Here is a 55,517-nt window from a genome sequence, read left to right on the forward strand (position 1 = left end):
GTACCGGGAGTACATCCACCACTCCCATCAATACCACCGACCGGAGCTGGTCACCGGCAACGGCTGGCGAGAGGATCTGGCCAACGTGGTCAATAGCAACGCGCCGAACGCAGGGGGGCGCGAGATTTTCCCCAACGCCCCGGACCGAGGCAACGCGGCGGACGATTTCTGGTGGCGGCCGAGCGCCTATACGGGCTGGAGACGAGCACGATGAAGAAATGGGCAGGTATCCTACTGGTCGCCCTGAGTGGCTTGCTGCTGGGCGCCTATCTCCAGCATCGACCGGGCTATGGCGATGACTTTAGCGTGAGCATCTCCACCCGCGCGGGAACGACATCCTGGTCGAGAAGCTGCTGTTTGACGATACGTGGTGGGCGATGGGGGGCGGATCGATTGCTGCTGGAAAGCAGTTCTTGGGGGGCATATCATCATTGACCGCCCGGCTCCGAAGACCCTCTATGTGCGTTGGCGGCAGATTGAAGAAGAGATCCTCTACGAAGCTAACCTAAGCTTAGCAGAGGACCTGGCCAAGCAAATGCGTACCCTTCCTAAGTTCACCTGGATATCAAGCGGCGAACAAGGGCGTAGTGCCTTTCTGATCGTCGGCATGGAGGCGGATGGCGGGGTGACGGTGTGGCTGACGAACGCGCTGTCGGACAATAACCTCGAAGGCCGCGTGTTCAAGGTGGTGGCGACCGGTCAAGCCGAAGGTCGCCACGAGCCGACGCCGGAGGATTTGGTTCGTTGACGCAGTGCGCAGTGGGGCAACCGCTGGCAAGACGAAGGAACCAACGTGTTTAACAGCAACGCACCCCGCCCGAGGGCCGAGAGATTTACCCGAACGAAGCGGATCGCGGCCACGCGGCGGCCGAGCGCCTACGTCGGCTGGAGGCGGGCACGATGAAGAAACGGCTAGGTTTCGTTGTCGTGCTGCTGAGCCTGTTTTTGGTCGGCAGCTATGTGTACCAGCAGCAAGCCGGTTATGCCGGTAGCTTTAATGTGAGTATCTCCACTCCGCGCGGGAACGACATCCTGGTCGATCCTCTCTTGGGAAGACATGGATCGAAGGGTCTTGCTCTTGCCCGTTGGCGCTGCCGAGCATCGCAGGGAACCCCGCGTTAGCGGGGCAGCGCCTCCGGGTCGCCTTTCTTTTGGTTCCTTTTCTTTGGCGACGCAAAGACTCATTCGCCGGGAGCGGATGAGGTGCGCTAAGCGAGCCGAAGGCCGAAGACCAGGGAGGGTCTGAGCCAAAAGGGACTCGCCCAGGAGGGCGAAACAGGCCGTTATGCATCGCTACAGGCAATAGCGACTAAGCGCAGGCCCTATACACCGCAGCGCGGGGGCGGAACCCCGCCTTCTAAATCAATCGCGCGCAGCGCACCGCCCTAAACCACCGACATCAAAAAATAACCCTAACAAAACAACCACACCTTAGCCTTTACTCCCCCTCAAGCAGCTCTAAAACCGCCTGGTGACGCTCCCGGCGGGCGAAGCTTGCTGCCGTCCAGCCGTTGGCTGCCCGCAGGTTGGGGTTGGCGCCGTGGCGAAGCAGGGCTTCGACCAGTGCAATTTTGTTGTTCTCCGCGGCATACATCAGCGGTGTTTTAGCGAAAGAATCCGGCTCGTCAAGATAGGTGCCCGCGTCGATAAGGCTTTGCGCGAGTGTGGTTTCTTGCTCGGGAGAGAGGCGCCTGACGATGCGGTTAGATGCAATGATATGTAGAGGAGTAGTACCCATGTTGTTGGCTAAGTTAGGATCTGCGCCGGCTTCGAGCAAAGGCTCGACAATGGGGAGTGCGCCGTATTGGATGGCGGTAAATAAAGATGTCTCACCGTGATCGTTCGCAAGATTCGGGCGTGCGCCTGCAGCGAGTAAGTGTTTTGCCATCAGCAGACGCGTATCGTCATCGTGGACAACGCTGATGGAAACGTTGTGTAACGGCCGGATGCCGTTAGGTCCGGCGCCAGAGGGGTTCGCGCCTTCGTTTAGCAGTTGTTTCACCAGTGCGAGATCCGCTTGGTTCACCGCAGCGAGTAACGGGGCTGTGGGTACGGCGCCGTCGGCGAGTTTGCGATCGGCTCCGCCACGGGTTAGGGCGCGCTCGGTTCGCGATAAGTCGCGGTCGATGGCAAGCGCGAGCGGGGTGCGCTGGGCGATATCGTTAAGATTGGGAAGGGCGCCGGCGTCTAGGAGGATGTTTACCAGCGCGGCGACATCTGCATCGCGATAGGTCGGGTGCTTGACGGCGTAATGTAACGTCGCCTGACCGACCGCATTTCGTTGGTTGGGGTCGGCTCCGGCTTCCAGTAAAAGCCGAACCATTTCCGGGTCGGGCTTCGATGCCGCGAGCATTAGCGCAGTGCGACCTTGGCTGTTAGCGCGGTTGGGGTCGGCGCCTGCTGTAAGCAGGTGTGCCGCCATGTCATGAAGCCCTGTGTCAACCGCCTGCGTCAGCGGTGTCGGGCCTAGTTCGCCTGCTAGGTCGATATCAGCTCCGGCTGCCAGCAGCAGCTTGACCGCATCCGTGAGTTCGTAAGAAATGGCCGCATGTAGCGGCGAGCGGTTGATGTCATTGAGGGTGTTCAGCGGCGCACCCGCTGCAATGAGCCGCTCCAACATCTCCAATGCCTTCGCCTCGCTCCGCCAAGCGCCGTAACTTAACGCGTGCCTTATAACGGTATCGCCCTGGTTGTCGCTGCGGCTTAGGTCGACATCCGCCGCTATTAACTGCTCCAGCATACGGATATTGCCGTTAGCGGCGGCACTCATTAGCGGGGTTTGCCCATCGTTGTCCGCTTGGTTGAGATCGGCACCGGCGTCGCGCAGCAACGAAAAAAGGCCGTTGCGGTCGCTTACGCTGAAATGGACCGCCGTCTCCCCTTGGTTGTTGGGAGCGTTAAGGGGCGCGCCGGCGGCAAGCAACCGCTGGATAATCCGAGTCTGCTCGTCGTCACTGCCGTCGGCGATGTCGCTGAGCGCGTGGTGCAGCGCGCTCCAGCCGTACCGATCTTGGTTGTCGGTATTGGCGCCTACGGAGAGTAGCCGCTCAACCATACGCTCGTTGGCGTTCAGAACAGCACGGATGAGCGGCGTATGCCCTTTGCTGTCGGCAAGATTGGGGTCGGCGCCTGCGGCAAGCAGCCTGTCGATCATCTCCCGGTTGTCCGTGTTCAGCGCTCGCAGAAGCGGTGTGCTGCCCGAACGAGAGGCGAGATTCACGTCCGCACCGGCCGCTATTAGTGCGTTGAACACAGCAGCATGTTGCCAATCGATGCTGTATATCAGCGGTGTGGGGCCAATATCATTGCGGGCGTTAATATCGGTGCCGGCGTTGACCAAGCGTTGGACGATCTCGGTCCGTGCTGCATCGCTGCCTCGGCTATTTTTGAACGCTGCGAAATGTAGTGCCGTAGAACCTTGGTCGCTCGTCATCGTGGGGTCGGCAGCGGCGGCGAGCAGCGTTTCGACCAGATCGCTATAGCCCTCGTAGGCAGCCAGCATGAGCGGGGTCTCTCCGGCCGCTTCGGTTCCGTTAGGATCGGCTCCGCCGGCTAGAAGGCGCTCGACGAGGCCGATAGTCCCTGTACGCACTGCCCTTGTGAGCGGGGTGCGTCCGTCGATAGTTCTGCTCTCTAACGAAGCGCCGGCCGAAATTAGCCACTCGATCATCGCTTCGTCTTGCTGCGCGAGACTTAGATGGAGTGCGGTTTCGTCCCTATCCGTTACTTGGTCGATGGCGGCGCCGCTTTCGATCAGGCGTTCGGCAACCTGTATTCGCGCGGCATCGTCGCTATAGGCGCTTTGGTTGATTATTACCCTATGCAGCGCGGCGAAGCTGTCGATATCGGTAAGCAGCGGATCGGCGCCGGCGGCGAGCAGCCGGTCGACGAAGTCGACATTGCCTTGGCGTACGGCAAAGAGTAATGGGGTCATCCCCTGCCTACTCGGTTGGTTGATCGCGGCGCCACCGGCGAGGAGCGCGTCGAATAGTGCGGGACGGCGATTGGCGATGCTGAGCATTAAGGGCGTTGCATTGTCGCGATCGGCGGCAGCGGTCGGGGCGCCGGCTGCGAGTAAGCGCTCGATGAGTTGCATTTGGATCGCGTCGTTGTCGCAACGGCAGGCGATGGCGTGATGTAGTGCCGTTCGCCTGTTCGTATCGGCAAGTGCCGGGTCGGCTCCGGCTTTGAGTAAGAAGTCGACCAATGCGCTATCGCCGGCGTGAACGGCCAGCATTAACGGTGTTAGGCCTTGTGTATCGCTCTTATCGAGTAGCGCTCCCGCCTTGATAAGCGCGATGGCGTGATCCGTGAAAGCAAATTCTGCCGCCCAACTCAAAAGTGTTTGTCCGCTTCGCGGGGTGGCGTCGAGGTAGAAGTCTTGCGCTTGGAGGAGGGGTGTAAGGTCGTCGGCCGACAGGCCGGCGATGATGGAATGCGAAAGTTCGTTGGCACGGTCGAGGCTTTCCTTGAGATAAGGCGCTTGCCACTTACGGGCCGCCGGCGTTTGATGCTGGCGCGCAAGGGCGACGGGGGATTCGCCATAGGCATTGAGAAGGTAAGGCGATGCGCCTTCTTGAATCAAGTAATCGGCCAGCGTCCATTGAGCCTTCGATACGGCAAAGTGCAGCGCGGTATTTCCGCTGTCGTCGATCGGCTGATCCGGCGCCATGCCCTGCTCGTAATGCTTAGAAAGCGCGCGCCGATCATCTGCTTTGACGGCGTTAATGTAAGCATCGAGGCCGGTTTCGGTGGAGCACCCGGCAAAGAGCACGAATGCCAACAGAACGGACAGGGTTGGGCGGCGGTGCATGTCGATGCTGTCCTTATCACTATCGTCTTGGATGAAAAAGAAGGTTTTTATAGCAGGCTGATCATTGTCTGTGCTGTGCGGCGCGCTGCCTATGTTAAGGGCGACACAGGAATGGGCGCCCCGCGGGCGTATCCTGCTAGCTGTCGAGAATCGTCCCGTCGACATAAACCCACGCGCCCTGCTCGTATGCGAAACGGCTCTTCTCGTGCAATTGGCCGCCGTTATAGTGCGCGATGAACTCTACCCAGGCCTTGCGGCGGTTTCCCCCATGATCGAGGATTTCCAGCTTGCTCCATCTCGGCCCGTCAGCCAAGTCTAATGATCGCGGGCACGTACGCGGATGCCAAGTGCGCTTTAAGTAAGCGGAGTTTTGCAGCACATAAGCGGTATAGCGGGAGCGCATGAGGCTAACGGCGTCGGGGGCCGGTTCGCCTGCATGGTAGCGATGGCAGCAGCTCGCGAGCAGGTGACCAGTGCCGCAAGGGCAGGGAGTAAGCGTGTTCATGGCGCAAGAGTGTAGCGAGCCTTCCCGCCGGTTGCCATGGCTAGTTGTTCGCAGGCAGGCGGAGTGCTTTGGTGGATTCGGCGGTTTATGACGGTTGTTATTTTCTCTTCTTAGTGTTTCCTTTATTAATGATGGTGTAGGCTGCCTGATTCGGTAGCGACGAGGCCATACGTTAGGGGGCTGGTGATGGCGCGTATTCCGGTGTTGACAACTGATTTTGTGGAAGGTGAGCCGCTACCTTGGGCGGTCTACGACGAAAATGGCCGAATGCTCTTGCAACGCGGTGCGAAGATCAGCGCCCTGCAGTTCGAGATTTTGCACAAGCGCGGTCTCTATCGCGATCCGGATGCAGACAAGCGCGGCGGTTATCGGGGGAGAAAGGTTGCCGATACAATGCCGCCGTTCGAGCGCCTCGATGCTCTGATTAAGCGGGTTTCCTTGGTTTTCGATGCGGTACATGCTGCCACGCCCGGAGTCGATCTCGGCGAGCGCGTCCTGCGCTTGGTCGATGAACTGCAAGAGCTGTATGACGATCACTCCGATGCGATGCTGGGAGCGGTTCATTTAGCTCATAAGCATGACTACACGGTTGGGCATCCTACTCATTGCGCCATTCTTTGCGAGATGATGGCGCGTAGCCTCGAGTATGACATCAAGCGCAGGCAGAGCCTGCTGGCTGCGGCGTTTACGCAAAATGTTGCCATGCTCAACTTGCAGGAAACGCTACAAAAGCAATCGAAACCTTTGAGTCAACAGCAGCGAGAGGTGCTGACGTTACATCCTGAGCGGGCTGTTGCGTTGTTACGCAAAGGCGGAGTGAAGGATGAGGTGTGGTTGACGACCGTAGCGCAACACCACGAGCGTATCTCAGGCGACGGGTACCCGGCCGGTTTGCGGGGCGAAGGCGCTATTAGCGAGACGGCGCGTATCTTGGCGATGGCGGATCGGTACGCTGCTTTGGTCTCTTCCCGAGCCTATCGCAGGGCGTTACCTGCTCGGGAGAGTTTGAAACAATTGTACCTTGGGCAAGAGTCCGATTGGGGTGTAAAGCTAACGCAACGTTTTATTCACGAAATGGGCGTTTACCCGCCTGGTTCCTTTGTGGTGTTGGTCAACGGCGAGATAGGCGTTGTAACGCATCGCGGCAACGAGGCGTTACGCCCCGTCGTGTCGAGCTTTTTGGCGCCTACCGGGGCGCCTTTCCCCAGGCCTTTTCGGCGCGACACGCTGATGGGAGAGTTCCGTATTCGCAGCGGTTATGTGCCGAAAGCCTCGGAAACTGTCAACCCGAATCTCTTATGGGCGGCGTAGAAAATGACCGCGCTGTATCGCTGAGTGCTTGTTTATTTGAGAGAATACTGAATAATTCCTCAGTCTTGGAGGGGGCGACCTAACAGGGAAGTGCCGCGCGTCGATAGCGCTTGGTTGACGGAGCGTCCTGCGGGGGCGGGGTCCGCGGGGGAGCGAGCTAAAAGGGCTAAGACGGACTTTTCGGCATCCGCTAAGGCTTTCTTGATATGGGTTGGGTTATCAAGGTTTGGGGGATCTGTGGGTAAAGGCTCGTTGAGTAAGAGCCAGAATTTGGGGAAGTTGGGCACGTTTTTCCGAGCTATCCATCAGCAGCCGTTAGGTACGTTTGAACATGCGTATGCGACCGCGTTCTTTTACGGCAGCATTGTCGCGGTAGTCGTACACGGCGGTTTTATTCCTCTCTTTCTGTGGTTGAACGTTCCTGGGCTTGCGCTATTCAATGTCTTTAGCGTCGGTATCTGGTTGCTGGTTATTCGATGGCATTTACGAGGTTGCTTCTCGGCCGGCATGACGCTGGCGGCCATCGAGGTGATGGCCCATGCAATTGCCGCGGTTTATTTTCTAGGCTTATTCAGCGGCTTCCACTATTTCGCCTTAGCTTTGCCTTTTGTGATTTTCATCGTGCCGGGTTGGGGAATGCGGAGGAAATTCGCCGTTCTGGTTCTGGCCGGTGTCGCTTATACCGCTTTGGTTATCTTGGGCTATAACCGGCAAGCGGTTGATATTCCTTACCAAGATTGGATTCACTTCATTAATGCCATAGCGATCTTTGCTATTGTTGGTGTTATTGCTTTCTTGCATACCTCGGTTGTTAACCGCCGCGAGCAAGAGTTGCGGGATAAAAGCGAAGCCGCCCGTTTGAACGAAGCCCGCTTGCGGTTGGCGCTCAAGGGCGGTGGTTTGGTCGGCTTCGACTGGGAGCTGTTGACGCGCCGCATTCGTTTGACCGATACCCATCTCTTTCCCGGCGGCTTGTTTAGCGACACGACGGATATTCCCATTAGGCGTTTATTACGGGTCATCGATCCCAAGGAATATGCTGCGGCATTGGATTTTGTCGATCGTGTCCAAGCGGGGCAGGTAGAGAGCTTTAATCGCGAATTTCATATCTATCCCGAAGACGGCGAATGCATTTGGATGGAAATGCAAGGCGCCGTTGCCGAACGCGATCGCCACGGCGATCCGTTGCGTATTTGCGGCACCTTCCGGGATGTGACGGAGCAGCGACTAAACGACGCTCGCCTAAAGCGCTTAACCGACGAGCTGAAATACCAGGCATTACATGACAGCTTGACCGGGGTGTTGAATCGAGGCGCTATTTTGAAGGCGCTTGATAAGGAGCTTGCCCGTTGCGAGCGGGAAAACGAGCAACTGAGCGTTGTGTTGCTGGATATCGATAACTTTAAGTCGATCAACGACAGTCATGGCCACTTGGTTGGCGACGAGATCTTGATCGGTGTCGTCGAGCGCTTGCTCTCGGTGCTGCGGCCGTACGACCATTTCGGCCGCTATGGCGGCGAGGAGTTCTTGATCATTGCGCCAAGTCGCGAAGCCATTCGAGAGTTGCCGGAGCGTCTCCGGCACGTTGTTGCCAGCCGCCCGTTCGAAACGTCGATAGGAGCGTTGGCGGTTACGTTGAGCGCAGGGGTTGCGTTCAGCAGCGCTCATCCAACGCGCGATGCACTGATCGCGGCGGCGGACAATGCGCTATACGAGGCAAAATGCGGGGGCCGTAATCAGGTGGTTGTTGTCTAGCGGTCGGGTGTCGGTGGCCTCGAAGCGTTAATGCCGTGCCGCCAAGCGGCGAGCCAAATCGCTGTAAGCTTTTACCTGAGCGAGTCCGGGTTCGTGCTTGGCGATGAGCGTAAGCGCCTGCGCGTGTGTCTGTGCCGCGACATGAAATACGTTTTCGATTTGTAGTCGGCGTTTGCTCGGCACAGTGGCGGTAACGTCCGCATTGAGTCGCTGCTGCAAGTGGGCAGCGTCAAAGTGTTCTACCCAGCGTTCGACGCAGCGCAGTAATGTGATCTCCGTATTGGTTGCGCTTAGAGACCGGGCAAGCCGCTCGCAGGCGGACAGTAACAGCGGCCGAGCAAGCTTTGCCTGCCCGTCGTCCAAAAGTCGCTCGGCTAAGACGAGAGAGTAATCGGCTTGTTGAGGCGCTTGTAGCTGCTCGACCAGCTCAAGGGCCTTGGCGGCATGTCCCGACGCAATCCACTCCGTTACCAGGGGCTCGAGCTCAAGGGTCGGGTGTAACGGTGGGATTTCGTCTTTAATCGTGGCGAGCGTGTCGATGAGCCACGTCGCGCCAAAGCGCTCGTCGTCGACGGCGAACCAATTGGCAATTGCGATATAGTGCGCTGCGCTGGGCGAGTAAACGCGGTTCTCTGCAAGCAGCGTTGTGGCGCGGTCGGCTAGGCGATACAGCAGCTCGTCGCGTACGTCCGCAGGCGCGAGCGCAGTAAAAACTTCGGCGGCTTGTTGTAATGCGCTCCAGCTTGTGAAGCTTTGCGCGACGGTCGTCGCGTTCTCGAAATCGAGTACCATGTCGGCCGCGAGCAGGCTTTGTTCCGTATCGCTGTGTGGTATTTGCGATAGGTATTTTTGCGTCGCTATATCGTGGAAGTGTTTGTCCCGCCGCCAGGTGGCAACTACCAGTGTCGCAAGCGCGCTTTGTTCGATGGCCGGCGTTTGGTCTATGGTATCGACAATTTCCAAGGCCTCGGCGAAGAGCCCAAGACGTCCTAGCTCGAGAATGATCGAAGTCCAGGCGACTTCTTCGTCTTGCGGCGATAACTCCCCGCGAATAATCTCCAGCGCCTGCTCGCCGTGTCCGTGGCGAAGCAATAGCACCGCCATGAACGGATAGGCGTAACGTTTGTATTGCGGTCGTAGGATATCGATGGCCTCTTCTGCGATATCGACGCGATCAGCCTTAACGGCCGCTTGAATGATGGGGTAGGCTTCCCAGCTGCGGTGATGGGTAACGCCGATGCTGCGCAGTAAATGAAGTGCGGTTTCCCAGCGTTGTCGGTGGGAGAAATCGCGCATCCATTCGCGTGCCAAGTCGTTGCGCTCCTCACGCTGAAAGCGCTTGTTCATGAGCGAGGAGGCTTGTTCGTGATGGCCCGCCTGATAGAGCCTGTAGGCATGTCTGGCATAAGCAAGCAGTAGGTAATCGGGTTTGCCGGATGCGGTGTGTATGTTTTTGATGGCGGTTTCGGCTGCTGCAAAATCGCCGGCCGCGAAATGCCTTTCGGCAAGCGCGTTAAACACTTGAAAGCGTCGCTCCATGCCGGTGAGGGTCTTGCCAAGGGCTTCGGCTAACTCTAGACGGTTTAGCGCTAGCGCTGTCTTGGCAAGCTCGTAGGCATGTAGCGTCCAACCGGGGGTGTCGTGATAAGCGGACGCGACTCGTAAGGCGTTGTGAAACGCACATTCCGCCATTGCGTTGTCGTCGCAGGGAATGACGTCCGACGCATAGTCAGGTGCCTGCCACTGGGATTTAACGGTTACGCGACGTGTAAGGTTCTCGATCTCCTCTGGGTTAAAGCCGTCGAGGCGGACATCGAACAGCAACGCCGGATTGCTCTGGCCGACAATCCATAAGCGGAACTGGCCCGGTGCGTGTTCGGATACGGTGCTGGCGTGGCTGCTCTTTGGTATGAGCGGCAAGTGTTCCGGAGACGGTGTGTCGCGGCAGCCGGTGGCGGCTGTACCGAAGCGGTAACACCGGTGAATCTCGATCGTTTGTGCGCCGGTGAGTGTGCCAACCAAGCGTGTATCGTCGCCAGTAACGCGCGCGATGTGTTGAGGGATAGGAAACCGGATTTCGTGAAACGACAGGTAAATCCCGTGGTCGTTGTCTGCCGCTTGAGTCAACGAGGGAGCGAGGAAAAGACAGGCGAACAGCGCAAGCCATGATCTGACGACATGATGCCCAAGGATGAATTGGCGAGCATACATCACGCGTTCGGCGGGAAACGACATCGGGCTAATTTTCCCTCATAGTCAACGGCAGGCCGATCAGTTCGGGAAAACCGATCTGACCGATGCGCTGGCGCGCTTTCTCGCCTCCGTTTCTGCGGAAGCAGCTCGAAGGGCTTCCGCCAAATGCCATTCGATGACGAATCGTCCAATGGCTGACCGAGACATATAAGCGATCGTCGTGCCTATAGTGCGCCTCCAAAAAGCTGAGCTTCTCGATCGGCCGGTTATTGTTTGCGATGACTTTTGCGGGAATCCCGTGCCCGTGGACACGAATGGCGAATGGGGTATTAGGCCGCCGGATGAGCGCTTCGGCCGATTGGCTGGTGCTTCCGTCTATGTCTACCGCTTGCGTATATCTTACCGCAGGGATACTGCCTTCGATGGGGATTTCGAGAAAGCAGACAGCGCGGGTTTCGTCGATTCCGGCAATTGCCGGGACGCGATAGTCGGTCCTTTCCATGGTCGGAATCGTGCCGGTCGGGATGGAGAAGCGAAATCCGCCTTCCTTATTGCCGGCTAGAATCGATGCAGCTTCCTCGGAAATGTTTTCCGGCAAAATAAATTGGTACTGGAGATCGGTCAAGCTCGTATTTAGCGGGCTCGCTTGGGAAAAGCTTTGTATATGCTCCTCAATGCTGCTGCGTGTCTGCTCGGTGAGCTTGTTTCGGGTGCGAATCGTCCAGACGCCGCGGCCGTAATGGACTTGATAAACCTGGGAGTCGGGCGCGAGGTGTTCGATAAGTCGTTGTAAATTATCGCCGACGACATCGTCTCCGGGGGCTTCGATTTGTACACGGTCTCCGGGGATCAACTGGCTGAGTTGATCGCAGGCACTCACTGAAACAGCCAGCAAACAGGCGAGAAACAATCGCAGCATCGCAAAATATGCCTTCATGAGTGGCGAATATGGCGGGTTTTTTATTTGAAAGAACTCTAATTTTAGTTGGCCGTCCGGTCAAGAGAATGCCGGACAGCCTGCTTCGTAGAGACCGAAGGGAATTAGCCGGTGTTGCTTAAGGGTGTTTCCCGCCGGTTCGATTTGGCCGCTGTCGTATGAATGAAGACGACGGGTTTGACCGGAAGGTCGGCCAGGCGGCGATATAATCGAAACTGTAGCTGCTGAAACTCCCGGGCACGATGGGTCGGCAAGCTCAGCTCCACTATCAAATACGGTCCGACTTTCGTCGTCCGGGCGCAACGCAGATCAATCCCGATGGCGGTGAGAGCCGCTGCCACGCTGTCCCGCAAATGCTGCGGTGGCGCGGCGAGTGCTAATTCGCGAATCGCGTTGAGCGTCATCTTTACGGGTACAGTAATGAAGTAGCCCGAGATTAGAATAACCATGACCGGGTCCGTATACACGGCCCATTGCGACCATGCAGTTTGTTCCAAGCACCATGCCAGGCCGAATCCTGTTAAAACGGCTGCGCTTAAGACCGTGTCCATGAGCCATTGACGATTCTCTGCTGCAATTAAGCCGGAGCCGTTACGCGTGTGGACCCATTGCAAATACAGCCAAGTCACTAGACAGCCTAAAACGCTGACTGCCGCGAACAACATGGCCATATCGGCAGCGACAGCGCGGCCGCCGGTGAGTAGCGCATGGACGGCGGAGCCGAACGAGAGGATGCAGACCAGGGCGATGGTCAGCCCTTTAACAGCGATAACCAACGGCTCGACAGCACCGTGGCCAAACGGAAAACGAGCGTTCGCCGGCCGCCGCACAACGCGTGCGGCATAGACCGATAGCAGCGACAGCACAAGGCTCACCAGGGAGTAAGCGCCGTCAAAGAGAATCATCAGCGAGTCGATCCAGAGCCCCCAGCCGATGCCGGCCAAAGCGAATAAGCCCGCGATCGCCGCGGATAAGGTTAATGCCGTTTTCTCCTGTTCCCAAACAATACTCATCTTTACCTCCTCAGAGGAAACCCGAGCCGTTTGCCTACTCCGCAAGGTGTGTTTCCTTGCTGGAAAGCGCTTTCGTTCTACGGGTTCGGCGTTTCCTACTTGGTGAGCATTGTAAGGCGGCGTATTCTTGACCGTGAGTCGGTGAGCGACGGAAAAACCGTCGCTTAGCAAGGTGGAGAGTGGCGATGAGGACATCTCAGATCGAAATTTTTTTGGCCATTGTGCGGCACGGTACGGTGGCAGCCGCAGCGCGGGAGCTTGGCCGTAGTCGGACGACGGTTAGTACGGCATTGGCGGCATTAGAGGACGAGTTAGGGGTCGAGCTGTTCGAACGTAGCGGTAATCAGTTGCACTTAACGCCTATTGGCGGTGCCATCGTCACCGATTGTCGTCGGCTTGAGCAGGTCGCAGCGCAGATCCGTTCCCGTTGCGTGCATCATTTGAGCGGCGCGGAGTCGGTGCTGCGCATCGCGCGCGACGACTCGCTGCCGGAACCGGTTTGGCGCGCAATTTTACGGCGCTTGAAGGCGCGTTTTCCTGTTACCAGCGTGTCGGTGTATCTAGCGCCTCCCCGCGAGTTGGCGCCCCTGGTCGAGCGGCAGGCGGTGGATGTTGCCTATGGCCTAATTCCCGAGTTGCTGAGCGAAGGCTATCAGTGGTTCCGCGAACTGGCCGATGTCGGCATGGTTACCGTTGCCGCACCCGGTCACCCCTTGAGTAGCTTGCCGAGAGTGGAGCAGGACGATCTGGTCAACCATACGGAAATCACCTTGGCCTATCTGGATAACGACTTGTTGGTGGCGGAGTCGCCGGAGACCGCCAACTTCCTCGCGTTTACGCAATACGAGCTGATTCGCGATGCCGTTATCGACGGTGCAGGATGGGCGGACTTGCCCCTGCCGCTGGTGGCGGATGCGTTGCGGGACGGAACGCTACAGGCGATCCGTCATCGCAGCGCGCACTGGTGGAAAACGTTCAGCGCTTTAGAGTCGGAACAGGCACAAGGCGGTGCGGTGGTTACCTGGCTGGCGAATGAGTTGGAAGAATACTTGCGGCAGTATTAAGAAAACGCTGAACAATACCTTAACCTCTGCGGGCGCTTGTTTTGGATCAAGGCAAGTAGTGCGATTTTGCGAGATAGTCGGGGTGCCGACTACAGCGGTAGTCCATGCCAGGATCTTTGTTCCGGAGGGGGTAGCATGTCTCGCAAGACGGCACATTTGCCGCTGGTGTACAGCTGTTCGGGGTGTTCCAGCGCGGCTCAGCTGACGAACCGCTTAGCCCTGCAACTGGATCGCGCGGGAGAGGCCGAAATGTCGTGTATCGCCGGCGTCGGCGGCGGCGTTCCCAAGTTGGTTCGGTTGGCAAGGTCGGGGCGCCCGATTCTGGCCTTAGACGGTTGCGCCTTGGCGTGTGTGCGGCATTGTCTGACCGGGCAGGGTGTTGAGCCCGCGCATTATGTGCAGTTGCATACCTTAGGCGTGAAAAAGCGCTATGGCGAGGACCCTGCGGCGGACGACATGGCGCGGGTGTATGCACATGTCGTTGCGTTGGCGAGGCAATTGCAGACACACGCCGAGCAAGCTTCCAGGCCGTTTACGGCCTCTGGGCGTGCAGCTGCTGCTCCCGATCGATAATCGCCGGCTCAGGAGGAAAGCTTCGCATTCTGTAGGTCAGCAGCAGGCCAATAGCAAGCCCGACACAAGTGAAAGCGATGGCCGAGCGGAAATCGCCGGTAAGCTCGATTAGCCAACCGGATATCGCCGGCCCGATAAGCTGGCCGCCGGCGAAGAAGAGCGTCGCGTAGCTGAACGCAATGGTGATATAGCGGGAGCCGACCTGTTCTGTGCTCGCAGCCTGAACCATGGTGAATACGCCGTTGAGCGAGCAGCCGACTAAAAAAAGTGCAGAAAGAAACTGGCACCGCTTTGATCGAACAGTACCAGGAGCATAGCGAGCATAACGATACCGGTGGCGGCGGTGAGAGCGTTACCGCGTCCGACGCGGTCCGATATATTGCCCCAGACAGGGCCGCTCGCAACCGATAGCAGGCCCGCCATGGCAAGTAGGCTGCCGGCCACCGCTTCGCTAAAGCCCGATTCCACGACATAGCTGATCATGAAAATGGTTTGCACCATATAGGTCAAACCGATGATGCCGTAAACCATCGATACGGTAATAACCCGAGGGTTGCGGTAAACCAGCCATTTATCGGCGGAGGGCGGTGGCGTTTGAGTGCCGTCTGCGTCGGTTGGCGGGTCTTTGAGAATAGCCAGCGCCGCGATGCCGACCGCAGCGCTGCTGGCGGCGAATACGCCCCAGGTCACTCGCCAGCCGATGTCGCCGAATTGGGCATACAGCCAGGGTAAGAGGACACCGACGAGTAATAGCCCTGCACCGATGCCTGCGCTCATGCAGCCTATGACAAAGCCCCGTCGTTCCGGATACCAGGTAGCCAATAGCGAGACCATAGGCGCAAAGCTAAAGGCCGTTCCGATACCCAGCAGTGTCATGAGCAGGACGGCCGCCGGATAGCTCTGGGCAAATGCCAAGCCGGTAAAGCCGGCCGTCACGATCGCGATTCCGAAGGCGATAGCGCGACTTGCGCCCCAGCGGCTGGCCGCCAAGCCGCCGATCAGAACAAAGCTGACGTAGCCCAGCGCGGTGACGGTCCCGAGCACCCCGGCTTGCTGATAGCTTAGATCGAGACCGGCCCGCATGGGCGGCAGGATCATGCCGTAGGCCAAGCGGGCAAAGACGATAACAATCAGACCGACAAACATGCCGGCTGTAACCATAAGCACGGTATTAGGACGGTCAACGGGCTGGTTCATCGGTCGTGTTCGTTATTTCTTTCGGGGGAACCTGACGACTGTATCAGAAAACGAAACCTTGCGTTCTTTTTCGCAGGGCGATGAGAAACCTGCTGCGCGGGGAGCTGGGAGCCCTCAGTGTATGCTCAAGAAGTGCTCGGCAGGTTGTGCGCGGCCGAACAAATACCCCTGGGCGTGGCGGCAGTGGTGTTGGTGGAGGAATTGGCGTGTGGTTTCCGTTTCGACCCCCTCGGCTAAGGTATCGAGTTTAAGCGAGTGAGCAAGTTGAATAACCGCGCGAACTAAGGCCTCGTCGTTGGCGTGCTTGCCTAAGCCGCGGATTAGGGACTGGTCGATTTTTAGTTTGTTCAAAGGCAGCCGTTTCAAATAACTCAAGTTGGAATAACCGCTGCCGAAGTCGTCCACGGCGATGCGAACGCCCATTTCGCGTAAAGTCTGGAGGCGACGGATGGCCTCTTCCGTATCGTCCATTAACACCGACTCGGTCAATTCCAATACTAAGGCTTCGACGGGAAGGTGCGTGCGGGACAGCGCTTGAGAGACTCGGCTGGCAATATCGACGTGCTCGAACTCGACCGCGGAGACGTTAACCGCCACTTCCAGCGGCACCCCGTGTTGGCGCCATCTCATCGCATCCTCGCAGGCACGATTCAGGACCCACTCCCCTAGCGGGATGATAATGCCGCTCTCCTCCGCGACCGGAATAAACTCGCTGGGCGAGATGGCTCCGGTTTCCGGATGTTGCCAGCGAGCCAATGCCTCGACGCCGATCATCGCTCCGGTGCGAAGGTCGACTTGGGGTTGATAGTTCAGCGTCAGCTGATTTTGTTCCAGGGCGATGCGTAGTTGTTGTTCGAGCTCTAAACGGCGTATGCCGCGGCGGCCGAGCTCCGGCGTATAGTGGTGGACGCTACCTCCTCCTTGTTTTTTGGCCTCGTGCATCGCGACGTCGGCAGCGGCGATCAGGTCTTCCGCCGTGTGTCCGTCGCCGGGCGAAAAGCTAATGCCGATACTGGCCGTCACCCGTAACGCAGACGGACTCAATGGCGTTGCCGGCAGACCGTCCAGGATTTGTTGCGCAATCTGCGTTGCAGCCTCGCGGTTATGGACGTCCGGAAGAATGGCTAAAAACTCGTCGCTGCTATAGCGAGCCAGTATGTCGTCTTGGCGAAGTTTGCGGCGAATTTCATGCGCAGCTCCGACCAACACCTCGTCGCCCGTCGTGTGGCCCAAGTTGTCGTTAATGACCTTGAAACGGTCGAGATCGATCAAGAGTACGGCTGTGTAATGGTGAGATGCGGACGTGCGCTTGTCGATGATCTTTTGCAACTGGTCGTGGACGGACTTGCGATTAGGCAGGTGAGTGAGCGGATCGTAGCGGGACAGGAAGGTCAGCTCGGCCTCGGTTTGCCGAATGGCGGTAATGTCGCGGATCAGTACGCAACCGTCCGCCTGCGTCGGCGGTTGGTCATGCTGTAGGCCGAAGTGTAAGAGGAACGTGCGATTGCTCGGCGGCGGCAAGTAGGTTTCGATCGATAAGTGGCCTTGGGTCGACGTTACCCGCGCGAGCGCCTCGCGCAGCAGGGGCGCATTGGTGCGGTGGAAAAGTTCGGTAAGGTGGCGATTTGTTATCTTGGTCAGCGTGCTTGAGAGGATCTCGGCATTGCCCCAGGCTTCGATAACCTGGCCAGCCTGATCGATGTGTAGGACGAGTTCGTCGCTCTGACTTAATAACAGGGCTAAACGCTGTTCGCTGCGACGCAGCTCTTCTTCGGCCGTGCGGCTGCTACGTCGGATCGCTGCGTCGCGCACCTCCCGCCGTACCGCTTCTGCCAGACGCGAGAGGTTGCCTTTCATTATGTAATCTTGTGCGCCTGCTTTCATGGCCGCGACGGCTTGTTCTTCGCCGATAGTGCCCGAACAGATGATAAAAGGGATGTCGAGTCCGCGGGACTTTACTTCCGTAAGCACTCTTCTGCTGTCGCAGTCGGCTAGGTGGTGGTCGACAATAATGACGTCCCAGTCCGCTTCGTCGAGGGCTTTTTGCAGGCCGGCGAGCGTCGCTTCCCGCCGATAGTCATATGTTAGCTCTCCGCGATCTAACGCTCGGCGGACTAAGCGCGCGTCGATGGCCGAGTCTTCCATATGAAGAAGCCGGATAGGGGGGTGGATTTTGCGTGCTCATCTCCGCTCCTAGCCGTAGGCGGCGTTTGTGCCGGTCGCTAAGGTGAAGTAAAGAGTCGCTCCTTGCCCAGGAGCGCCTTCGGCCCAGATGCGGCCGCCATGACGCCGAACAATACGTTGAGCGATCGCTAAGCCAAGGCCGGTGCCGGCAAAGTCGTGTGCTGCGAGCCCCCGCTGAAAGGGCTTGAATAGCGTTTGCGCTTGGTTGGCATCGAAACCGATGCCGTTATCGCGAACATAGTACACCGTGTCGCCCGCAATGCGGTCGGTGCCGACTTCGATGCGGGGAGTAGCTTGGTGGCGGGTAAACTTCCATGCGTTGTCGATTAAATTGAGTAGCATGATGCGCATCAGTTTAATATCGGCCGTGACGATCACCCGGTCGGGGATTTGCCATTCGACTTCTCGCTCGGGCTCCTGCCGTTGTAGCGCTTGTAGTTCTTCTTCCACAAGCGGTTTTAAGTCGAAGGTCTCCGGTTGGAGAGGGGTGTTGGAGAGTCGGCTCAGCGTCAGCAGGCCTTCGATGAGGTCGCGCATCTTTTCTTGTAGGCGCTCGATGTCGTTTAAAACGTCAAGCCCGGCCTGGTCGGTGGCGGATACGTGATCTTCTCTAAGAATCTCGATCAGTTGCCTGAGCTGGCGGATCGGCGCCCGTAAATCGTGCGAGACCGAATAGGAGAACGTATCGAACTCGCTAAATCGCGGCGGATTTTGACGCGTGCTGTTCAGGGTGTGTTGGACGGTCAGCCGTTTTACTGCCGGCGTTAAACGCCAGAGTTCGTCCGATCGTAATGTGTCGACGGAGACGTCGCTTAATTCGGGCGGGACGGGTCGCTCGATCGCGGTATCCAGTAGGACGAGCAGCGGCGGGCGTTGCTCGTCGGAGTAAGAAAGCGAAGAGATGCGGTCTAAGTCTTTGAACGGTACCAGGAGGATATTTTTCTTGCTAATCCGATCGAGCCGAGTCGGTGGAGCGTCCGTCAGTTCATGCTGCCTTAAGGCAAGCCTACAGTCCGTTGCAGCCCAGGCTTTTTGTATCCGTTGTTGCCACCTAGCCATATCTGTTGCGGTAGAGCAGGCCAGTAAGGCATGAATCTCGTTCATGAGGGCCTTCCTTCGGCGCCGACCAGAGTCGCTTGCACTCGTTGACTGCTGGAATCGACACGTCGACCTGGATCGTTTTAATGGATGACGGAATTCCGCTTTTCACCTTGCCAAGGCTTCGCTTGGGAGCCGGAGAGTCGCCCGTGACAGACTCCCTCTACCTACATAGCGGGAATGCCCTTGCTGGAGTAATTCCGTGTTTTAGTAACTACTATTTCAAGTTACTTACGAATAGCATAACCTCGTTCGATTGCCTCCACAGGTATTCCGGATCGTTCGATGAGTACTCCTAGAGTTAAGCCGACGCAGTTACGCCCACCCGTCCTATCTACAGATTTGGTGGTCAGGCAGGGCTTGCTTCAACGTTTACGTAAGGCGGGCGAGCTGTACCGCTTGACCTTGCTGAACGCTCCTTTGGGTTATGGCAAGAGCACCTTGTTGGCGCAATATGCCGCAGAGCTGCAAACGCCGTTCCTTTGGTATCGGGTAGAGGCGGGCGATAACAGCGCGAGTCGGCTATTGGCGGGGTTGCAGGCGGCGCTCTCGGTGCCGGAGCAGGACGACGAGGAAGCGCTTTGGTGTGCCATCTTGCAGCGTCTTGACGGCGGCGAGCGTTTTACCGTATTGCTCGACGATCTGCATTGCCTACAGTCGACCCAGGCGCGGCGTTATCTCGAAGAGCTCGTCCGATATCCGGCTGCCTCTTTACGCATTATCGCCGCGAGCGAGGGGCGGCCGACGATCGCTTTCAATCACCTGCGCCGGGACCAGCAGCTCGCCGTGTTCGAGACCCGAGATTTAGCGGTCGATAGCGACGAAATCCGTCAACTAGCCAAAAAACGCGGCGTCCAGCTAGAGGCCGATGCCGTTTATCAACTGCGGGCACATAGCGAGGGCTGGATAAGCGGGGTGCTTTTTTGGCTTGCGGCTTGTAAAGATCAATCGGCGCGGGCCAAGCCGTCGTTCGATACCTTGGAGCCGGTTTTGCCGCAGGCCGACAGCTATATCGAACAGTTCTTTGAAGAAGATCTCTTCCGACGGCTGCCGCCAGGCCTAGTTACGTTCATGGAGCGCACCTCGGTAGTGCAGGCGTTTGGCGTCGAATTGGCCGCCCGGTTGAGCGGGCACGGCGATGCATGGTCAATGATTCGCCGCATGGAGCGTAACGGGCTTTTCGTTCAAGCCTGCCAACCGGCACCGTTGGAGTATCGTTACCACCCTGCACTACGGCGAGCCTTATACCAACGCGTCCAGCGTCGGGATGTGGCCGAGTTGCGGCGCTTACATCGGCTAGCGGCGGATTGCCTCTTGCAGCAGCACTGTTATGCCGACGCGATCTACCAGCTGATGCGCGCGCGCGAGTATTCGGCAGTGCTTGCCACCGCCGAGCGGCATATCTTCGACCTCCTGCGGGAGGGTGCGATCAACACCATCATCGAATTATTGGAGAGCATGCCCGATGCGAACCGGGAAGATCATTACATGCTTGCCATTATGGACGCGTCGACCGTTCACGTAAGTAATGATGTCGAAAGGGCTCGCGGGAGTATCCAGCGCTTACGTCGCTTGCTTAAGCAAAATGCCGTTAATCGGCCGGCCAGAGTACATCAGACGGTCGCGTTTCTGCGCAGCCGGTTGGCCTTCCTGGGCGGCAATCTACAGCACGGCCTGAGCATTGCCGATCAGGCGCTGAAAGCTTATCCCGAGCCCAATGCCGCGCGGGAAGTGTTGTTGTTTAATCGCGGCAGTTGCCTGTTCGGCTTGGGGCGGTTAAGAGAAAGTCGGCAAGACGTGGAGCAGGCGTTACAAGGCTTCGAGCAGTTAGGCTACAGCGGTTATACCAAAAGCTTGAACTTATTGATCGGCAAGATCGAGTTGTTGCAAGGGCAGACCGATCGAGCCGAGCAGCGCTTTCAGCGCCTGGCCCAGGCATCGCAGCCGGCGGGGCCGAGAAACTTCTACGATTTATTTCAGTATCTTGGCCAGGGGGTGGTGTGCTTACAGCGGAATCGGCTGATGGCGGCCGCCGACGTGTTGTCGGAAGCCGAATCGGTCGCCTTGGCTTTCCCGCATTGTGCAGGTCTTGGCTGGGTGCTGCATTACCGCGCCGCGCTATCGGAAGCCCAGGGGCAGCGGCGTAAAGCTGCCGAGACGTGGGCAGAGGTACGGCGGGTTGCTCGTCATTATCAACTATTTACTTTGTATCGTCTTGCCGGTGCTCATCGGGTGCGTTTGGCTGTGCGCGAACGCGATCAGGATTTTGTCCTCGACTGGCTGAAAGAGTGGCACTGGTGCTGGCGGCAGTATGGGGAAGCGTTGCAGCCGGAGGAGTTGTTGGCCTACGCCTGGGTGCAGCGCTCATTAGGCAAGTCGGCATTTGCTCACGAGCTTATAGAGCGTCTGCGCGAGCAGGCTAAGGTGGAAGATAATCGTCGTTTGGAGTTGGATACGCTGATCTTGGAGGCGTCTTTGCTGCGCGACGCCGGCGATCAGGACGAAGCGCTGATGTGCCTGGACAATGCGCTGCAAATGGCTTGTCGTTTCGGGTTTGGCCAGTTGCTGCACCAGGAGGGGCAGGATCTGGTGGATCTATTCCGTATGTTGCTTAACCGGCAAACGCGACGTCAGCTCGGTTTTGGCGAGTTGCCGCCGCGCGAGCAGTTAGGGGTTTTGCTTGGCGAGCTTGGCGCAGGGGCAGAGCGCAGCGGTCAGGGATTATTGGAGCCGCTGACCCGGCGGGAGCATGACGTTTTAAGGCGAATGGGGCGAGGCCAGTCTAATCAGCAGATCGCCGAAGTGCTTTTCATTAGCGTGAGCACGGTGAAAACGCACATTAATCACCTATTCCGCAAACTGGATGTCAGTGACCGCGAAGGCGCGCTGCGGGCCGCTCGCAGCTTAGGGTTGATCGACGAGTAGACCCACTCTCCACCTATCTCCACCCAAATTTCCAACCGCCGGTTCGAGGCGATCCGTCAAAGCGGGTGCTACAACCAATAGGAAAGGTAGTTCGCCGATGTATCTTGACTGCGGTCGGGTGGATTGGCGGGCCTGGCCCACTTAGCGGAGGTCTTGATGACGGACAGCCTGCTTAATGATCGGGATCTTAAATTCCAGCTTTACGAAGTGCTCGATATCGAAGCGCTGCTGGAGCGGCCGCGATATGCCGAGCACGATCGTGCCGTGTTCGATTCCGTGCTCGATACCGCCCACGATCTTGCCAAGCATTATTTCGCACCCCACAATCAAAAAGGCGACGCCGAAGAGCCGGTGTTCGAAGATGGCCGTGTCCGCCTGATTCCCGAGACCAAAACGGCGTGGGATGCGTTCGCCGATGCCGGCTTTTTGGCGGCTCATCACGATGCCGAAGACGGCGGGATGCAGTTACCCGAGGTCGTTTTGCGGGCCTGTATGGCGTACTTCAATGCCGCTAACGTATCCACCACCGCTTATCCTTTCCTAACCATCGGCGCGGCGAATCTGGTTAAGAGCTTTGCCGCGCCTGAGTTGCGCGAGCGGTTCTTGCCGCCGATGATGGACGGCCGCTTCAGCGGCACCATGGCGCTGACGGAGCCGGGGCAGGGGTCGGCGCTGGGCGATATTCGTACCACTGCTAAACCTGCCGAGGACGGTAGCTACCGCCTGTTCGGGCAGAAGATGTTCATCTCGGGCGGCGATCACGAGCTGACCGAGAACATCGTGCACATGGTGCTGGCGCGTATCGAAGGTGCGCCGGCGGGCGCCAAAGGGATTTCCCTATTCTTGGTGCCGAAAGTTTTAGTGAATTCCGATGGCGAGTTGGGCGCGCGAAACGACGTCGCGCTGGCCGGCTTGCTGCATAAGATGGGATATAGGAATACCACGTCCACGGTGCTGAGTTTCGGCGAGGGCGACGGGGCGGTCGGCTACTTAGTCGGCAAGCCCCACCACGGTTTGGCCTATATGTTCCAGATGATGAACGAGGCTCGGATCGGCGTCGGCCTGGGGGCGGCGACCTTGGCTTACCAAAGCTATGTCCATGCGCTGAGCTACGCGCGCGAGCGTCCGCAGGGGCGTTTGCCAAGCAGCAAAGACCCGCTATCCAAACAGGTGCGCATTATCCAACATGCCGACGTGCGACGCTTATTGCTGATGCAGAAAGCGTACGCCGAAGGTAGCTTATCGTTGTGTCTCTACGCCACCAGCCTGGCCGAGGATGCGCGTACGGCACCGGATCCGGAGCAGGCCCGGCAAGCCGGAGAACTGCTCGATTTGCTCACGCCGATGGTGAAGTCGTACCCGTCCCGCTACGGCGTTATAGCGTCCGACTTGGCGATTCAGGTACTTGGCGGTGCGGGCTATACGCGCGAATACCTGCTGGAGCAGTTCTACCGGGATAACCGCCTGAATCCGATCCATGAAGGGACGGAAGGCATACAGGCGATCGACTTGCTCGGCCGTAAACTCGGCCGCGCGGTGGCGAAGGCTACGCACTGTTCGTAAAAACCTTGCATGCGACATTGGATAAAGCAAAGGCGGATGCGACCTGTGCGCCGTTAGCGACCAAGCTCGCCGAGGCTGCCGAAATATTGCAAGCAGTGACCCGCGATTTACAGCAGCAGGTGGCGGCGGACCCGGATCGGGGCTTGGCGAATGCCAGCACGTACTTGGATGTTTTCGGTCGGGTTTTGGTCGGTTGGATCTGGTTAAGGCAGGCGCTTGTTGCAAGCCATGCGCTTGAGGCCGGTGCCAGTGGCGAGGATGCCGAGTTTTATCGCGGCAAGGTACATACCGCGGGTTATTTCATGGAGTGGGAGCTGGCGCCGGTGGAGGCCATGGCCCGACTGCTAAGTGCGGGCAACGGTGCCGCGTTCGAGATGGAGAATGCCTGGTTCTAGATACTGGTAGCGACAGCGCGCCTTATAACAATAAGAGTGAGGGGTGGAGTGATGAGCGCATTGGTTCAGTACCACGTTGAGGATGGCGTCGCCTTTATCGGTTTGGCGAATCCGCCCGTAAACGCCCTGAGTCAGCCGGTACGGGCTGCACTGGCGGCGGCGTGCGAAGTTGCCGAGCGCGATCCCGCCGTTAGGGTGCTGATTCTCTACGGCGAAGGGGGAAGCTTTAGCGCCGGTACCGATATCGAAGAATTCGGTACCCCCGCCGCCTTGTCGACGCCTGACTTTCCCACCTTATTGCGCCACCTTACTCAACTCGATAAACCGCTGATCGCCGCTCTTGAGGGCGTCGCCCTAGGCGGCGGTTTGGAGTTGGCCTTGGCCTGCGGTTACCGTATCGCCGAGCCAAGTGCCAAGCTCGGCTTGCCCGAGATCCAGTTGGGGCTGATCCCCGGGGGAGGCGGCACTCAGCGTTTGCCGCGTCTGATCGGCGTTGACGCAGCATTGAGTATGATCATCTCCGGCCAGCCGCTGCTTGCTGCACGAGCACGTGAGTTAGGGCTTATCGACAGGTTGGCCGATTCCGCCGATGCCTTGTTAGATAACGCGCGGGCATTTGCCGAGGAACTCGCAGCGCAAAAGGCGCCGCCGCAACCGCAACCGCCGCAACCTGAGCCGGGTGCCGGACTGGCGGACGACTTTTTCAACGCTACATCGAGCAGAACCAAAAGCGCTGGCGCGGACAAGTCGCACCGCGTTTGGCGGTGGAGGCGGTACAGACCGCTTGCGAGCTTCCCTTGGAGCAGGGTTTGGTCCGTGAGTCGGCGTTGTTCAGTAAGGCTATGGAATCCTCGCAGTCGACGGCCTTATGCCACGTGTTTTTCGCCGAGCGGCAAGCGGATAAGGTGCCTGCTGTAGAGCGCGACACCCCCCGGCGGCCGGTGGCTAAAGTGGCTGTGATTGGTGCGGGTACGATGGGCGGCGGCATTGCGATGAACTTTGCCAACGCCGGTATCCCGGTCGTGTTGTTAGAGGTTAAGCGGGAGGCGCTGGATCGTGGGCTGGCGCAAATCCGCAAGAACTACGAAATTAGCATTCAACGCGGCAAGCTAAGTCGCCGCGTTGCCGAACAGCGCTTGGCGCTGATCGACGGCACCCTGGATTACGCGGATCTGGCCGATGCCGACCTGGTCATCGAGGCCGTGTTCGAGAGCATGGACATCAAGCGACAGGTATTCGGCACCTTGGATAAGGTGTGCAAGCCGGGTGCAATTCTCGCGACCAACACCTCTACCCTTAATGTCGACGAGATCGCCGCCGTAACCCAGCGCCCGCAGGATGTCATCGGACTGCATTTCTTCAGCCCTGCTAACGTCATGCGCCTGCTAGAAGTAGTGCGGGGAGAGGCGACGGCTCCCGAGGTGCTGGCCACAGCGCTGGGTTTGGCGAAGAAAATCGGCAAAGTCGCCGTGGTATCGGGTGTCTGCTTCGGTTTTATCGGCAACCGTATGTTGGAGCCCTATGCGCGGGAAGCGCATCGTCTGGTGCTTGAGGGGGCAACGCCGGCGCAGGTCGACCGCGTGCTGACCGAGCTGGGGCTGGCCATGGGGGTGCTGTCCATGTACGACCTCGCCGGTATCGATGTCGGTTACCTGGTGCGCGAATCCCGCCGCGATGCCATCAGTCACGACCCCAGCTACTGCAAGCTTGCCGACGAACTCTACGGTATGGGGCGCTACGGCCAAAAAACGGGGCGCGGTTTCTATCTTTACGAAGGGCGCCAGCAGAAAGAAGACCCCGAAGTCATTGCAATTGCCGAGCGTCTGGCGGCGGAGCTGGATATTCCCCGCCGTGAGATCTCCGATCAGGAAATCCACGACCGCTGCCTATTCGTGCTGATCAACGAGGGCCTCTTGCTGCTTGAGGAAGGGATTGCGTTGCGCAGCGGCGATATCGATCTGGTTTGGATCAACGGTTACGGGTTTCCGGCCTGGTTGGGCGGGCCGATGCACTACGGCGAACAGTTGGGATTGGATCGGGTGCTGGCGAGTATTTGCCATTATCGCGAGCAACTCGGCGCGTACGGCGAGATGTGGTTCCAGCCGGCGCCTTTGTTGGAGCGTTTAGCGAGCGACGGGAGAACGCGTATCGAAGCTGTCTGACCAAGCTCGCCAAGCGCACAGTGTTTGCATAACACATAAAAAATTATTGGAGGAGGAGCACTATGATGCGCGGATTGATGATGGATCGACCGTTGATGATTTCCCATATCATCGAATATGCGGCTGCGAACTTTCCGGATCAGGAAGTCGTTTCCCGCATGCCGGAAGGCGGTATACATCGCTATACCTACCCGGAGGCGGCTGCCCGGAGCCGGCAACTAGCGAATGCTCTGCGGAAGCTTGGCGTCGAGCCCGGAGATCGTGTTGCCACTGTCGCCTGGAACACCTATCGCCATTTCGAAATCTATTATGCTACATCGGGTATCGGTGCCGTTTGTCACACGATTAACCCCCGCTTACCGGTCGATCAGTTCAGCTACATCGTTAACCACGCCCAGGACAAATACGTTTTCGTCGATCTGACCTTCGTGCCTCTGCTGGAGAAACTGCAAGGCTTGTTCGAAGGCGTGCGCGGCTATGTCATTATGACCGACCGCGAGCACATGCCCGAGACCTCCTTGCCCGACGCCTACTGCTACGAAGATCTGCTCGCGGAGCAGCCCAGCGCGTTCGAGTGGCCCGAATTCGACGAGCAAGCGGCCTCGTCGTTGTGCTACACCTCCGGTACCACCGGTAACCCGAAAGGGGTTATGTATTCCCACCGTTCGACCCTGTTGCACGCCTTTTCCGTGCTGGCGATACCCGGTTTGGGGCTGAACGAAACCTGCTCCCTGCTGCCGGTGGTGCCGATGTTCCATGTCAACGCCTGGGGGGTACCGTATTTTGCGCCGATGATCGGGGCGAAGCTTGTGTTCCCCGGCCCGAACCTCGACGGCGCGAGCCTCACCGAATTGATGAATGCAGAAGGCGTCACCGAAGCCTGGGGGGTACCGACTGTCTGGATGGGGCTGCTTGGCCACCTGCGGGGCAGCGGCGAGCGGCTCGATAGCTTGCAGCGTGTCTTGATCGGCGGCTCCGCCGCACCGCGCGCGATGATGGCCGAGTTCAAGAGCCAGCACGGCGTCGAGGCCTTGCAGGGTTGGGGTATGACCGAGATGAGCCCGGTCGGCACTGTCTCCTTGGTGCGTCCGAAGGACCAAAACCTGCCGGAAGAAAAGCAGCTCGATATCAAAGTCACCCAAGGGCGTGCCATGTTCGGTGTCGAGATGAAAATCGTCGATGGCGACGGCAAGCGGCTGCCGCACGACGGTAAAGCCTTCGGCGAGCTGTTGGTACGTGGGCCTGCGATTATTAGCGGTTACTACGAGAACGCGGAAGCGAATGCTAAATCATTCGACGACGAGGGCTGGTTCCGTACTGGCGACGTCGCGAAGATCGACTCCGAGGGGTACATGGAAATCGTCGATCGGACGAAAGACGTCATTAAGTCCGGCGGCGAATGGATCAGCTCCATCGACCTTGAGAACGAAGCGGTCGGCCATCCGGAAATCGCCGAAGCGGCGGTTATTGCCGCGTATCACCCGAAATGGGACGAGCGGCCGCTGTTGGTCGTCGTGCGCGAAGCCGGTAGCGAATTGGATAAGGCCGGCGTTATCGAGTTTTTGAAAACGCGAGTTGCGAAGTGGTGGTTGCCGGACGATGTGGTGTTCGTCGACGAACTGCCGCATAGCGCCACCGGCAAGCTGCAAAAAGCAAAACTACGGGAGGAATTCAAAGACTATGTACTACCGGAAGCCAAGGCCTCTTAAGGCCTGGCTTTCCACGAAAGAGAAAGCGTTACTCAGAAAAAACATTAAAAGCGGCAACCGCCGTCTGGAGGAGAAATAATGAGTAAAGCCATTCGTCGTGCCGGCATCTTGGCCGGTGCTATTGCCGCGGGTTTGAGTTTGGCGTTTACCGCCACTGCCGCAAAAGCCGACAACATTCGTATCGCTTACATCGAGCCTTTGTCCGGACCGTTCGCTAACGTGGGCGATGCCGGTTTGCGTCATTTCCGCTTTGCTGCCGAACGGATCAATGCCGAAGGCGGGATTCTCGGCCGTCAGGTTGAGATCGTGCCGATGGATAATCAGCAAAGTGCGCAAGAGTCTCAAGCCTTGCTCCAGCGCGCCATCGACCGCGGCATTCCTTTTGTTACCCAGGGCAATGGCTCCGATGTGGCCGGGGCGTTGGTAGCCGGTATCGATCGTCATAACCGCCGCAATCCCAACAACCGGGTACTGTTCCTTAACTACGCTGCCGTCGACCCGGCACTCACCAACGAGCGGTGCAGCTTCTGGCACTTCCGTTTCGATGCCCAAAGCGACATCAAGCTCGAAGCGCTCACCAACTACATGCAAGAGCGTGACGATATTAAGAAGGTCTTCTTGATCAACCAGGATTACTCGCACGGCCATGCGGTTGCCGCCACGGCTAAGCGGATGCTGGCGGAGAAACGGCCGGATATCGAAATCGTGGGCGAGACGCTGCATCCGATCGGTCAGGTCCGCGACTTCTCCCCGTATATCAACCGTATTCGCCGCTCCGGTGCCGACTCGGTGATCACCGGTAACTGGGGTAACGATCTGGCGTTGATGGTGCGGGCTGCCGAAGATGCCGGCCTCGACGTTAACTTCTACACCTATTACGGCGGTGGCTTAGGCGTGCCGGCCGCCTTGGGTAAGGCCGGTGCCGGTCGCTTACTGCAAATCACCGAGTGGCACTCCAATGTGCCGTTCGAGGAAGACTTGACGGAAAACCGGGAGTGGATGAAGGCTTTCGACGAGCGGAACCCGGAAATCAACTGGTACTACCAGCGAATCTACAACCAGATGTACATGCTGAAAGCGGCTATCGAAGAGGCCGGTACCACGGAGGCGAAAGCGGTTGCCAATGCCTTAGCCGGTATGAGCTTCGAGTCGCCGACCGGCACGGTCTATATGCGGGCCGACGACCATCAGCTGATTCAGCCGATGTATATCTCGGTGATGGATGCCGACGTCGAATACGACGTTGAGAACAGTGGCGTTGGGTTCCGCACCATCGCCAAGATTCCGGCTGAAGAAACCGTAGTTCCGACCAGCTGCGAAATGCGCCGTCCGTAAGCGGAGCGACTAAGCAGCGGTAACTAATGAACGTCCCGGCGCCGGTGCGCCGGTGCCGGGACGCTTCTGTCGCAGGAACGGGGGTTTCCATGCTCGAAACGATTATCTTTTCCCTACTTAACGGACTGTTGTACGGCATGTTGCTCTTCATGCTCTCCAGCGGTCTCACACTCATCTTCGGCATGATGGGCGTACTGAACTTCGCCCATGCCAGTTTCTACATGCTCGGTGCCTACTTTGCATACACATTGGGGATGTATACCGGGTTCTGGGTCGCCCTGTTTTGGCGCCAATTGTGGTGGCCGGTATCGGCGCCTTAGTCGAACGCTACGGACTGCGGCGCGTTCATGCCTACGGCCATGTGCCGGAATTGCTGTTCACCTTCGGCTTAGCCTTCGTTGTCGAGGAACTGGTCCGCTTGTTCTGGGGCAACATGCCGATGAACTACCGGGCGCCGGACGTTCTCAACCAACCGTTGTTCAGCCTGTTCGGCTCCAATTACCCGGCATTCCGGGTGTTTGTGCTGGTGGTCGGCGTGGCGATGTTCGTCGGTTTGTACCTACTGCTGAAAAAAACCCGTGCCGGGTTGATTATTCAAGGTTCTTTGTCGCGGCCGGACATGGTATCGGCTCTCGGCCATAACGTGCCGCAGGTTTTCATGGCGGTGTTTGCTATCGGTACCGGACTAGCTGCACTTGGTGGCGTAGTCGGCGGTATTTACTTGGTTACCGAACCCGGCATGGCCTTCATGATGGGGCCGATCGTGTTCGTGGTTGTCGTGCTCGGCGGTTTGGGTTCCATCCAAGGCGCGCTGATCGCATCCATTCTGATCGGAATTCTACAGACGTTCGCTTTATCGGTGGATTTCTCCCTGGCTTCGGCATTCTCCGGTCTGATTACCGTAGCGCCCGATAGCTTATTCTCCACCTTGTGGAACATGAGTTCGGAGCGTATCGCCCCGGTGCTGCCGTTCCTGCTGCTGGTGCTGATGTTGATCTTCCGCCCGCGCGGTCTGATGGGGAGGCGTGAAGCATGAGTGCAGTATCGCAACAACAAACCGCCGCCGCAGCGCCTGTCGCGCTGCGGGGCTCGCAGTGGCTCCGCATCCTCTGGCCTTGGTTGCTGGCGCTGGCGATTGCTTTGATCCTGCCGCGGGTGTTCACCTCCGGTCATGCCATCACGATGCTCAATCAGATGGCGGTCATGATCGTGTTCGCCCTGTCCTACAACATGCTCTTGGGTAATACCGGGTTATTGTCCTTCGGTCATGCCGTCTATTTCGGGCTCGGGGCGTTCTGCTCCATGCACGTGCTGCGCGCCATGAACGAAGGCCTGGCCTTGCCCATCGAGCTATTACCGCTGGTAGCCGGTTTCGCCGGTTTGTTCTTCGGCATTATCTTCGGTGCCGTATCGGTTCGCCGGGCCGGGGTCGTGTTTGCCATGATCTCCTTAGGCTTGGGCGAACTCGTGCATGCCAGCTCGTACATGTTCACCGGCTTCTTTGGCGGCGAGGCGGGGCTGTTCGGCGACCGCGACGAGGCCGTGTCGCTGTTTGGAATCAACTACGGCCCGAACGTCACGGTCTACTACCTGGTTGTGGTATGGGCTTTGCTCGCCGCTGCGGCCATGTTCCTGCTGCGCAAAACGCCGCTGGGCTGGATGGCCAACGCGGTGCGCGATAACCCCGAACGGGCGCAGTTCGTCGGCTATAGCCCGCAGTTGGTGCGTTTCTTCCAATTCTGCCTGTCGGCTTTCTTTGCCGGTCTGGCAGGCGGGTTGTTCGTGCTTACTCAGGAGATTGTGACCGACGAGGCCGTTGGTGCCATCAAGTCCGGCACCGTACTGCTTAGCGCCTACATCGGCGGTATCGGCACTTTCCTCGGGCCGGTGTTCGGCGCCACCCTCGTGGTGTACCTGGAGCACTCCTTAAGCTCGGTGACCGATGCCTGGATGCTGTACTTCGGCCTTCTGTTCATGATGGTCGTGATGTTTGCACCGATGGGTCTGTTCGGGACTGCGATGCAGCAATTTGCTGCTGGCGTGCCGGTCATTGGCGTGGAACGGTGGGGTTGCGACTGTACTCCGTCGTTTTGATCATCGCCGCGTTGATCGGCGCCATCTGCATTATCGAACTTACCTACCATGTGCAGCGGAGCTGGGACCCGAGCATGCCGATGACGCTGTTCTACTTCACGGTCAATGCCACGACGGCGATGCCGTGGGTGGTCTCCGGCATCATCTTGGTCGGTTCGGTGGCGACGTACTACTTGCACGCCCGACGTGCTTTGGCGCGCGCGGTAGCGGCGGCCGGGGAGGGTAAAAAATGAGCGAATCCGTTGCTTTAAGCCTCAAAGGCGTGAAGAAAAACTTCGGTCGCGCCGAGATTATCCGCGGTGTCGATCTCGATGTGGCGAAAAACGAACGGCACGTTCTGATCGGCCCCAACGGGGCGGGTAAGTCGACCTTGTTCAACTTGATCAGCGGCCGCTTGCAGGTGTCTGCCGGCAGTGTGGACCTGTTCGGCGAGACGATCAGCGGTAAATCGCCGCATATGATCAACCGACAGGGGCTGAGTCGTAGCTTCCAGGTCACCAACCTGTTTCAGAACATGACGGTGATGGAAAACCTGCGCTGTTCCCTGCTGTGGTCGATGGGGCACAAGTACGCCTTCTGGAAGTTCGTAACGAAGCAGCGGGAGGTGACCGAGCGCGCCGAGGAACTGCTCGAACGTTTACGGTTGACGGCACGGCGCGACGTTCCGGCCGGCCTGCTAACCTACGCCGAGCAGCGGGCGTTGGAAATCGGTGCCACGATGGCATCCGGTGCCAAAGTGTTGTTGCTCGACGAACCGACCGCCGGCATGAGTCGAACCGAAGCCGACGAGGTGATGGAGCTGATTCGAGAGGTAACCACCGATTGCACCTTGCTGATGGTGGAGCACGATCTCGGGGTCGTGTTCGGCGTTGCCGATCGGATCTCGGTGCTGGTTTACGGCGAAGTGCTGGCCAGCGATACCCCGGAAGCCGTGCGTGCCAATGCCGCCGTCCAGGAAGCCTACCTGGGTAAGGAGGTGCACTAATGCTGCAAACCACCGATCTGCATGCCTACTACGGCAAATCGCATGTGTTGCGCGGCGTTTCCATGCACGTCGAAAAGGGAGAAATCGTCAGCCTGGTAGGCCGTAACGGCGTGGGACGCTCCACTTTGTGTAAAGCCGTCATGGGCTTAGTCCCGCCTGCCGGGGAAGTGCGTTTCGAGAACCAATCCATCCAGGGGCTGCCTCCGCATGCAATTGCGCGTCGCGGCCTGGGCTATGTGCCGGAGGATCGGGCGATTTTCCCCGGCCTCACGGTAGGCGAGAACCTGGAGCTGGGAATCAAGCGCAAGGGCCAGAGCGGGCGCTGGAGCTATGACGAGATCTATCGCCGCTTCCCGCGGCTGAAAGAGCGGGAAGAAACGGCAGCCGAGGTGCTGTCCGGCGGCGAGCAACAGATGCTGACCATGGCCCGGACCTTGTTAGGCAACCCGCGTTGCATCATCGTCGACGAACCGACCGAAGGCTTAGCGCCGAAGGTAGTGGAAGAAATCGCCATGTTGCTCAAACAGATCGCGGAAGAAGGTATGGCGGTTCTACTGGTTGAGCAAAAGCTGGGCATCGCCTTGGATATCTCCGATCGCCTGTATGTGATGGGCGAAGGGCGCGTGGTGTTTGACGGTAGCCCGAAAGAGCTCCAGGCCGCGCCGGAAATTCGTAAGGAGTGGTTAGAAGTTTAATAGGGCTAAGCAGGGCCGACGGCCGCCGTTAACGGCGGCGTCGTTATTTGAGGAGTAGAGTACGTAATGAGTGTTCGGCAGTTATTCGACCTGAGCGGTAAAGTCGCCTTGATCACCGGCGGTTCGCGTGGGTTAGGGTTGCAGATGGCGGAGGCCTTAGGTGAGCTAGGTGCGCGTATCGCAATTACCGCACGGAAAGCGCACGAGCTAACGGCAGCCGCCGAGCACCTGCAAGCGCAGGGTATCGACGTGGCGACTTTCCCGGCCGATATGTCGCAGCTAGACAATATCCCGGCGCTGGTCGAACAAGTCGTCGCGACGGTAGGCGATATCGATATTCTGGTAAACAACGCCGGAGCCTCCTGGGGCGCGCCGGCCGAGGAGTATCCGGCGGAAGCTTGGCGCAAGGTCATGACCCTGAACATCGACAGCGTGTTTTTCCTCGCGCAGGAAGTCGGCCGTCGCTGCATGGTCCCCCGTCAGGCGGGCAAGATCGTCAACATCGCCTCGGTCGCCGGTTTATCCGGTAATCCGGCGGGTATGAACACCATCGCTTACAACACGAGCAAAGGCGCGGTGGTGAACTTCACCCGCACCTTAGCGGCGGAATGGGGCAAATACGGTATTAATGTCAATGCCATTTGCCCAGGCTTCTTCCCCTCCAAAATGACGCATGGTTTGCTGAGCGAAATGGGGGATGCCTTTACCGCGCGGACGCCGTTGGGGCGGCTAGGGGGCGAGGAAGATCTCAAGGGGCTAGTAGCGCTCCTGGCATCCGATGCCTCACGGCATATTACCGGCCAGTGGATAGCCGTGGATGGCGGTGCCAGCGTCGCGTAAGCGACACGTTTCCCTTGCGTCTCAACCGCCCTCCCGCCAATTGGGTAAGTGCGACGACGCAAGGGAAATTGGCGCGCGAACCTATAGAAATATCTCTGTAACGTAGCTTTGCCGTCCTTGTCTTCCGGCAGATCGCCGAGGTGCTCGGCGCCGTTGCGCCGATCACCTCCTGGTTCGTCGAGCAAAGCTCAATGAATGTGCCCTGCGTTATCGTTGGTTCCTTCGATCTCGGCCGGATCGACTTCATGCGGTGCGGGCGAGTGCTTCTCCAGGCGCTTGCGGGCTTCCTCCGGCTCGACCGGCCGCAGCTGATCGCGGACTTCGCCGGGGCCGTAGTCAACGGTATGGATATCGACATAGAGTCGCTCGTCGAGTAAGAGGGCGACTTCCTCGTCGGAGAGCTCGAAGCGGCCGTAAAAGATACCGCTACGCTCGTCGGCGCCGAGATCCACCGGCATACCGTAAATGTAGCTATAGGCCTCGCCCGCGGCACCGGGGTGAATATGAACGCCGGGGTTTTCCGGATCTGCTTCGATATCCCGCAATTGGCTGGAAAGGCCGTGGAAGCTACCGTGAACGGTCAGCTCATTGCCCACCAAAACGGCGCTAGCCCGGCCGGTCGCCCCGGTTTCCGGCGCACCCTCCACCACGTGCTCGTTCTCCAGCTCCGCTTCGAAATGAATGGGCTTGTATTTGTGCTTGTCCTCACCGGCGCTAGCCACACCGACGGCCAAACTTAGCACCAAACCCGGTAACCATCGTCCAAAGCTTTTTGCTCGCATCGCAATAAGGCCTCCTGCCGTTCAACGTGCTGAACTCCTACGGGCGGTGAATCCTCTTGTCCGCCCCGACAGGCATAGATGAAGCAAAAATAAGAATATTCAATGGTTCTAATTGATGTTCTCGATTAACCCGAGTTCTGCTCAGCCGCTTGCAGCGAGGCACGCAGGGTCTTCAGTGTCTTCGAGTGGAACTCTCGGCGGTAGAGAATGGCGATGACCGCCAGGGTCGCGCCGATGAAGGCGTACGGGTGGACGAACCAGACCAGGGAAGCCAGCGCGAAGTAGTAACCGCGCATGCCTTCGTTAAAGCTGCGTGCGCCCAAAGCGTTGAGACGCGCGGCAAAATGGGCGAAGTGCTCTTTTTCTTCCTTCGGCGCGGTGGTCGCCGGGGCGCCGGCCATGGCCACGCAGCAGTAGTTGAACTGGCGAATCGACCAGGTGAATTTGAAGAAGGTGTAGACGAAGATTATCACCAGCACCGCTACCTTTACTTCGAATACCAGCTTGCCGTCGTCGGCCACGAAGGGCAGGGCAAGGATGACTTCGTAGGAGCGGTCGAGCGAGCCGAGCAGGGCGAGTAAACCGCCCAGAATCAGAATCGAGGTCGAGGCGAAGAAGCTGACCGCCCGCATGAGGTTGCCGATCATGGTTGAGTCGGCGACGCGGTTTTCCTGTTCGACTAGGTTGCGCATCCAGCGCAAGCGATGGTGGGACATCACGGCTGATAGGGTGTCCTGACTGCGTTTGCTGTAGTCGGTGTAGTAAGCGTAACCCGCCCAGGCCACGAGGAAAAAACCAAGGGCAAGCAGATCGGCGAGCGGTAACTCCAGCAAACGGGCGAAGGGAAAGGTTCCTGGCATGATGTCCGGTCGTTCGTAGTGGTGAAAGTCAGCGTATTCTGCATTAAAACCGATGTCTTCGGCGAGAGCTCCGCATTAGGCGGCAGCGGCTCGGCAACGCGGAGGCCCGATAATATTTACTGAAATAGGACGATATTAGTTATTTAGCGCTCGCTTAACCCTTTGAACCTTACTGCTATAGCCCAATTCTCCGCTCTAAGCCATATCAGGGGCTTATGAAGGAGTAGTCTTATGGTTCAGATGATCTCGGAACGACGCGCCGGTATGACGGCTGCCGCCCCGACAGAAGATCCCCGACGCTTGCGTTGGGGCGCGATTTTCGGCGGGGCTTTTGTTGCGCTTGGCGTGTGGGCTTTGTTGTACGTATTTGGCTTGGCCGTAGGGCTGGTGAGTGTGGATGTTACGGCCGGCGGTTTGAGTTTCCCCGGTTTGTTTGCCGGTATCTGGGCGGTTATCGCGCCGATTGTTGCTTTGTTCGTGGGCGGATATGTTGCCGCACGGTCGGCCGGGGCGCAGGATCGGATGTCCGGCGCCATTCATGGCGCGGTGCTCTGGGGTTTTGCCACGGTGCTTGGCATGGTCGCGGTGTGGATGTTGGTTTCGGCGTTGATCGCCGGGGCGGTCGGCCTGGGGCAGGGCCTCGTGGGGGTCGCTCAGCAGGCTAATGGGCAAGCCCTCGATGTCGGCGCTCAGCAGTTGCTTGACCCGATTAACCAGCAGTTGGAGGAGGCGGGCCATCCGACGCTTACCGCTGGCGAGCTGGAGTCGGCCATGCAAGACGTGGTGACCCAAGGGCTGCAAGGCGGCGAGGTCAACCAGCAGGTGATTGAACAGTCGTTGGTCGCCAACACCGGTTTGGATCAGCAAAGCGTTCAGGAAATCTCGGGAACCTTGCAGCAGGAGATCCAAGGAGTATTAGGCGATGCCGAACAAGCCGCGGCCGACGCGGCGGAGGCTACCGGCGCTGCGATGTGGGGGTGTTCTTCGCCTTGCTGCTTGGTTTGATCAGCGCGCTGGTCGGTGCCATTGTCGGTACCTCCGGCCCGCAGCGGGCGCAGGCCGCCGCCGCTCAGGCGCCGGCGGAGGAGGTCGAGCACGACCGCAAGTCTACCGCCCGCGCTAATCGCTAACCTTTTTGCAAAGGCCCGGCCATAACGCCCTGCCGGTCGCTAAGCGGCCCGCGGGGCGTTGTCGGTAGGGGCTTATCATCGCGCGCTTTTGCTCAGCTGCATGTAATGATCTCGCTGTGCTTTATCCAGCTTTTCCAACGCGTAGCGCAGCGTTACGCGCGGCATTGTGGCTGCATGTCGGTCGAGAAACGCAAGTAGTTTCTGCGGGGCTTTCTTGCCTGCTTCCCGTAACCAGGAACCGACGGCTTTTAGCACTAATTCGTGCTCGTCCGTCAGAAGTTGTGCCGCGATGGCGAAGGTGTCGTCGACCTCGCCGGCGCGAATGAAATAGTAGGTGCTGACGATGGCGGTGCGCCTTTTCCACGGGTCGCTCGCGCGAGCCAGCTCATATAAGACATCTCGCGGCTGGTCGATAAGGTAGCCGCCGACGACGTGCGGTGCAGCGCGGTCGACGAGGTCCCAGTTGTTAATGCGGTCGTGGCGGTTTAGATAGAGTTCGAACAAGGCCTTGCGCCGTTCGGCAGACAGCGATTTTTGCCGCGCTTGGAAGTCCATGACGCTCACCGCCGCCATGCGCACCTCGTAGTAAGGACTTTCCAGCAGCTGTTCGATGTCGTTTAGCGGCAGTTCGGTGTAGCGCTTGGCTAAGGGAAAGATCTGGCCGATCCCGACGCCAAGAATTTCGCCGTCAGCGGCAGGGCCTTTATAAAATCGACGTACTTTCTCGACAGCCTCGGGATGACCGATTGCTCGCAACTCGGCGAGTAACGCCTCTGCCGTTGGTTTCTGCATACGCTTCTCCTTGTTGTCTTTGGAGCGACGCGCCGGTCGGCGTTCGACATTCCGCCCTTCTCTTGATACTCGTCAAGGTTTGCTCAGGTCGTGCTGTTCTGTGCTAAGGGTCACTTCTCAAGTTGATATCGATCAAGGTTGCTCACGTGATCCAGCATTAGTCTTTCTATACGTACCGGGCAGGGAGGCCGTTGACGGAGCCCTGTCGGGTTATTGTCCGCCAACTGTCGCTTTGCCCTCCGTTTATTGGCCGCTGCGGCCCGCTGATTACAGATAACGGTAGCCGACATTATGTCTATTCGTTTAGGTCTTGTCGCTTTTGCCTGCGCACTGTTAGGGGCTTTGCTGTGGTTGTCCGTGTCGGCCGCTGCGACCCATCCCTTCTTCCCCGATGCGACGCGTATTGCCGAGCCTAGCGGTGAGCCGAAGGTGCGCGCCGTTTACCGCAACGACGAGTTGTTAGGGTATCTCTTCGAAACCAACGATGTCGCGCCGATTCCTGCCTATTCCGGTAAACCGGTCAATATGTTGGTGGGTTTGTCGGTGGAGGGCCGGATTACCGGGGTTGAGGTCATCGAACACCATGAGCCGATCATGCTGGTCGGGATTCCGGAGTCGGCGCTGGATGATTTTGTCGGCCAGTACATTACCCGCTCGGTCCGCGAGCGGGTTCGGGTAGGTCGCAGCCGCAGAGTGCAGCCCGATGTGGTGAATGTCGACGCCGTGTCCGGCGCTACGGTCACGGTCGTGGTCATGGGCGAGGGCATTATGCGTTCGGCGCATGTCGTGGCACAGGCGTACGGCTTATCGGTGGGCGGCGAGGGCGCAGTGGCGCGTGTCTACGACGAGGTTTTCTACGAAGCGGGCTGGGAAGCTTTGCGGGAGGAGGGGGCTATCGGTCGCTTGCACCTTACCCGCGGCGAGGTCGACGAGGCTTTCGTCGGTAGCGAGGCGGAAGGTGTCGGCGTGGCGGCGCCGGGTACCGAAGACGATACCTTTATCGATTTTTATTACGCTTATGCCAGTGCGCCTACCATAGGCCGCAACCTGCTGGGCGAGGCCAATTACGAACGCCTGATGAGTGGGTTGGCGGAGGACGAGCACGCTATTTTGTTGATGGCGCGCGGCGAGTACTCCTTCCGCGGTTCCGGCTACGTGCGCGGCGGCATCTTCGATCGGATTCACCTGCACCAGGGCAGTCACAGCCTGTCGTTTCGAGATCGGGACTACCTCCGTTTTCGTACTGTAGCGCCGGAGGATGCGCCACGCTTGGCAGAGATCGGCGCGTTTGTGATCCGGGCCGAGCACGGTTTCGACCCCGGCAAACCGTGGGAGATCGACTTGCTGGTGCGGCGCCAGACCGGTCCGCTGGATAGCGTGTTCATTACCTTCTCCGGCGAGTATCAGTTGCCCGCGCACTACTTCGAAGCTCCGAGCGCTGTGAACGACGCCGCTAGCGCCTTATGGGTTGAGGTGTGGCGCGATCGCGTCTTCCAGATCGCGGTATTGGCACTAGGGTTGACGGTGTTGACCTTTATCCTGCTGTTCCAGGACTGGTTAACTCGCTATCCGCGCCTGATCAGTCGTCTGCGAGTGGGCTTCTTGCTCTATACGCTGTTCTTTATCGGTTGGTACAGCCTGGCGCAGCTGTCGGTGGTGAACGTGCTGACGTTTACCGGCGCCTTGATGACCGAGTTCAATTGGGAAACCTTCCTGCTCGATCCGCTCATCTTCATCCTCTGGGCCTTTGTCGCCGTCACCCTGTTGCTTTGGGGGCGGGGCGTTTTCTGCGGCTGGTTGTGCCCCTTCGGCGCGCTGCAGGAGCTGGTCAATAAAGTGGCCCGTAAGGTCAAGATTCCGCAGTACGAGCTGCCGTTCGCCGTGCACGAGCGGCTCTGGGCGCTGAAGTATCTGATTCTGCTGTTCTTGTTCGCGGTGTCCTTACACTCGCTCGGTCAGGCCGAGGTGTATGCCGAAGTCGAGCCCTTCAAGACGGCTATTTTAATGCAGTTCCAGCGCGAGTGGGGCTTTGTGATCTATGCCCTCGGCCTGGTGTTGGTGTCGGCGTTCACCAATAAGTTCTACTGCCGCTACGTTTGCCCGCTGGGTGCGGCGCTGGCCGTGCCGGCGCGGCTGCGCCTGTTCGATTGGCTTAAGCGGCATCCGAACGACTGCGGCCAGCCTTGCCAGATCTGCGCCAACGAATGCGAAGTGCAGGCCATTCATCCTGACGGCCGCATCAACCCCAACGAATGTCACCACTGCCTGGATTGCCAGGTTACCTACTGGAACGACCGCAAGTGTCCGCCCATGGTTAAGCAGCGTAAGCGGCACGAGAAAGCGGCCGCACGTGCTGGTGGTGGTTTCCCGGAAATCCATGTCCCGGCATCGGCCGGTAAAGCAAAAGGGTAGTAGTACCATGACTGATAAAAAGCAGCCTGCTGATTGGGAAGCCGAGCAAACCGCGGCCGAATCCTCATCCTCCCAGGGCTTGAGTCGGCGAACGTTCCTCGGCGGTGCGGCGGTGGCCGGTGTGGCCGGCGCGGCCTTGCCGGCGGCATTTTCTCCGGCGGTGCATCGGCCAGTCGCCCTGGCCGGCCTTTGGAGAAGGATCACCACGTCGCGCCTGGCGAGTTGGACACCTACTATGGCTTCTGGAGCGGCGGCCAATCCGGCGAGGTGCGGGTGTTCGGTATCCCCTCCATGCGCGAATTAATGCGTATTCCGGTTTTCAACTTCGACAGTGCGACCGGCTGGGGTATCACTAACGAAAGTAAGCGCGTCTTAGGCGAGGGCGGAGCTTTCCTCAACGGCGATACCCACCACCCGAAGGTGAGCTACACGGATGCACGCTACGACGGCCGGTGGTGCTTTATCAACGATAAAGCCAATACCCGGGTCGCGCGGATACGCCTGGATATCATGCGTACCGATAAGATCACGACCATTCCCAACGTGCAGTCCATCCATGCTTTGACTTTGCAGCGGGTGCCGAAGACCGAGCGCGTCTACGCCGGTGGCGAGATGATTATTCCGCTGCCGAACGACGGCCGCCACCTGGAAAACCCGAAAGAGTACTGGACGCTGATGTCGGCCCTCGACGCCGAGACGATGGAGGTGGTTTGGCAGGTTATCGTCGACGGTAACTTGGATAACGCCGACACCGATTACACCGGTAAATATCTGGCCGCTTCCTGCTACAACTCCGAGCGTGGCGTGACCCTGCCGGAAATGATGGGGCCGGAGCGCGATTGGGCGGTGGTGTTCAACCTGCCGGCGATCGAGCAAGCGGTGCGGGACGGTAAGTACACCACGATTGGCGACTCTAAAGTGCCGGTCATCGACGGCCGCGGCGCCGCCCAGGGTGGCACCGAATACACGCTTTACATTCCGGTGCCGCGTAGCCCCCACGGCATTAACACCGCGCCGCCGGACGGTAAGTACTTCGTTGCCAGCGGTAAACTCTCGCCGACCTGTACGGTGGTCGAGTGGGCGAAGGTGGACGACTGGTTCGCCGGCAAACTCAACGATCCGCGCGATACCGTGGTCGCCGAGCCCGAAGTCGGCTTAGGGCCATTGCACACGACGTACGACAACCGCGGCAACGCCTACACCTCCCTGTTCCTCGACAGCCAAGTGGTGAAGTGGAACATCGCCGACGCCATCCGCGCGTACAACGGCGAGAGCGTCAACTACATCCGCGACCGGGTAGATGTCCACTACCAGATCGGCCATCTCAAAGCTTCGCTTGCCTGTAGCCGCGACGTGGACGGTAAGTACCTGGCCGCGCTGTCGAAGTTCTCCAAGGACAGGTTCCTCCCAGTGGGTCCGTTCCATCCCGAGAACGATCAGTTGATCGATATCTCCGGCGATAAGATGAAGATCGTGCACGACGGCCCGACCTACGCCGAGCCGCACGACGCGCTTATGGTGAGGGCCGATCAGATCCGCACCAAGCAGATCTATGACCGGGACGATCCGTTCTTTGCCGAAACGGTGGCTATGGCGAAGCGCGACGGCGTGGTACTGGAGCGGGACAACAAGGTGATTCGGGACGGCAATAAGGTGAGGGTCTACATGACCTCGCTGGCGCCGAACTTCGGCATCACCGACTTCAAGGTCAAGAAAGGCCAGGAAGTTACCATCGTGGTGACCAACCTCGACGAAATTGAGGACGTCAGCCACGGTTTCTGTCTGGTGAACCACGGCATCAACTTCGAGATTCATCCGCAGCAAACCTCCTCGGTTACTTTTGTGGCGGATAAACCCGGGGTGCATTGGTACTACTGCAGCTGGTTCTGCCATGCCCTGCACATGGAAATGAACGGCCGCATGCTGGTCGAGGCGTAAGCCCATGGCGGCCGCTCCGTTAGGGGTGGCCGCCTTTTTTCTAGGAGGCTGTGTGTACCGAGGTTTAATTTTCAGCAGTGCGTTGATGCTGTTCTTGCTGGTTCAGACAGCGGCGGCAGCTATGACCGTGCGTCCGGACGACGGCGCGCTGCAAACTATTATCGATCGGGTAGAGCCTGGTGCCGAGTTGGTGCTGGAAGCCGGGGTGTACCGGGGCGGCATCGTGATCGATAAACCCTTGACCTTGCGCGGCCGGCCTGGGGCGGTAATCGACGCCGGCGGCGAGGGCGATGTGGTGCGGGTAACGGCAGCCGATGTGCGCCTGGAAGGCCTGATTCTGCGGAACTCCGGTTTTAACCTTACCGAGGCCAATGCCGCTGTCTATGGCGATCGCGGCGCCAACAATATCAAGATCGTCAACAACCGAATGGAAAACAGCGCCTTTGGTATCTGGTTATGGCACCTAGAGGGAGCCGTAGCCCGCGACAACGATATCGTCGGCCGTGCCGAGGTGCGCTCGCAGGATCGCGGCGACGGCCTTCGGCTGTACAACATCGACCGTAGCCTGTTCGTCGGCAATACCGTTCGCGATACACGGGACGGTGTCTACATCGATACGAGCCGCGAGGTCGAATTTCGCGATAACAGCTTCTCCGATCTGCGCTATGGCATTCACTACATGTATTCCCACCACGGGCGCATCGTCGGCAACGATAGCCGCAGGACGCGTAGCGGTTACGCACTGATGATGTCGAATTTTCTGGAAGTGGTCGGCAATACCTCGGTCGACGACCATAACTACGGATTCTTGCTGAACTTCGTGCGCAACAGCACCGTTGCCGAGAACCGTGTCGAACGGGTAACCGGCTGGCATGGGCCCGCCGGACGGGAACACGGGGTTACCTTAGGCAGCGAAGGCAAGGCCATCTTTATCTATAACTCGCAAGGGAACGAGATCCGCGACAACGTCTTCGCGCAAAGCGAAATCGGTATTCATCTCACCGCCGGTTCTGAGCAAAACCGCATCTACGGCAATAGCTTTCTACACAACCAAACTCAAGTCCGCTACGTCGCCACGCGGGAGCAGGAGTGGTCCTACAACGGCCGCGGCAATTACTGGAGCGACTATCTGGGCTGGGATTTGAGCGGCGACGGCATCGGCGACACGCCTTACGAGCCGAACGATGCGGTCGACCGTCTGTTGTGGAAATACCCCTTGGCCAAGGTATTGATGAATAGCCCCGCTATTCAGGTGTTGCGCTGGGCGCAACGGCAATTTCCGGTCTTTCGGCCGCAGGGCGTGCGCGACAGCGCACCATTGATGAGGATGCCGTAGCGATGGTTGGGCGAAGCAGGCAGGTGGGTCCTGTAGGAGGTGTGCGGCATGACTGCTGCGATTGAACTGACGGGCGTTTGCAAACGCTACGGTAAGCTGGGCGCGCTGAACGGGCTCGATCTTCGCATTGAGCCCGGCGAGGTGCTGGGGCTGTTAGGGCATAACGGTGCCGGCAAGACCACGACGATGAAAATCGTGTTAGGGCTGATTGCCGTCAGCGAGGGTAGCGTTCGGGTGTTCGGTCACGACCCGCGCGCCCGCGGCGCCGGCGGACGCCGCCATTGGGTAGGGTACTTGCCGGAGAGCGTCACCTTCTACGAACAGCTCAGCGGACGCGAGGTCTTGTCCTACTTCGCCCGCTTGAAGCGAGCCAGCCGGACGCAGGTCGAGTTACTGCTGGAGCGGGTTGGCTTGAGTGCCGCCGCCGATCGTCGCGTCAAAACTTACTCTAAAGGTATGCGCCAGCGTCTTGGGCTGGCGCAGGCTTTGCTGGGGCGGCCTCGATTGCTGTTGTTGGACGAGCCCACTGTCGGGCTCGATCCGCTGGCGACCCAGCAGTTCTACCAAATGATCGACGAACTACGCGAAGACGGTGTGAGCATCATTCTCTGCTCGCACGTGCTGCCCGGCGTCGAGCGGCACATAGACCGCGCTGCCATCCTCGGCGGCGGGCGTTTGCTCGCCCTGGGGAGCTTAGAGACCTTACGCGAACAAGCCGGATTACCGTTGTTGATTCAAGCGCGCGGCGACTTCCAGCAAACCGACTGCGTGGCGTCTTTCGCCGAGCCTGGCTACCAGGCCCGGCGTATCGATGCGCACCGGTTAGAACTTGCCGTGCCGGCAACGGCCAAGCTCTCGGCGTTACGCCAACTGCTCGATCATCCCAAGGTGAACGACCTTACGTTCGAGCCGCCGTCGTTGGAAAGCCTTTATACCTATTTTGACGGACTGGCGCGGGTGGACTCATGAACACCGTTTTTATCGTTGCCGAGAAAGAATTCCGCGATGGCCTGCGCAACCGTTGGGCCTTAGCCATCACACTCATTTTTGCCTTGCTGGCGCTGGGAATTGCCTACTTCGGTGCGGCGGCGTCGGGTGCGGTCGGTTTCACCTCGCTCGATACCACCCTTGTGAGCTTATCCAGTCTGGCGGTTTTTCTGATTCCGTTGATTGCGCTCATGCTTGCTTACGACAGCATCGTTGGCGAGGAGGAGCAGGGTACGTTGTTGTTACTACTGACCTATCCGCTCAACCGCTTGCAGTTGCTGCTTGGTAAGTTTCTCGGTCACGGCGCCATCCTGGCCGTATCGACCAGCGTCGGTTTCGGTTTGGCCGCCGTGGTCATTCTCCTGTTCTCTGATACCGCGGCAGTGGGCGCACTCGTTGCCGCCTTTAGTTACTTCATCGTGACGGCCGTGCTGTTGGGGTGGGTCTTTATCGCCTTTGCCCTGTTGCTCAGCAGCCTAGCCGGCGAGAAATCGCGGGCTGCCGGCCTCGCCTTGGTGGTGTGGTTTGTGTTCGTGCTGGTCTTCGATCTGGCCCTGCTCGGTTTATTGGTGGGTACCGGCGGCGGCGTTAACGCCGACCTTTTCCGCTACCTGTTGTTGCTCAACCCGACCGATGTCTTCAGGCTGGCGAATCTCACCGGTTTCGAAGCTACTCAGGCCTCCGCTGGATTGACTTCTATTGCCGCCGAGCACCGTTTCGGCCCAGGCACCTTGTTATTCGTGCTCATGGCCTGGGTGATCGTTCCATTAGCTTTGGCCGGTTGGCATTTCAGCCAGCGGCGCACGTGAGGTAGAAAAGATGCTGACGCGTCGACGATTATTGATCGGTCTTGGGGTCGCCAGTCTAATCAGTGTGACCGGCTGCGGTCGCCGCGACGAGAGCGACCTGAGCTGTAGCCCCTCGCCCATCGACAGTGGCCACGACTGCGCCGTCTGCGGTATGTTCGTATCGCACCACCCTGGCCCGAAGGGGCAGGTGTGTTTACGTCATAACCGGGGCCAGTTGAACTTCTGTTCGACGCGCGACTTATTCGCTTGGCTACTACAACCGGAAGCTTCCGCTCAAGTGGCCGCCGTCTACGTTCACGATATGGCTAAAACCGACTGGGCGTCGCCTTCGGATTCGGCATTTATCGATGCCAAATCCGCCTATTTCGTCGTCGGTCACGGTCGTACCGGTGCGATGGGCGCCACCTTAGCTCCGTTCGGCCAGCTTGCCGATGCAGAAGCTTTTGTCGCCGAGCACGGCGGGCGGGTGTTAAGTTACAGCGATATCGACTTGGATACGCTGCAAAACCTTTAGCGGGTGGGGTCCGGCTGCTGCCACCGACAACCAGGGGCGGAGGGCGCTATTCTGCCTGCCCCAGGTTGGCAGGGCGCAGTTTAACGCGACGCAGTAGCCATTGCGCCGGCGCTTCGATCATGCCGCGCGTTTGGCCATTGCCGCCGACGAAAAAGCGCACGCTAAGCTCGCGGTCGATCTCAACCGCCTCGCCGGTGGCCAGGTAACGGGCCTTGCTCCGTTCGGGGCCCTTGATACGAGTGTCGGTGATAACGAGCAAAATCTCCCGCTCGCCGTCCTCCGTTTCTTCCCCTATTTCCTTAGCGCTGAGTAGATAGTCGCCAATGGCCAACGGGCCGGTGTCATGGTCGACGGTGATGTATCTGCGTGCCATTAGATAGCCTCCGACTGAGGATAATGCTCTTTTCTAACCGATACCGCGGCGCCCGTCTTGTGTAAACTCGGCAAAACCATCATCTTCTTGTTTTATGATTGCCTTTACCTAGAGGATGCCGCGGATGAGGGTTGGACAAGGACGTACTTGGTTAGCGGTGGGGTGTTTAAGCGTACTGCTGCTTGCTTGCAATGCCGATTCCGATAACGATTTTCCCAACGAGAACGGCACGGTCCCCGATGCCGACACCGACCTTGAAGAGGCTGTGCTGAGCCGTCTGAACGCTTTTCGCACCCAGCCGCGCCGTTGTGGCGACGACGATTTTCCCGCGGTGGCGCCTGTCGATTGGAACGGCCCTTTAGTGCGGGCGGCACAGGCGCACTCGGACGACATGGCGCGGAATAACTTTCTCGGCCATACCGGCTCCGACGGTTTAGGGCCGGGCCATAGAATCCAAGCCGCCGGCTATCGCTTCTCGGCTTGGGCGGAAAACGTGGCAGCGGGTCAGGAGACGGTCGAGGCGGCCATGCAGGCTTGGGAGAACAGTCCAAGCCACTGCGCCAATCTGATGAGCCCGAATGTAACGGAGGTCGGCGTGGCGGTTGCTTTCAACCGCGACAGCGACTTTGGCTCTTACTGGACGATGAAATTAGCTGCTCCTCAATAAAGCGGAAGATAGCCGCACGGCAGGTCCATGATTTACGTAGGTTCTCTTGTGTTTGTTGTTTGAGATGTTATAACGTTTCGTTGTTGGGTTGGGCTTCGTTTAAGGGAGAAGGGTGGCATGAGTCAGACTTACGCCGATGAGCTGATTCCCTCCAGCTACGAGAGTTGGCGCTATTGTATCGAGGAGAAATGTGGCATCGAACTGACCGAGCGCTATCTTCGCGATCGCATCGAGGCGTTGGCCGATGAGCGTGACGAGTACACCCGACGTTACCGCCGGTTATACGGAGATCAACAATGGCAACGGGTCCGAAGCTGGTTCGAAAAGGCATTGCAGGAAACGATCGGTTGAGAGCTGTGGCCGGCGGTGCAGACACCTTCTACAAAGCCTAAGGGAATACCGAACAATCTATCCAACCCGGCTTACTACTCCGCTATCTTGTGCCGCCGCACCATCAAAGTGGGCGAGCCGCGAGTCTTGCTTGCATAAGAAACGTTATAACATTACATTTACCAGCTCGTTTGTACAGGTGTGAGGTTGTTTCAGCATGAGCGCATTGCCCGTTACCGTTTTGTCCGGCTTTCTAGGCGCCGGGAAAACCACGCTGCTCAATCATGTGCTGCATAACCGCGAAGGCCGCCGGGTGGCCGTTATCGTTAACGATATGTCCGAGGTTAATATCGACGCGGCACAGCTCCGCGACGGCGGTGCAGCGCTATCGCGGGCCGACGAGAAGTTGGTGGAAATGAGCAACGGCTGCATTTGCTGCACCTTGCGCGAAGATTTGCTGGTGGAAGTCAATCGGCTGGCCAAAGAAGGCCGCTTTGACTACTTGCTGATCGAATCGACCGGCATTTCCGAGCCGCTTCCGGTCGCCGAAACCTTTACTTTCCGCGACGAAGACGGCCAAAGCTTGGCCGATGTTGCTCGCCTCGACACCATGGTCACCGTGGTCGATGCTTACAACTTTCTGCGCGACTATGCCTCCGTCGATCAGCTGCACGAGCGAGGCGAGTCGCTGGGGGAGGAAGACCAGCGCACGGTGGTCGATCTACTGGTCGATCAGGTGGAATTCGCCGACGTACTGGTGCTGAACAAGACCGACCTTGTCAGCGCTGCCGACCTGGAGCGCCTGGAAGGTATTCTGCGCAGTTTGAACCGTAGTGCGCGCATTGTGCACAGCGAATTCGGGCGCGTCCCTTGCCACGAGATACTCGACACCGGCTTGTTCGACTTTGACAAGGCGGCGCAGGCGCCGGGCTGGCTCGCTAGCCTGCGCGGCGAAGAGCAGTCGGAGAGCGACGAGTACAATATCCGTAACTTCGTTTACCGCGCCCGACGCCCGTTTCATCCGCGGCGTTTCTGGGAGTTGGTGCAGTCGGAATGGCCGGGTGTGATCCGCTCCAAGGGCCACTTCTGGTTGGCCAGTCGGCCGGAATACGTTGGCGATTGGTCGCAGGCCGGGGCTGCCGCTCGGCACGGCTTGGCCGGTATCTGGTGGGCGGCGGTCAATCCGAAAGATTGGCCGGAAGAGCCCGAGGTCCTGGCATTGATCCGCTCCCGGTGGGAAGAGCCATACGGCGATCGGCAGCAGGAGCTGGTTCTGATCGGCATCGACATGGACGAGGCAGCTCTGCGCGCCCGTTTCGACGCTTGCTTGTTGAGCGACGAAGAGATGGCCGCAGGCCCCGCTGCATGGCGCGATTACGACGACCCTTTCCCCCGCTGGTTGACAGCGGCCGACGCGGAGGCGACGGCATGAACGATAACATCTCGTCGCCTATCGAAAACCAAGAAGAACTCCTCGCCGAACCGGCCGAGGAGTACATGTCCAAGCGCCAGTTGGACTTCTTCAAGCGCTTATTGACTGCGCAGCGGGAGGAGCTTTCCCGCAGCGCGGAGGAGACGCTAAGTCATTTGCGCGAGCGCACCGCGCTGCCGGACGAGGTCGACCGAGCGCAGGATGAAGAAGAACACGCGCTGGAGCTTCGGGTGCGGGACCGCGAGCGTAAGCTGCTGCGTAAGATCGACGAGGCGCTGCTGCGCATCGAACGAGGCGAGTACGGCTGGTGCGCCGAAACGGGCGAACCCATCGGTTTAGCGCGCTTGCTGGCCAGGCCGACTGCCACCCTGAGCCTGGAAGGGCAGGAGCGGAAAGAAGTGCGAGAGCGAATGTTCGACCATTAGTACCGCCATTATCGCCCTAGCCTTTCGGAGAGCGCGCTCAAGCCGCCGGCTCCTGCGTCGATATCATCACTATATTGCGCGCGAATAACTACGATTTGCAGGTGATGGATATGCAAGAGAAAGGGGCTACTCCGGCGAAGGGAGGCCGGTGGCGAACAGTGTCGCCACTGACCCTAGGTTTGGGTGGGCTGCACGCACTAACCGGTTCGATGCTGATACTAGCCACAGAAGGCGCGCTACGTGTCGCAGCGACGGTTCTGCTAGTGGGCGGTATCGGTTTGTTGGTCTGGCAGCTGCGGCGCGACGAGGCCGGTGGCGGCTCGCAAGCCGTCTTGGCGGTATTAGAGGCCGGTAGCCGCGAGGAAGGCGATGTTTCTCGGCGCGTGCCGGCAGTCGGCGGCGGTTTGCAGCAAGAAGTGGCGCGGTTGTACAACCGTTTTATTGATCGTCTCGCTGCCTCTTTCGAGATCCTGCAAAGGCAAAGTATCATCGTCTCATTGGCGGCTACGCGATCCCGCGCGGCTAACGATAAAGCCCAGGGCTTGGCCGTCAAGCAAGAAGAATTCTCCGATCTTATCTTTCGCTCCAGTAATGAAACGTCAACAGCGGTGGAGGAACTATCCCGCCGCACGAGCAGCATTACCGAAATCAACTCGCGTAATCTCGCCCTGGCCAAAGAAAGCGAACAGGAGTTATCGCATATTGCCGTCGAGGTGGGGGGCGTGGTCGGGCATCTGGAGACCCTCAACCAAACCGTAGGACGGTTACAGACCACCTCGGAAGACATCCGGGAGCTGTTGGCAACGGTCCAAGGCTTTGCGGCACAAACCAATATGTTGGCGTTGAATGCCGCCATCGAAGCGGCTCGCGCCGGCGAACAAGGGCGCGGGTTCGCCGTTGTCGCCGACGAGGTCCGCAATCTCGCGTCGAAGGTCGGCGGCGCGGCCGATCAGATCGGTACGCTGGTCGAAGAGATGACGACGGCCGTGGCGCTAACCGCGGAAGGCACCGAGGAGATGAAGGCGGGGGCGGCTCGCCACCGCTTGCAGATTGGTGCGACCTCGGAGAAGTTCTCCAGCATGGTGGCGGATTTCACCTCGACGCATGACGATCTTCTATTAGTCGGTGCGGCGATTGAAGAGTTAACCGTTACCAACCGCGAGATTTACAACCGCAGTACCGAGATCCGGAGTCTTGGTCGAAAAATCCGGGAAGAGATGGAAAGCTCGGTTGCCAATAGCCATGAGCTGCGCGATGCGGCTGAACGGGCGCTGGGCAAATTAGCCGATTTTCGTTTCGGCAGCGGAGCGCTCGAAGGGGTGCTAAACACGCTTGCCGAGCGAGGCGAGGTGCTGACGCGGGAGATCGAACGCTTGCTTAACGACGGCGTGGACATGTTCGATCGGAACTACGTTCCGGTACCGAACACCGACCCGCAAAAGTATGAAGTCAGCTACGCTAACCGCTTTCGAGAGCGTTGTCAGGCATTAGTCGACGATTGGCGTCGCGGTGTCGAAGGAACGCTTTTCTGCCTACCCGTCGATCACTACGGTTTCGTTCCGATCCACATCAGCGAGTTGTCGCAACCGATGACAGGCGATCCGCAGGTCGATGCCGTGAGGAGTCGCCATATGCGTTTTTTCCTGGTCACCGAAGATGATCGGCGCCGTTTGCAAGAACCTAAACCGTTCCGGCTGTCGTCCTTTATGCGTCCAACCGGCGAAATGGCCGTGATGGTACAAACCCCGATTTTCGTTCGCGGCAAGCATTGGGGCGCGCTTTTCCTGGGCCTGGAGCCGAAGCTGTTCGGCATATGACGCGCAACGGCCTAGAGACGACGTCCATTTCATTCGCTAGAATAGATCAAGCCAGGTTCAGCAAGACCTGGCTTTAATCGACCCGCCAAGCGATTTCAAAATCAGAAAAGGAGCTTCTATGAGAGCGTCTATTTGGCGGGCGTTGTGGTTTGTCGCGTTGCTGTTGCTCATTATGGGATGCGGTGGCGACAGCGATTCGAATGGCGGCTCGCCGGGCCGCGACGACTCCGATAACGATCCTTCCGTCGGTAGCGAATTTTATACCGCAGGCCCCTTCGGCGCTTCGAGCTTAAGGGATGGCGCACACACCTTTTATTACCCCCGCACCTTGGGCACCGACGGTATTCGGCATCCGGTCGTGTTGTGGGGTAACGGTACAGGAACGTCGCCCTCGTCGTACGGACCTTTGTTGAGACTGTGGGCTTCGCACGGCTTTGTCGTCGCAGCCGCTAATACCGCGAGCGCCGGTAGCGGCGAGGAAATGTTGGCTGGGCTCGATCGTTTAATTCAACTAAAGGACGATCCCGACAGCCTATTTTATCAAGCGGTCGATACCGCTCGGGTGGCGGCTTCCGGCCACTCGCAAGGTGGGTTAGGGGCGTTGGCGGCGGGGCGGAGCGAGCGGGTAACGACAGTGATGCCGATTCAAGGCGCTTTGACTTTCACTCGCGGCATCACCGGTTCAGCGTTTTTCCTAGCAGGCGAGAACGATACCATCATCAGCGCTAGTGGCGTTCGGCGGGCTTATGAAGCCAATACCGGCATTCCGGCAGCCTATGGTTCGCTTCGGCGCGCCGGGCATATGGAGCCGAGTTACACCGGCGGCGGTTATCGCGGCCCGACAACCGCTTGGTTGCGTTGGCAGTTACTCGACGACCCGAATGCCGAGGCCTGGTTTGTCGGGGAAAATTGCGTCTTATGCGCTTCGCCGGACTGGGTTTACGAGGCAAATGCCTTACTTAATGAGTAGTGCGGCCTCTTAAAAATCAATCGGGCGCGGTTCTCGATACGGCGGTGCTCGGTGGGGTTCGCACGACCTATAAATCCGGGCTATGCTGACCGAACCCGCGAAAGGCGACCTTCTGAGCGGTGGGGGATTGAGGACAATACTAACGTGAAAAAAATAATGCTCTTTCTGGCCTTACTGGTGCTGCCAGCGTCTGTAGCGGCGGAAGTCGTTCGGGCGTATCCGGCCGCTTATGAGGTCATACGCTATGTTAACGAACAGCGCGAAGTGCTGGTTAGCGGCGAGGTGCTATTGCAGCGAGGGCGTACGGTGCGCGTTGAGCAGCATTCGCCGGTTGATACGGATGCCGATATTCAAGCGGCCCGAGTTAACCTAAGCTTTACCACTCGTCCAGAGGAGGGCGATACGGCCGGGTGTGGATCGACAGCGCCGTTGAACTGGCGCTTAATAAAGGTATGCGTCGAATCGGCTTAGATAACGGCGGCAATAATTTCATTGCCGGCGAAAACGTTGTGCGTATACGTTTTGACAGCAGCAGTTTGCAAAGCATCGGGAATCCGGCACCCATCGAAGTCGATCATCGCGCTGACGGCGCTCGTTACCAATTGACACTGATGTTCGTTGACGATGGGGCTCGCTAATCGCTTCGCCTTTTTATTCTTTTAAGGACACGATACGGTCAGTAATGCGCTGCAACACCGACGACAGGATGGCAGCCGAGAGCCCGAGCATCAAAACGCCGTTAACGGCTTCGAGCGGCCCGAGCAGTTTCCAGTAACCTGTCATGACGATGTCGCCATAACCCAAGGTGGAGAAGTTGACGGCGGAATGATATACAGCATTCCGGAACGACTCGAAATTATCGGAAAAGAGAAAGAGCGTCGCCCAAATAACGATTTGCAGGAAGCTGGCGGCGAATAGGATTAAGACGGCGGTCGCCAAAATTCCGATGCCGCCCAGGAAACTATGCGGAAAGCGCGCGAGCAGGCTTGGCATACAGCGCAGAACAATAGCCGCCGCATAGACTTGTATCACCAGGGTTATCAGAAAACCGACGATCGCGGCCAGGAGTACTTCCGTCATTGTTACGCCCCTTCGTTCGGCGACCGTAAATCTTTCTCTTCCAGTTGGCGTTCCACTGGACGACAAACAATAGGCAACTTGTGCGGGAGATCGTAGGCGTGTCGCGAACGATACCGGTTTTGTTAGGCGTGGCGGCGATGTTGGGTTTAGTGGCTGCTTGCGAGCGGGGGCCTGAGCCGGCCGCATCGGCGTCTTCCGAAGCGACCCCGTTATGGAGCGAATCCGGCGTTGAAGATACCCCCGTCTCGAAGACCTGCGTGCGCGCACTCCTCCGGAATTGGGCTGGGAGCCAGGTTCGACGCCGTGGAGCGAGCCGCGGATGAACCTCACGGTTGAGTCGGAGGCTGAGCAGCCGGAAACGTTGCTGCTTGCCTATGCTCAAGCCGAAGCCGAGCGCGGTGCTTTAGGGCGCGACGTCTGGGAGCGTAGCTTACGGCTTTGGCATGCTGATGCCGAACGGGCCATCGGCGTGGTGGCCAGTTGGGGGATGAAGGACGACGCCATCGCCGGCCGCGATATCAAGCTCCACTTGCAGCAGGTAGAGGGACGCTGGCAAGTCGAAGACGTGTTTGAACGTTACCACTGTCGTCGCGGGGTGAGTGACGACGGACTGTGTTTGTGATTCTCGCCCGCGCACGGCGTGCGCCTTGTCCTGGCCCGACCGCTAGTTGTCCTGTCTCACGTGGCTGGTTGCCACCGGTGCGGCATCGTTGCCCCAACTTTGGCGGATATAGGTCGCTACTGCTGCGATCTCCGCGTCGCTCAAATCATTGAACGGCGGCATGCCGAATGGCCGTGGGTTGCCCTCGGTGCTGGGCGGATAGCCGCCGTAACGAATCGTGTTGACGAGATTAGTCGGATCGGCCATGAGTACCGTTCGATTGCCGGCGAGGGCGGCGGCCGCCTCGGTGCCTCGCCCCTGCCGCCCGTGACAGTCTTTGCAGCTACGGTCGTAGACCTGGCGACCGACATCCAGCATGGTGTCCACCCGCGCTTGGGACAATCGCAAGGGGCGTCGACGAGGTTCGATATCGGTGTCCGGCAGCGAGCGTAGATAGCTGACCATGGCATGAATGTCGTCGTCGCTAAGGTGTTGCAGGCTGTCGTACACGATGTCTGCCATAGGGCCGAGGACGGCCGCATCGCCGGCTTTGCCGTGCTGGAGCAGGGCAGCGCTCTTTTCTTGCGACCACGTTTGCAGGCCGGCCTCCCTGCTGGAGAAGAAAGAAGGGGCATACCAGCCCTGGACGTAATCGCCGGCAATGTTTTGGCCGCTGCGCGTGGCGCCGAAGCGATTGCGTTCGGCGTGGCAGGCCATGCAATGGCCGAGCCCTTCCACCAAGTATGCGCCGCGGTTCCATACGGCATCGTGTTGCGGGTTGGCCTCATAGGTTCCAGGCGTAAAGAACAGCGCTTGCCAAACGGCTAACAGTGAGCGGCGGGAGGCCAGCGACCCCAAGCGATGATCGGGCAACTCCTGTTCGACTGCCGGCACGGACTGTAGATAAGCATAGATGGCGTCGACGTCCTCGCGCCGGGCGCGGGTGAAGCTGGGATAGGGCAGGCGGGATAGAGACGTTGCCCGTCGGGGCGGCGGCCGTTATGCAGCGCTTCCCATAAGTCGTCGGCGCTCCAGCGGCCGATGCCGGTATTGGGGGCGGGGGTTATGTTCGGCGTAATAAAGGTGCCGAAAGGGCTGCCCAACCGATGTCCGCCAGCATACGACTTACCGCCTTTAGCCGTATGACAACTGGCGCAGTTCCCGACCTGGGCTAAATACTGGCCGCGTACCACGAGGTCATCGCCGGCGCTGACTAACGAAACAACGCAGAGTAACGTGATAAACAAGCTCAGGCGTAACATCGGCATCGGCCTCATGAAGCGTACTCCGGTCGGGGGACGCTGCCGCATTCCATGGGGAGTTCGGCGGCCGGTTCGGGATCTGCCGAGCTATCCTCGGGTACCGGCAGGGCAGCTAGCCAGCGGGCTACCGCTTGAATGTCGCGTGGGCTCATGGCTTGCGCTATCTCTTGCATGCAGTCCGGCTCGGCGGCTTGTCGGCGGCCGGTGCGCCAGGCACCCAATTGGGCGGAGATATAGTGGCTCGGTAATCCGAGCAGGCTGGGCGTATTAGGCTCGACGCCGGTCAGCCGTTCGCCGTGGCAGGCCTGACAGGAGGCGAGCCCGCGCTCGGGATCGCCGCGGAAGACGAGTTCTTCGCCGCGTTCGCGCAGGGCGGCGTCGGCAGCCGGCTCTGCCGGTGGCGTTTGGGCCTCGTCCAAGCGGGAGAAGTATTCCGCCATTTCCCACAGATACTCCGGCGAAAGGTTGTTGACCATGTGCTCCATCGGTGCGTGGTGACGGCGCCCTTCCTGATAATTAATCAGCTGATTGAATAGATAACCGGCTGGTTTGCCGTGGAGCCTGGGCACATAACCGGATTGAAGATCGATCGCGCTGGCGTCGTGGCAGGCTATACAGGGCTGGACGCGTTGCTGCATCGAATCTAGCCGGGGCTGCTGAGCATGGGCCGAGCTTTGACTGAACGCGAAAAGACCCGCAGCGCTCAAGGCGGTGAGAAAGCGTTTGAGGCCGGCGTTCGTAGCGAAGAACTTGGTGTTCATGATGCCTTGTCGTATCTCCTACCGCCTAGCGCTGAGCGCCCAAGCTTAATAGCCCTTACGCCCAGCGACAAGTTGTTGCAGCCTTAGAGGCGCTTTCGGAATGGGATTGCTAGGGTGCCTCGTGCTATGTCGCCGGGTTATCCTCGTGGTTCCCGTCAGTGAAGGAGTGACCGGTGGATAAACAATTCTGGCTGGACAAATGGCACAAGGGCGAGATCGGCTTTCACGAAGGTCAGCCCAACAGCTTGCTCGAACAGCACTGGTCGACGCTCGGCGTGGCCGCCGGCAGCGCTGTCCTTGTGCCCTTGTGCGGTAAAGCCCAGGATCTACGCTGGCTGGCCGAGCAAGGCTTGCGAGTGATTGGCATTGAGCTGGCGCAAACAGCGATCGAGGCATTCTTTGCCGAACAGGGATGGGTGCCGGAGCGTGACGAGCAGGGCCCTTATCAACGCTACCGCGCCGGCGGTGTCGAGCTTTACTGCGGCGATATTTTCGACCTACCGGCTCTAGCGCTGGATGAGGTCGGTGTTGTCTATGATCGTGCTGCGCTAATTGCCTTCCCGCCCGAGCTGCGGCGGTCTTATGCTGCTATGTTGCAGGAGGCTTTGCCGGAGTTGAAGCAGCTGTTTCTTATCACCTTAGAGTATCCGCAAGCCGAGATGAGCGGCCCGCCGTTTTCGGTTGCCGAAGACGAAATACGCACCCTCTACGGTGCCCAGTTTGGCATAGAACAACTGGCGCATGCGGAGCCGGAGCGCCGTTTCCGGCAAACCACCCTGAGCTATCTCACAGAGTCGGCTTGGTGGTTAAAGAAATAGCGACACGAACGGATTGCCTACGACGGTCAATGTGCCTTAGCCAGAACGCTTATGAATTATCCGGCTTGCCCCCAT

58 protein-coding genes are annotated in these 55,517 nt (G+C 58.8%); 41 read left to right on the forward strand and 17 right to left on the reverse strand.

What is annotated here, in order from left to right; translation table 11 throughout:
- From CAI21_RS23360 to CAI21_RS18515, 4 genes are all read left to right on the forward strand, one after another.
- A partial coding sequence (locus CAI21_RS23360) for a hypothetical protein (RefSeq protein ID WP_181919529.1) occupies positions 1 to 214 on the forward strand: 214 nt, incomplete at its 5' end.
- Positions 211 to 435 (forward strand): hypothetical protein, encoded by a 225-nt coding sequence (locus CAI21_RS23365; protein ID WP_181919530.1) that lies wholly within the window; start codon positions 211 to 213, stop codon positions 433 to 435. The genes CAI21_RS23360 and CAI21_RS23365, both read left to right, overlap by 4 nt.
- 25 nt (positions 436 to 460) lie before the next feature.
- A complete protein-coding gene (locus tag CAI21_RS18510) occupies positions 461 to 748 on the forward strand; it encodes a DUF2931 family protein (protein ID WP_181919531.1) in 288 nt (95 codons plus the stop codon).
- A gap of 152 nt (positions 749 to 900) precedes the next feature.
- Positions 901 to 1,122: a hypothetical protein gene (locus CAI21_RS18515; RefSeq protein ID WP_116303659.1), complete on the forward strand. Its 222-nt coding sequence runs from the start codon at positions 901 to 903 to the stop codon at positions 1,120 to 1,122.
- A 316-nt stretch (positions 1,123 to 1,438) separates the two neighbouring features.
- Here the strand turns inward: CAI21_RS18515 and CAI21_RS18520 are convergent, their stop codons facing one another.
- Together CAI21_RS18520 and CAI21_RS18525 are read right to left on the reverse strand one after the other, a co-directional pair.
- Entirely contained in the window at positions 1,439 to 4,813 is a 3,375-nt protein-coding gene (locus tag CAI21_RS18520; protein ID WP_116348369.1) for an ankyrin repeat domain-containing protein, read from the reverse strand.
- A gap of 136 nt (positions 4,814 to 4,949) precedes the next feature.
- Positions 4,950 to 5,318 (reverse strand): YchJ family protein, encoded by a 369-nt coding sequence (locus tag CAI21_RS18525; protein WP_116303661.1) that lies wholly within the window; start codon positions 5,316 to 5,318, stop codon positions 4,950 to 4,952.
- 186 nt (positions 5,319 to 5,504) lie between these two features.
- Between CAI21_RS18525 and CAI21_RS18530 the strand changes: the two genes are divergently transcribed.
- Both CAI21_RS18530 and CAI21_RS18535 read left to right on the forward strand, forming a co-directional pair.
- The gene (locus tag CAI21_RS18530; RefSeq protein WP_116303662.1) at positions 5,505 to 6,629 is read left to right on the forward strand and encodes an HD-GYP domain-containing protein; all 1,125 of its coding nucleotides are present in this window, start codon (positions 5,505 to 5,507) and stop codon (positions 6,627 to 6,629) included.
- A 270-nt stretch (positions 6,630 to 6,899) separates the two neighbouring features.
- Positions 6,900 to 8,384: a sensor domain-containing diguanylate cyclase gene (locus tag CAI21_RS18535; protein ID WP_116348371.1), complete on the forward strand. Its 1,485-nt coding sequence runs from the start codon at positions 6,900 to 6,902 to the stop codon at positions 8,382 to 8,384.
- 27 nt (positions 8,385 to 8,411) lie between these two features.
- Here CAI21_RS18535 and CAI21_RS18540 read toward each other — a convergent pair whose 3' ends face one another.
- The 3 genes from CAI21_RS18540 to CAI21_RS18550 all read right to left on the reverse strand — a co-directional run bounded on the left by CAI21_RS18540 (position 8,412) and on the right by CAI21_RS18550 (position 12,527).
- Positions 8,412 to 10,619 (reverse strand): ATP-binding protein, encoded by a 2,208-nt coding sequence (locus CAI21_RS18540; protein ID WP_116303664.1) that lies wholly within the window; start codon positions 10,617 to 10,619, stop codon positions 8,412 to 8,414.
- 4 nt (positions 10,620 to 10,623) lie between these two features.
- Entirely contained in the window at positions 10,624 to 11,496 is an 873-nt protein-coding gene (locus CAI21_RS18545; RefSeq protein WP_116303665.1) for a hypothetical protein, read from the reverse strand.
- Between the two features lie 122 nt (positions 11,497 to 11,618).
- Positions 11,619 to 12,527, reverse strand: a complete 909-nt coding sequence (locus tag CAI21_RS18550; protein WP_116303666.1) for a cation diffusion facilitator family transporter — start codon at positions 12,525 to 12,527, stop codon at positions 11,619 to 11,621.
- A 185-nt stretch (positions 12,528 to 12,712) separates the two neighbouring features.
- Here CAI21_RS18550 and CAI21_RS18555 point away from each other — a divergent pair, with 185 nt between their 5' ends.
- Both CAI21_RS18555 and CAI21_RS18560 read left to right on the forward strand, forming a co-directional pair.
- On the forward strand, positions 12,713 to 13,591 hold the full coding sequence (locus CAI21_RS18555) for a LysR family transcriptional regulator (RefSeq protein ID WP_116303667.1): 879 nt from the start codon (positions 12,713 to 12,715) through the stop codon (positions 13,589 to 13,591).
- A gap of 135 nt (positions 13,592 to 13,726) precedes the next feature.
- Entirely contained in the window at positions 13,727 to 14,164 is a 438-nt protein-coding gene (locus CAI21_RS18560) for a putative zinc-binding protein (protein ID WP_116303668.1), read from the forward strand.
- Here the strand turns inward: CAI21_RS18560 and CAI21_RS18565 are convergent.
- The 4 genes from CAI21_RS18565 to CAI21_RS18580 form a co-directional block, all read right to left on the reverse strand.
- Positions 14,124 to 14,393: a YbfB/YjiJ family MFS transporter gene (locus CAI21_RS18565; RefSeq protein WP_116303669.1), complete on the reverse strand. Its 270-nt coding sequence runs from the start codon at positions 14,391 to 14,393 to the stop codon at positions 14,124 to 14,126. The two genes, CAI21_RS18560 and CAI21_RS18565, sit on opposite strands and share 41 nt — an antisense overlap.
- A gap of 29 nt (positions 14,394 to 14,422) precedes the next feature.
- Positions 14,423 to 15,361: an MFS transporter gene (locus tag CAI21_RS18570; protein ID WP_116303670.1), complete on the reverse strand. Its 939-nt coding sequence runs from the start codon at positions 15,359 to 15,361 to the stop codon at positions 14,423 to 14,425.
- A gap of 114 nt (positions 15,362 to 15,475) precedes the next feature.
- Positions 15,476 to 17,506, reverse strand: a complete 2,031-nt coding sequence (locus tag CAI21_RS18575; protein ID WP_116303671.1) for a putative bifunctional diguanylate cyclase/phosphodiesterase — start codon at positions 17,504 to 17,506, stop codon at positions 15,476 to 15,478.
- Between the two features lie 48 nt (positions 17,507 to 17,554).
- On the reverse strand, positions 17,555 to 18,649 hold the full coding sequence (locus tag CAI21_RS18580; protein ID WP_116303672.1) for a sensor histidine kinase: 1,095 nt from the start codon (positions 18,647 to 18,649) through the stop codon (positions 17,555 to 17,557).
- A 279-nt stretch (positions 18,650 to 18,928) separates the two neighbouring features.
- On the opposite strand from CAI21_RS18580, the gene CAI21_RS18585 reads away from it, so the two are divergent.
- From CAI21_RS18585 to CAI21_RS18635, 14 genes are all read left to right on the forward strand, one after another.
- On the forward strand, positions 18,929 to 21,568 hold the full coding sequence (locus CAI21_RS18585) for a winged helix-turn-helix domain-containing protein (protein ID WP_116303673.1): 2,640 nt from the start codon (positions 18,929 to 18,931) through the stop codon (positions 21,566 to 21,568).
- 156 nt (positions 21,569 to 21,724) lie between these two features.
- Positions 21,725 to 23,131, forward strand: coding sequence for an acyl-CoA dehydrogenase family protein (locus CAI21_RS18590; protein WP_220348826.1), 1,407 nt, complete (start codon positions 21,725 to 21,727; stop codon positions 23,129 to 23,131).
- A gap of 17 nt (positions 23,132 to 23,148) precedes the next feature.
- Positions 23,149 to 23,526, forward strand: a complete 378-nt coding sequence (locus CAI21_RS24220; RefSeq protein ID WP_220348828.1) for an acyl-CoA dehydrogenase C-terminal domain-containing protein — start codon at positions 23,149 to 23,151, stop codon at positions 23,524 to 23,526.
- A 51-nt stretch (positions 23,527 to 23,577) separates the two neighbouring features.
- Entirely contained in the window at positions 23,578 to 24,444 is an 867-nt protein-coding gene (locus CAI21_RS25250; protein WP_258868997.1) for an enoyl-CoA hydratase-related protein, read from the forward strand.
- Positions 24,369 to 25,688 carry a 3-hydroxyacyl-CoA dehydrogenase gene (locus tag CAI21_RS25255; protein ID WP_258869000.1) on the forward strand — a complete coding sequence of 440 codons (1,320 nt, stop codon included), beginning with the start codon at positions 24,369 to 24,371 and terminating at the stop codon, positions 25,686 to 25,688. Before CAI21_RS25250 ends, CAI21_RS25255 begins: the two co-directional genes overlap by 76 nt.
- 62 nt (positions 25,689 to 25,750) lie before the next feature.
- Positions 25,751 to 27,397 carry a long-chain-fatty-acid--CoA ligase gene (locus CAI21_RS18600; protein WP_258868998.1) on the forward strand — a complete coding sequence of 549 codons (1,647 nt, stop codon included), beginning with the start codon at positions 25,751 to 25,753 and terminating at the stop codon, positions 27,395 to 27,397.
- Between the two features lie 78 nt (positions 27,398 to 27,475).
- Positions 27,476 to 28,732, forward strand: a complete 1,257-nt coding sequence (locus CAI21_RS18605; RefSeq protein WP_116303674.1) for a branched-chain amino acid ABC transporter substrate-binding protein — start codon at positions 27,476 to 27,478, stop codon at positions 28,730 to 28,732.
- A gap of 89 nt (positions 28,733 to 28,821) precedes the next feature.
- Positions 28,822 to 29,052 carry an ABC transporter permease subunit gene (locus CAI21_RS24225; RefSeq protein WP_220348830.1) on the forward strand — a complete coding sequence of 77 codons (231 nt, stop codon included), beginning with the start codon at positions 28,822 to 28,824 and terminating at the stop codon, positions 29,050 to 29,052.
- Positions 29,028 to 29,768: a branched-chain amino acid ABC transporter permease gene (locus CAI21_RS18610; protein ID WP_220348832.1), complete on the forward strand. Its 741-nt coding sequence runs from the start codon at positions 29,028 to 29,030 to the stop codon at positions 29,766 to 29,768. The genes CAI21_RS24225 and CAI21_RS18610 overlap by 25 nt, the downstream gene beginning before the upstream one ends.
- Entirely contained in the window at positions 29,765 to 30,826 is a 1,062-nt protein-coding gene (locus tag CAI21_RS18615; protein WP_116303675.1) for a branched-chain amino acid ABC transporter permease, read from the forward strand. Before CAI21_RS18610 ends, CAI21_RS18615 begins: the two co-directional genes overlap by 4 nt.
- Complete coding sequence (locus CAI21_RS18620; RefSeq protein WP_147305172.1) at positions 30,802 to 31,059, forward strand: hypothetical protein; 258 nt, start codon at positions 30,802 to 30,804, stop codon at positions 31,057 to 31,059. Before CAI21_RS18615 ends, CAI21_RS18620 begins: the two co-directional genes overlap by 25 nt.
- The gene (locus tag CAI21_RS18625; RefSeq protein WP_116303677.1) at positions 31,056 to 31,811 is read left to right on the forward strand and encodes an ABC transporter ATP-binding protein; all 756 of its coding nucleotides are present in this window, start codon (positions 31,056 to 31,058) and stop codon (positions 31,809 to 31,811) included. The genes CAI21_RS18620 and CAI21_RS18625 overlap by 4 nt, the downstream gene beginning before the upstream one ends.
- Positions 31,811 to 32,506, forward strand: a complete 696-nt coding sequence (locus tag CAI21_RS18630) for an ABC transporter ATP-binding protein (protein ID WP_116303678.1) — start codon at positions 31,811 to 31,813, stop codon at positions 32,504 to 32,506. The genes CAI21_RS18625 and CAI21_RS18630 overlap by 1 nt, the downstream gene beginning before the upstream one ends.
- A gap of 66 nt (positions 32,507 to 32,572) precedes the next feature.
- Positions 32,573 to 33,346 carry an SDR family oxidoreductase gene (locus CAI21_RS18635; RefSeq protein ID WP_116303679.1) on the forward strand — a complete coding sequence of 258 codons (774 nt, stop codon included), beginning with the start codon at positions 32,573 to 32,575 and terminating at the stop codon, positions 33,344 to 33,346.
- Between the two features lie 188 nt (positions 33,347 to 33,534).
- Here CAI21_RS18635 and CAI21_RS18640 read toward each other — a convergent pair whose 3' ends face one another.
- The gene (locus CAI21_RS18640; protein WP_116303680.1) at positions 33,535 to 34,128 is read right to left on the reverse strand and encodes a CHRD domain-containing protein; all 594 of its coding nucleotides are present in this window, start codon (positions 34,126 to 34,128) and stop codon (positions 33,535 to 33,537) included.
- A 125-nt stretch (positions 34,129 to 34,253) separates the two neighbouring features.
- The gene (locus tag CAI21_RS18645; RefSeq protein WP_116303681.1) at positions 34,254 to 34,988 is read right to left on the reverse strand and encodes a DUF599 domain-containing protein; all 735 of its coding nucleotides are present in this window, start codon (positions 34,986 to 34,988) and stop codon (positions 34,254 to 34,256) included.
- A gap of 231 nt (positions 34,989 to 35,219) precedes the next feature.
- Between CAI21_RS18645 and CAI21_RS18650 the strand changes: the two genes are divergently transcribed.
- Positions 35,220 to 35,993, forward strand: a complete 774-nt coding sequence (locus tag CAI21_RS18650) for a hypothetical protein (protein WP_116303682.1) — start codon at positions 35,220 to 35,222, stop codon at positions 35,991 to 35,993.
- Positions 35,960 to 36,118 carry a hypothetical protein gene (locus tag CAI21_RS23370; protein ID WP_181919532.1) on the forward strand — a complete coding sequence of 53 codons (159 nt, stop codon included), beginning with the start codon at positions 35,960 to 35,962 and terminating at the stop codon, positions 36,116 to 36,118. The genes CAI21_RS18650 and CAI21_RS23370 overlap by 34 nt, the downstream gene beginning before the upstream one ends.
- A 75-nt stretch (positions 36,119 to 36,193) precedes the next feature.
- On the opposite strand, the gene CAI21_RS18655 is transcribed toward CAI21_RS23370, so the two are convergent.
- Positions 36,194 to 36,910, reverse strand: coding sequence for a DNA alkylation repair protein (locus CAI21_RS18655; RefSeq protein ID WP_116303683.1), 717 nt, complete (start codon positions 36,908 to 36,910; stop codon positions 36,194 to 36,196).
- A 291-nt stretch (positions 36,911 to 37,201) separates the two neighbouring features.
- Here CAI21_RS18655 and nosR point away from each other — a divergent pair, with 291 nt between their 5' ends.
- From nosR to CAI21_RS18685, 7 genes are read left to right on the forward strand one after another with little or no spacing between them, the layout of a single operon-like run.
- Positions 37,202 to 39,322, forward strand: a complete 2,121-nt coding sequence (nosR, locus tag CAI21_RS18660) for a transcriptional regulator NosR (RefSeq protein ID WP_116303684.1) — start codon at positions 37,202 to 37,204, stop codon at positions 39,320 to 39,322.
- Between the two features lie 7 nt (positions 39,323 to 39,329).
- Positions 39,330 to 39,626, forward strand: coding sequence for a twin-arginine translocation signal domain-containing protein (locus CAI21_RS26160; RefSeq protein ID WP_258868221.1), 297 nt, complete (start codon positions 39,330 to 39,332; stop codon positions 39,624 to 39,626).
- Entirely contained in the window at positions 39,545 to 41,260 is a 1,716-nt protein-coding gene (gene nosZ / locus CAI21_RS18665) for a TAT-dependent nitrous-oxide reductase (RefSeq protein WP_258868222.1), read from the forward strand. Before CAI21_RS26160 ends, nosZ begins: the two co-directional genes overlap by 82 nt.
- Before the next feature lie 52 nt (positions 41,261 to 41,312).
- On the forward strand, positions 41,313 to 42,596 hold the full coding sequence (locus CAI21_RS18670; RefSeq protein ID WP_258868999.1) for a nitrous oxide reductase family maturation protein NosD: 1,284 nt from the start codon (positions 41,313 to 41,315) through the stop codon (positions 42,594 to 42,596).
- Between the two features lie 48 nt (positions 42,597 to 42,644).
- Entirely contained in the window at positions 42,645 to 43,565 is a 921-nt protein-coding gene (locus CAI21_RS18675; RefSeq protein WP_116303686.1) for an ABC transporter ATP-binding protein, read from the forward strand.
- Positions 43,562 to 44,392: an ABC transporter permease gene (locus CAI21_RS18680; RefSeq protein ID WP_116303687.1), complete on the forward strand. Its 831-nt coding sequence runs from the start codon at positions 43,562 to 43,564 to the stop codon at positions 44,390 to 44,392. The genes CAI21_RS18675 and CAI21_RS18680 overlap by 4 nt, the downstream gene beginning before the upstream one ends.
- A 10-nt stretch (positions 44,393 to 44,402) precedes the next feature.
- A complete protein-coding gene (locus tag CAI21_RS18685; RefSeq protein ID WP_116303688.1) occupies positions 44,403 to 44,906 on the forward strand; it encodes a nitrous oxide reductase accessory protein NosL in 504 nt (167 codons plus the stop codon).
- A 46-nt stretch (positions 44,907 to 44,952) separates the two neighbouring features.
- On the opposite strand, the gene CAI21_RS18690 is transcribed toward CAI21_RS18685, so the two are convergent.
- Positions 44,953 to 45,279, reverse strand: coding sequence for a hypothetical protein (locus tag CAI21_RS18690; protein ID WP_116303689.1), 327 nt, complete (start codon positions 45,277 to 45,279; stop codon positions 44,953 to 44,955).
- A 124-nt stretch (positions 45,280 to 45,403) separates the two neighbouring features.
- Between CAI21_RS18690 and CAI21_RS18695 the strand changes: the two genes are divergently transcribed.
- The 8 genes from CAI21_RS18695 to CAI21_RS23375 all read left to right on the forward strand — a co-directional run bounded on the left by CAI21_RS18695 (position 45,404) and on the right by CAI21_RS23375 (position 51,558).
- A complete protein-coding gene (locus tag CAI21_RS18695; RefSeq protein WP_116303690.1) occupies positions 45,404 to 45,946 on the forward strand; it encodes a CAP domain-containing protein in 543 nt (180 codons plus the stop codon).
- Positions 45,947 to 46,063: 117 nt separating this feature from the next.
- Positions 46,064 to 46,297 (forward strand): hypothetical protein, encoded by a 234-nt coding sequence (locus CAI21_RS18700; RefSeq protein ID WP_116303691.1) that lies wholly within the window; start codon positions 46,064 to 46,066, stop codon positions 46,295 to 46,297.
- A 196-nt stretch (positions 46,298 to 46,493) separates the two neighbouring features.
- The gene (gene zigA, locus CAI21_RS18705; protein WP_116303692.1) at positions 46,494 to 47,708 is read left to right on the forward strand and encodes a zinc metallochaperone GTPase ZigA; all 1,215 of its coding nucleotides are present in this window, start codon (positions 46,494 to 46,496) and stop codon (positions 47,706 to 47,708) included.
- The gene (gene dksA, locus CAI21_RS18710; RefSeq protein WP_116303693.1) at positions 47,705 to 48,133 is read left to right on the forward strand and encodes an RNA polymerase-binding protein DksA; all 429 of its coding nucleotides are present in this window, start codon (positions 47,705 to 47,707) and stop codon (positions 48,131 to 48,133) included. The genes zigA and dksA overlap by 4 nt, the downstream gene beginning before the upstream one ends.
- 158 nt (positions 48,134 to 48,291) lie before the next feature.
- Positions 48,292 to 49,950: a methyl-accepting chemotaxis protein gene (locus tag CAI21_RS18715; RefSeq protein WP_181919533.1), complete on the forward strand. Its 1,659-nt coding sequence runs from the start codon at positions 48,292 to 48,294 to the stop codon at positions 49,948 to 49,950.
- Between the two features lie 118 nt (positions 49,951 to 50,068).
- Complete coding sequence (locus tag CAI21_RS18720; RefSeq protein WP_116303695.1) at positions 50,069 to 50,920, forward strand: poly(ethylene terephthalate) hydrolase family protein; 852 nt, start codon at positions 50,069 to 50,071, stop codon at positions 50,918 to 50,920.
- A gap of 144 nt (positions 50,921 to 51,064) precedes the next feature.
- Positions 51,065 to 51,391 (forward strand): hypothetical protein, encoded by a 327-nt coding sequence (locus CAI21_RS18725; RefSeq protein WP_147305173.1) that lies wholly within the window; start codon positions 51,065 to 51,067, stop codon positions 51,389 to 51,391.
- On the forward strand, positions 51,373 to 51,558 hold the full coding sequence (locus tag CAI21_RS23375) for a hypothetical protein (RefSeq protein WP_116303697.1): 186 nt from the start codon (positions 51,373 to 51,375) through the stop codon (positions 51,556 to 51,558). The genes CAI21_RS18725 and CAI21_RS23375 overlap by 19 nt, the downstream gene beginning before the upstream one ends.
- 13 nt (positions 51,559 to 51,571) lie before the next feature.
- Here the strand turns inward: CAI21_RS23375 and CAI21_RS18735 are convergent, their stop codons facing one another.
- A complete protein-coding gene (locus tag CAI21_RS18735) occupies positions 51,572 to 52,000 on the reverse strand; it encodes an ion channel (protein ID WP_220348834.1) in 429 nt (142 codons plus the stop codon).
- Positions 52,001 to 52,319: 319 nt separating this feature from the next.
- Here CAI21_RS18735 and CAI21_RS18740 point away from each other — a divergent pair, with 319 nt between their 5' ends.
- Entirely contained in the window at positions 52,320 to 52,622 is a 303-nt protein-coding gene (locus CAI21_RS18740) for a hypothetical protein (RefSeq protein ID WP_116303698.1), read from the forward strand.
- Between the two features lie 42 nt (positions 52,623 to 52,664).
- Here the strand turns inward: CAI21_RS18740 and CAI21_RS18745 are convergent, their stop codons facing one another.
- Genes CAI21_RS18745 through CAI21_RS18750 form a run of 3 tightly spaced genes read right to left on the reverse strand, consistent with a single transcriptional unit; the run spans position 52,665 to position 54,624 of the window.
- Complete coding sequence (locus tag CAI21_RS18745; RefSeq protein WP_220348837.1) at positions 52,665 to 53,495, reverse strand: c-type cytochrome; 831 nt, start codon at positions 53,493 to 53,495, stop codon at positions 52,665 to 52,667.
- Entirely contained in the window at positions 53,426 to 53,911 is a 486-nt protein-coding gene (locus CAI21_RS26290; RefSeq protein ID WP_472974027.1) for a c-type cytochrome, read from the reverse strand. Before CAI21_RS26290 ends, CAI21_RS18745 begins: the two co-directional genes overlap by 70 nt.
- Positions 53,875 to 54,624 carry a c-type cytochrome gene (locus tag CAI21_RS18750; RefSeq protein ID WP_116303699.1) on the reverse strand — a complete coding sequence of 250 codons (750 nt, stop codon included), beginning with the start codon at positions 54,622 to 54,624 and terminating at the stop codon, positions 53,875 to 53,877. Before CAI21_RS18750 ends, CAI21_RS26290 begins: the two co-directional genes overlap by 37 nt.
- 173 nt (positions 54,625 to 54,797) lie before the next feature.
- Between CAI21_RS18750 and CAI21_RS18755 the strand changes: the two genes are divergently transcribed.
- Positions 54,798 to 55,442 (forward strand): thiopurine S-methyltransferase, encoded by a 645-nt coding sequence (locus CAI21_RS18755; protein ID WP_116303700.1) that lies wholly within the window; start codon positions 54,798 to 54,800, stop codon positions 55,440 to 55,442.
- Positions 55,443 to 55,517 lie beyond the last annotated feature (75 nt).

Source organism: Alkalilimnicola ehrlichii, assembly GCF_003399765.1.
In the GTDB taxonomy this organism is placed as follows: Bacteria; Pseudomonadota; Gammaproteobacteria; order Nitrococcales; family AK92; genus AK92.

Excerpts from the sequence above, each read along its gene's own strand:
- CAI21_RS18690 (WP_116303689.1), bottom strand. The coding sequence starts at position 45,279 with ATGGCACGCAGATACATCACCGTCGACCATGACACCGGCCCGTTGGCC.
- CAI21_RS18560 (WP_116303668.1), top strand. The coding sequence starts at position 13,727 with ATGTCTCGCAAGACGGCACATTTGCCGCTGGTGTACAGCTGTTCGGGG.
- CAI21_RS18640 (WP_116303680.1), bottom strand. The coding sequence starts at position 34,128 with ATGCGAGCAAAAAGCTTTGGACGATGGTTACCGGGTTTGGTGCTAAGT.
- CAI21_RS18580 (WP_116303672.1), bottom strand. The coding sequence starts at position 18,649 with ATGAACGAGATTCATGCCTTACTGGCCTGCTCTACCGCAACAGATATG.
- CAI21_RS23375 (WP_116303697.1), top strand. The coding sequence starts at position 51,373 with ATGCGTCGAATCGGCTTAGATAACGGCGGCAATAATTTCATTGCCGGC.
- CAI21_RS18525 (WP_116303661.1), bottom strand. The coding sequence starts at position 5,318 with ATGAACACGCTTACTCCCTGCCCTTGCGGCACTGGTCACCTGCTCGCG.
- CAI21_RS18655 (WP_116303683.1), bottom strand. The coding sequence starts at position 36,910 with ATGCAGAAACCAACGGCAGAGGCGTTACTCGCCGAGTTGCGAGCAATC.
- CAI21_RS18605 (WP_116303674.1), top strand. The coding sequence starts at position 27,476 with ATGAGTAAAGCCATTCGTCGTGCCGGCATCTTGGCCGGTGCTATTGCC.
- CAI21_RS18570 (WP_116303670.1), bottom strand. The coding sequence starts at position 15,361 with ATGAACCAGCCCGTTGACCGTCCTAATACCGTGCTTATGGTTACAGCC.
- CAI21_RS18520 (WP_116348369.1), bottom strand. The coding sequence starts at position 4,813 with ATGCACCGCCGCCCAACCCTGTCCGTTCTGTTGGCATTCGTGCTCTTT.
- CAI21_RS18600 (WP_258868998.1), top strand. The coding sequence starts at position 25,751 with ATGATGCGCGGATTGATGATGGATCGACCGTTGATGATTTCCCATATC.
- CAI21_RS18530 (WP_116303662.1), top strand. The coding sequence starts at position 5,505 with ATGGCGCGTATTCCGGTGTTGACAACTGATTTTGTGGAAGGTGAGCCG.
- CAI21_RS18540 (WP_116303664.1), bottom strand. The coding sequence starts at position 10,619 with ATGTCGTTTCCCGCCGAACGCGTGATGTATGCTCGCCAATTCATCCTT.
- CAI21_RS23365 (WP_181919530.1), top strand. The coding sequence starts at position 211 with ATGAAGAAATGGGCAGGTATCCTACTGGTCGCCCTGAGTGGCTTGCTG.
- CAI21_RS18695 (WP_116303690.1), top strand. The coding sequence starts at position 45,404 with ATGAGGGTTGGACAAGGACGTACTTGGTTAGCGGTGGGGTGTTTAAGC.
- CAI21_RS18645 (WP_116303681.1), bottom strand. The coding sequence starts at position 34,988 with ATGCCAGGAACCTTTCCCTTCGCCCGTTTGCTGGAGTTACCGCTCGCC.
- CAI21_RS18685 (WP_116303688.1), top strand. The coding sequence starts at position 44,403 with ATGCTGACGCGTCGACGATTATTGATCGGTCTTGGGGTCGCCAGTCTA.
- CAI21_RS18635 (WP_116303679.1), top strand. The coding sequence starts at position 32,573 with ATGAGTGTTCGGCAGTTATTCGACCTGAGCGGTAAAGTCGCCTTGATC.
- CAI21_RS24225 (WP_220348830.1), top strand. The coding sequence starts at position 28,822 with ATGCTCGAAACGATTATCTTTTCCCTACTTAACGGACTGTTGTACGGC.
- CAI21_RS18515 (WP_116303659.1), top strand. The coding sequence starts at position 901 with ATGAAGAAACGGCTAGGTTTCGTTGTCGTGCTGCTGAGCCTGTTTTTG.
- CAI21_RS18625 (WP_116303677.1), top strand. The coding sequence starts at position 31,056 with ATGAGCGAATCCGTTGCTTTAAGCCTCAAAGGCGTGAAGAAAAACTTC.
- CAI21_RS18630 (WP_116303678.1), top strand. The coding sequence starts at position 31,811 with ATGCTGCAAACCACCGATCTGCATGCCTACTACGGCAAATCGCATGTG.
- CAI21_RS18550 (WP_116303666.1), bottom strand. The coding sequence starts at position 12,527 with ATGAGTATTGTTTGGGAACAGGAGAAAACGGCATTAACCTTATCCGCG.
- CAI21_RS18675 (WP_116303686.1), top strand. The coding sequence starts at position 42,645 with ATGACTGCTGCGATTGAACTGACGGGCGTTTGCAAACGCTACGGTAAG.
- CAI21_RS18720 (WP_116303695.1), top strand. The coding sequence starts at position 50,069 with ATGAGAGCGTCTATTTGGCGGGCGTTGTGGTTTGTCGCGTTGCTGTTG.
- CAI21_RS18700 (WP_116303691.1), top strand. The coding sequence starts at position 46,064 with ATGAGTCAGACTTACGCCGATGAGCTGATTCCCTCCAGCTACGAGAGT.
- CAI21_RS18545 (WP_116303665.1), bottom strand. The coding sequence starts at position 11,496 with ATGCTGCGATTGTTTCTCGCCTGTTTGCTGGCTGTTTCAGTGAGTGCC.
- CAI21_RS18650 (WP_116303682.1), top strand. The coding sequence starts at position 35,220 with ATGGTTCAGATGATCTCGGAACGACGCGCCGGTATGACGGCTGCCGCC.
- CAI21_RS18680 (WP_116303687.1), top strand. The coding sequence starts at position 43,562 with ATGAACACCGTTTTTATCGTTGCCGAGAAAGAATTCCGCGATGGCCTG.
- CAI21_RS18575 (WP_116303671.1), bottom strand. The coding sequence starts at position 17,506 with ATGGAAGACTCGGCCATCGACGCGCGCTTAGTCCGCCGAGCGTTAGAT.
- CAI21_RS25255 (WP_258869000.1), top strand. The coding sequence starts at position 24,369 with ATGGAATCCTCGCAGTCGACGGCCTTATGCCACGTGTTTTTCGCCGAG.
- CAI21_RS18555 (WP_116303667.1), top strand. The coding sequence starts at position 12,713 with ATGAGGACATCTCAGATCGAAATTTTTTTGGCCATTGTGCGGCACGGT.
- dksA (WP_116303693.1), top strand. The coding sequence starts at position 47,705 with ATGAACGATAACATCTCGTCGCCTATCGAAAACCAAGAAGAACTCCTC.
- CAI21_RS18565 (WP_116303669.1), bottom strand. The coding sequence starts at position 14,393 with ATGGTTCAGGCTGCGAGCACAGAACAGGTCGGCTCCCGCTATATCACC.
- CAI21_RS26290 (WP_472974027.1), bottom strand. The coding sequence starts at position 53,911 with ATGCGGCAGCGTCCCCCGACCGGAGTACGCTTCATGAGGCCGATGCCG.
- CAI21_RS26160 (WP_258868221.1), top strand. The coding sequence starts at position 39,330 with ATGACTGATAAAAAGCAGCCTGCTGATTGGGAAGCCGAGCAAACCGCG.
- nosR (WP_116303684.1), top strand. The coding sequence starts at position 37,202 with ATGTCTATTCGTTTAGGTCTTGTCGCTTTTGCCTGCGCACTGTTAGGG.
- zigA (WP_116303692.1), top strand. The coding sequence starts at position 46,494 with ATGAGCGCATTGCCCGTTACCGTTTTGTCCGGCTTTCTAGGCGCCGGG.
- CAI21_RS18585 (WP_116303673.1), top strand. The coding sequence starts at position 18,929 with ATGAGTACTCCTAGAGTTAAGCCGACGCAGTTACGCCCACCCGTCCTA.
- CAI21_RS18590 (WP_220348826.1), top strand. The coding sequence starts at position 21,725 with ATGACGGACAGCCTGCTTAATGATCGGGATCTTAAATTCCAGCTTTAC.
- CAI21_RS25250 (WP_258868997.1), top strand. The coding sequence starts at position 23,578 with ATGAGCGCATTGGTTCAGTACCACGTTGAGGATGGCGTCGCCTTTATC.
- CAI21_RS18735 (WP_220348834.1), bottom strand. The coding sequence starts at position 52,000 with ATGACGGAAGTACTCCTGGCCGCGATCGTCGGTTTTCTGATAACCCTG.
- CAI21_RS18750 (WP_116303699.1), bottom strand. The coding sequence starts at position 54,624 with ATGAACACCAAGTTCTTCGCTACGAACGCCGGCCTCAAACGCTTTCTC.
- CAI21_RS18740 (WP_116303698.1), top strand. The coding sequence starts at position 52,320 with ATGAACCTCACGGTTGAGTCGGAGGCTGAGCAGCCGGAAACGTTGCTG.
- CAI21_RS18615 (WP_116303675.1), top strand. The coding sequence starts at position 29,765 with ATGAGTGCAGTATCGCAACAACAAACCGCCGCCGCAGCGCCTGTCGCG.